Below are 57,671 nucleotides of genomic sequence, written 5' to 3' on the forward strand. Positions count from 1 at the left end.
ATCGAGCGGCAGGTGCTCGACCGCGTATGCGGCCCCGCGCTCGACGCGGTGCGCCGCGAACTCGGGCTCGCGCCCGCGCGGCGCGTGCTCGGCCGCTGGCTGCATTCGACCGACGGCGTGCTGTGCCTGTTTCCCGGCTGGTTCGCGCCGCCGCAGCCCGACTGGCCGTCGAATCATCTGCAAAGCGGTTTTCCGTTGTTCAACGACATCGCGGCGCCTGACGAAGATGCGGAACTCGATGCGTTTCTTGCGGCCGGCGAGCCACCGGTCGTGTTCACGGCCGGCTCGACGCTCGTCGATCACGCGACGTATGCGCGCGCGGTGGCGGACGCGCTGCGCGCGACGGGCGCGCGCGGGATCCTGTTGACGCCGCACGATACCGCGCCGGACGGCAACCGGTTGCTCGTGCGCCGCTTCGTGCCGATGCGCACGCTGCTGCCGCGTTGCCGCGCGCTCGTGCATCACGGCGGGATCGGCACCGCGGCGCTCGCGTACGAGGCCGGGATCGTGCAGGTCGTGACGCCGTTCGCGCACGACCAGTTCGACAACGCGCAACGCGTCGCGGTGAGCGGCTGCGGCGTGCGCGTCGACGGTCCCGTCGACGGCGCGCGTCTCGGCGCGGCGCTGGCGCACGTGCTGGACGAACCCGCATTCGCGGTGCATGCGGAGCGCGCGCGTGCGCTGCTCGCCGCCGCACCGGACGGCTGTGATGCGGCCGCCGATTTCATCGAACGGTTCGCGCCGAAGCGCGGGCGGGCGACCGCGCGGGCCGATGTCGCGGTGGCCGGCGCATGAGCACCGCGTCGCCGCTTCGCGATGCGCCCGGCGCGCCGTCCGCATTCGACGCGCCGGCCCTGGCGCCAGCGCCGGCCGCGCAGCCGGTGCGCGGCATCCGGCTCGCGCTGCTGACGTTCGCGCTGTCGCTCGCGACCTTCATCGAGGTGCTCGACTCAACCGTGACGAACGTCGCGGTGCCGGCGATTTCCGGCAGTCTCGGCGTATCGAACAGCCAGGGCACGTGGGTGATCAGCTCGTATTCGGTCGCGGCCGCGATCGCGGTGCCGCTGACCGGCTGGCTCGCGCGCCGCGTCGGCGAATTGCGGCTGTTCGTCGGCGCGGTGCTGCTGTTCACGCTGACGTCGCTGCTGTGCGGGCTCGCGCGTGACCTGCATGTGCTGGTGATCTGCCGCGCGCTGCAAGGGCTGTGCTCGGGGCCGATGGTGCCGCTGTCGCAGACGATCCTGCTGCGCACGTTCCCGCCGGACAAGCGCACGATCGCGCTCGCGCTGTGGGCGATGACGGTGCTGCTTGCGCCGATCTTCGGGCCGGTGGTCGGCGGCTGGATCGTCGACAACTTCTCGTGGCCGTGGATCTTCCTGATCAATTTGCCGATCGGGTTGTTCTCGTTCGCGGTGTGCACCGCGATGCTGCGCCCCGACGCGCAGCGCGGCGCGGCCGGCCCGATCGACGTGCCGGGCATCGTGCTGCTGGTGATCGGCGTCGGCTCGCTGCAGGCGATGCTCGATCTCGGCCACGATCGCGGCTGGTTCGATTCGCCGCTGATCGTCACGCTCGCGGTGGTCGCGGCGCTCGCGATCGTGTCGCTGCTGATCTGGGAGGCGGGTGAAGCGCACCCCGTCGTCGATCTCGGCCTGTTTCGCGACCGCACGTTCTCGTTCTGCGTGCTGATCATCTCGCTCGGGATGATGAGCTTCTCGGTGGTCGGCGTCGTGTTCCCGCTGTGGATGCAGGCCGTGATGGGCTACAACGCGTTTCACGCCGGGCTCGCCACGGCATCGCTCGGCGTGCTCGCGCTCGTGTTCTCGATCCTCGTCGGGCTGCATGCGCACCGCTTCGACGCGCGCGTGCTCGCGACGTTCGGCTTCCTCGTGTTCGCGGCCGTGCTCGCGTGGGACGCGCATTTCACGCTGAAGATGACGTTCGCGCAGATCGCCGCGCCCGGCCTGATCCAGGGGATCGGGCTGCCGTGCTTCTTCATTCCGCTGACCGCCGCGACGCTGTCGCGGATTCCGGACGACCGGCTCGCCGCTGCGTCGAGCCTGTCGAACTTCCTGCGCACGCTGTCGGCCGCGTTCGGCACCGCGATGAGCGTGACGCTGTGGGACAACCGTGCGACCTATCACTACGACGTCGTGTCGCAATCCGTCACGCATGCGTCGGCGAACACGCAGCGCTTCGTGCACACGCTGAACGCGATGGGCGTGGACGGCGTGCGCGAGCTGACGACGCTGCACCAGGTCGTGATGCAGCAGGCTTACATGATGGCGACGAACGACATGTTCTGGATGGCGAGCATGACCTGCCTCGTGCTCGCCGCGATGATGTGGCTGACGCGGCCGAAGCGCGGCGCGGCGGCGTCCTTCGGGCATTGAGGAGACGAACATGACGACACTCGGCGCACTCGTGATCCTGTATTACCCGAGCGATGCGCAGCTCGAAGCGCTTGGCGCGTGGCGGCACGCATGCGACGCGTTGCTCGTCGTCGACAACACGCCGCAGCCCGATGCGCGGGCGCGCGACCTGTGCGCGCGCGAAGGCATCGCGCTGCTGCATCACGGCAACCGCGGCGGGATCGCGGGCGCATACAACGCGGGGCTCGCGGCGCTGTTTCGCGACCGCATCGATGCGGTCGCGCTGTTCGACCAGGATTCGTCGGTGCCGGCCGCGTATTTCCCGGCGATGCGCGATGTCTGCGCGGGGCTCGCGGGGCGTGCATTCCTGGCCGGCCCGCGCATCTTCGACGAGAACGCGCGCAGCTTCCTGCCCGAACTCTCGACCAACGGGATCGGGCTGCGCCGCCTGCGCATCGAGCCGGGTGCACCGATGCAGCGCTGCGCGTTCCTGATCTCGTCGGGCTGCGTCGTATCGCGCGACGCGTTCGACGTGCTCGGCCGGTTCGACGAGACGCTGTTCATCGATCACGTCGATACCGAATACAGCTTCCGCGCACTGTCGCGCAACGTGCCGCTCTATGTCGTGCCGTCGCTGGTGCTGCCGCACCGGATCGGCGCGAAGCAGCGTCATGCGATCGGCCCTTTTGAAATGACGTCGATGAATCATTCGTGGCAACGGCGCTACTACAGCGCGCGCAATGCGGTGCAGCTCGGGATGCAGTACGGGCTGCGCTTTCCGGTGGCGATCGTGCCGAACCTGCTGACCGTGTGGCAGGTCGTGCAGATCGCGCTCGTCGAGCGCGACAAGCGCGCGAAGCTCGCCGGCATCCTGTTCGGTGTCGCCGATGGCTTGTTCGGCCGGCTCGGTCCGCTCGAACGCACGCGGCCGCGGCTGGCCGCACGCGCGCAGCGCATTCAGCAGGGATGAGGGGCGCGATGCGGCGTGTGAAGAAAGCGGCGGGTTTGGCGTGTGGCGTGCAACGCGGCTCGATGATCGCGGCGGCGGCCGTGCTGCTCGCATTGGGCGGATGCGTGCCGTCGGGCTTCCTGCCTTCGCTGTCGCTGCGCGCGCCGGCCGGCGATGCGCTCGCGCACACGGCCGGCCCCGGCGCGAACGGCGCGTGGCCCGCGCCCGACTGGGTGAAGCAGTTGCAGGATCCGCAGCTCGACGAACTGGTGACGGAGGCATCGCAGAACAACCCCGATCTGCAGGTCGCGCAGGCGCGGCTGCGGATCGCGCAGGCGCAGCTTCAGCAGTTCGATTCGCTGACGGGGCTGACAGGCACGGCTGGAGCCACGGTCAGCCGCGCGCGGATGCCGAAGCCCGGCGACATCGCCGACGTGACGGCCGCCGGCTATCGCGTGCCGGTCGAGATATTCGGCGATCCGAACGTATCGCCGTCGTCGGTGTTCGTCGGGCTGAACTACCAGCTCGACCTGTGGGGAAAGAACCGCGCCGCGACGAAGAGCCTGATGTCGCTGCGCGACGCGGCCGGCGTCGAGGCCGAACAGGTGCGGCTCACGCTCGCCGTCGCGATCGTCACCGTGTACTGCCAGCTCGACCAGGCGTACGCGGTGCGCGACCTGCTGCAACAGAAGCTGAAGATCAGCCAGCGCGTGACGGCCGTGCTGCGCGAGCGCACCGCGCGCGGCCTCGACAACGCGTACGACGCGAGCGATGCATCGATCAAGCGCAGCCGCCTGCTCGAACAGATTGCGCTGAACGACGAGCAGATCAAGCTCGCGCAACTGCAGCTCGGCGTGCTGTCGGGCCGCGGCCCCGAGCGCGGGCTCGCGCTGCAGCGGCCGCGCGTCGGTGCGTTCGCGGGCAGCGCCGTGCCGGCGCGGCTGCCGGCCGACCTGCTCGGCCGCCGGCCCGACATCGTCGCCGCGCGGCTGCGCGTCGAAGCCGCGTTCGCGAATGCCGATTCGACGCGCGCGCAGTTCTATCCGGACGTGAACCTCGTCGCGCTCGGCGGCGTGTTCGCGCTCACGCCCGCGTCGCTGTTCTCGCGCGATTCGCTCGCAGGCTCCGTCGGTCCCGCGATCTCGCTGCCGATCTTCGACCGCGGCCGGTTGAAGGCGAAGCTCGGCGCGGATGTCGCGCAGGCCGACGTCGCGATCGGGCTGTACAACAAGACCGTCGACGATGCGCTCGGGCAGGTCGCGCAGATCGTCACGTCGCTGCAAACGTCGCAGACGCTCGTCGCGCAGCAGCAGGACGCGGTGGCGGCCGCGCAGAAGATCGTGCAGATCGCGGCCGACCGCCATCGGCGCGGCGTGCTGATGCAGAAGGATGTCGATGTCGCGGATCTCACGCTGATCGACGAGCGCGCGCAGATGATCGCGCTGCTCGGCCGGCAGCGGACGCTGCGCGTCGGGTTGATCGGCGCGCTCGGCGGCGGGTTCGATGCGGGCGCAACGGTTGCGCAGGCGCCGGCCGTGCATCAGGCGCGCAGCGGGGCGGCGAGGCGCGGTGCGGCGACCGCTGGTGCCGCGGCCGCGAGCCGGGCGGCGGCGGGTACGTCGAACGACGCGCGCTCGGGGAGCGTGGCAGTGTCGCCGGCTACCGGCACGGCGAGTGCCGCCTCGGCATCCGCACCGCGCAACGACGCGGCGCGTCCGTCGACGGTCGGTGCAACCAACCCCGGCGCGACGCTTCGCGGTACGCCTGTTCTCGCGCGCACGGCATCGGCGAGTCCGGCGCCGGGCGCGTCGGTCATGCCGGCGATACCCGTCTTCCAGCACGATCGTCTGATCGTTACGCAAAGCGACTGATGCACCACGACAACCTTCATACCGCCGCGCAGCCGGCCACGCTGAACGATCCGGCACTCGATGCGCGCCGCGCGACCCGCCGCAAGCGCTTCACCGTGTTCTTCGCGGTCGTGCTGCTGGCCGCGCTCGCGTGGATCGCGTACTGGCTGTTGAGCGACCGCTATTACGAAGACACCGACGACGCGTATGTCGCGGGCAGCATCGTGCAGGTCGCCGCGCAGATTCCGGGTGCCGTGACCGACGTGCTGGTTGCCGATACGCAGGCCGTGCGCGCCGGGCAGACGCTCGTGCGGCTCGACGACACCGAGGCGTCCGTCGCGTTCGCGCAGGCGAAGGCGCAGCTCGCGCAGGCCGTGCGGCAGGTCGCGAACGCGAAGATCTCGAACACGATGTACGTCGAGGCCGTGAACGCGCGGCGTGCCGACCTGTCGCTCGCGCAGCGCGCGTTCGCGGCGCGCTCGGGCGCGTCGGTCGAGATCGTCGCGCCCGAGGAGCTGGCGCGTGCGCGCGCGGCGGTGGCCGGCGCGCAGGCGAATCTCGCGGCCGCGCAGGCGCAGCTCGATGCCGCGCGTGCGCTCGGCAGCAAGCTGCCGGTCGACGAAAGCCCGGCCGTCGTGCAGGCGGCCGCGCAGTTCAAGCTCGCGTACCGGAACCTGAAGCGCACGACGATCGTCGCGCCGGTCGACGGCACGATCGGGCAACGCTCGGTGCAGGTCGGCCAGCAGGTCGGCCCCGGCGTGCCGCTGATGTCGGTCGTGCAGTTGAACCGGCTGTGGATCGACGCGAATTTCAAGGAAGGGCAGATTCGCCACATGCGCGTCGGGCAGCCGGTCGAGGTCGTGTCGGATCTCTATGGCACGCGCGTCGCCTATCGCGGCCGCGTACAGGGCTTCTCGGCGGGTACGGGCAGTGCGTTCTCGATGCTGCCGTCGCAGAACGCGGCCGGCAACTGGATCAAGGTCGTGCAGCGCGTACCGGTGGTGATCGCGATCGATCCGCGCGATCTCGCCGCGCATCCGCTGCGCGTCGGGCTGTCGATGCGCGTGACGGTCGACACGCACGACCGCAACGGCCACGCGCTCGACAGCGAGCCGCCGACGCCGGCCGTCAGCACACGCGTGCACGACGGCGTCGCGAGCGAGGCGGAAGCGGCCGCCGCGGCGATCATCCGGGAGAATCAGGGCGGGTAACGCCTGCCGAAAAGTGGAGGGCAGGCCGCCAGGGCGGTCCGACCCCCGGTATATCCCGCTGCACACTGCCTTCCCGTCGTTTCCCGCCCGACTTTCGTATTTCCGCCATCGATGTCGGCGCCGTTCAAACGCATGTCGCGTTTGAGACATCGGCGCCCCTGCCTCCGGGACTACTCTCGAACAGCACGTTGCGTGCGCGCCGCATTCGCCGGCGTGCCGCCGCGCCATCCAACGAGACATGGAGACAATACGATGAGCAGCAATCGAGGTGTCGTCTATCTTGGACCGGGCCAGGTCGAAGTCCAGAAAATCGATTATCCGAAGATGGTCGATCCGAGCGGCCGCGCGATCGGCCACGGCGTGATTCTGAAGGTGGTCAGCACGAACATCTGCGGTTCCGACCAGCACATGGTGCGCGGCCGCACGACCGCGCCGGTCGGCCTCGTGCTCGGTCACGAGATCACGGGCGAAGTGGTCGAAGTGGGCCGCGACGTCGAGACGCTGAAGATCGGCGATCTCGTGTCGGTGCCGTTCAACGTCGCGTGCGGCCGCTGTGCGATGTGCAAGGACACGCATACGGGCGTGTGCCTGAACGTGAACCCGTCGCGTGCCGGTGGTGCATACGGCTACGTCGACATGGGCGGCTGGATCGGCGGCCAGGCCGAATACGTGCTCGTGCCGTATGCCGATTTCAACCTGCTGAAATTCCCCGACCGCGACCAGGCGATGGCGAAGATCCGCGATCTGACCTGCCTGTCCGACATTTTGCCGACCGGCTATCACGGCGCGGTGAGCGCGGGCGTGAAGCCGGGCTCGACGGTCTATATCGCGGGCGCGGGCCCGGTCGGGATGGCGGCGGCCGCATCGGCGCGCCTGCTCGGCGCGGCCGTGACGATCGTCGGCGACATGAATGCCGAGCGCCTCGCGCATGCGAGGGCGATGGGCTTCGAGACGGTCGACCTGTCGAAGGACGCATCGCTCGGCGAACAGATCGAGCAGATTCTCGGCGTGCCCGAGATCGATTGCGCGGTCGACTGCGTCGGCTTCGAGGCGCACGGCCACGGTTCGTCGGGCCACTCGGAGGAAGCGCCCGCGACGGTGCTGAACTCGCTGATGGAAATCACGCGGCCGGCCGGCGCGATCGGCATCCCGGGCCTGTACGTGACCGACGATCCGGGCGCGAAGGACAAGGCCGCGCAGCACGGCAGCCTGAGCATCCGCTTCGGCCTCGGCTGGGCGAAGTCGCATTCGTTCTTCACGGGTCAGACGCCGGTGCTGAAGTACAACCGCAACCTGATGCAGGCGATCCTGTTCGACCGGCTGCCGATCGCGAAGATCGTCAACGTCGAAGTGATCTCGCTCGACCAGGCGCCGGAAGGCTACAAGAAGTTCGACGGCGGCGCGCCGCGCAAATTCGTCATCGACCCGCACGGCTTGCTGGCGGCCTGATGCGCTAGCGTTCGACACGCGACACGCGAAACGCGAAACGCGAAACGCGAAACGCGAAACGCGAAACGCGAAACGCGAAAACGGGCGGCTCCGGAAACGGGCCGCCCGTTTTTGCTGTGGGCGCGAACGGCAGGACCGCACGCTCAGTGGCCGGCATAGAGCTTCGCGATGTCGGCTTTGTCGGATGCATTGCGCCGCGCGTGGCCGTGGCCGTGACCGGTGTGCAGGCTCACCCGACGGATCGCATGCGTGCGATGCGCGGAATCGCGGCTGCGTCGCCAGTCTTTCACGCGAACTACCTTGGTGTGGGTTCGGCCGGGCTCGCGAATCGACGGCGCAGCCTGCACAACCGGCATCCGGTTTACGGGTTCGCCGGCGCTCGGGCCGTCGCGTTGTGGATTGGCTGCCAGTTGCGTTCCGTCAGTCGAATGAAACGGATAGACGGGCACCGGCAATACCGGCAACACCGGATCGGGCGATGCATGGAGGCCGGACTCGGCCGCTGACGCGGCAGGCGGATCGGAGCCGCGACAAACGGGATCGGCCTTGCACGTCCGGTCGGCCGTCACGTAGCCGCCGACCAGCAGCATGAGCGTCAGGATGCTCAGGATCGGTGCGCTCGATGCGCGAGGCTGCCGGAAGGCCGCGTTGCGCAGCGTACGCGCGACGCGCGACGACCACGTGTGGAAGGACCGTGGCGCACGTGTGGCGTGAGCGTCGTCCGATGCGCGGCGAATCGGATCGAACGGCCAGTTCCATCGGCCGCAGACGGGGCAGTGCTCGAGTGCGCGAAACGCCACGAAGCCGCATGCCCTGCAGCGGCAGCAAGCGGTATGTCGTGATTCGGCACGCGTGTTCAGTACGGCGCGCCAGGCATCGCGCGCGCGGATGTTCCGGATGGGCAGGACTCGCATGGTTCGAAGCGGCAGGTGTCGTTAACGAGACGAACAGTCGCCGACGAGCGTGTTTTTTTCGAACGCGGCAATCGATTCACGCGCGCCGTCAGCCAGCGGAGCGCGCGTCGTCGACTGTCGTTCGCATGCGGTGCTCACATGATTCTCCATAACATCGGACGCGTTGAACACGTTCGTCCGCGGCTGCCTTCCGCTTCATTCTTTGTCGCTCGCGCGCGAAACGCAAGGAGCATGTCGGTCGTCGCGATCTACACGTTCCGCGCTAACCGTCGTGCCGCTGCCGGGCAGCGAGCGTCCCGATGGTTTCCATCGCGCGCTCGACGGCGGGCGTCCACGGCCGGCCGTAATTGAGCCGCAGATAACGGCGGAATCCGCCGGTCGCGGAAAAGATCGGCCCCGGCGCGATGCTGACGCCGCTTTCCATCGCATCGCCGAACAGGTGCATCGCATCCACGCGCGGCGGCAGTTCGATCCACAGGAAATACCCGCCGCGCGGCGCGAACACTTCGGTGCCGTCCGGAAAATACGCGCGAACGGCGGCGAGCATCTGCGCCTGGTGCGCGGCGAGATTGCGCCGCAGTTTCCGCAGGAAGCGGTCGTAGCCGCCGTCGCTCAGGTAGCTCGAAATCGCCATCTGCGCGGGCACGTCGGCCGCCGGCGCGCTCGCGCCTGTCGCCTGCCGGATCTGCCGCACGTAGCGTCCGGCCGCGACCCAGCCGATCCGGAACCCGGGCGCGAGACATTTCGAGAACGAACCGCAATGCAGGACGAGCCCGCTGTTGTCATACAGTTTCGCGGGGCGCGTGGGCGTCGTGCCGAAATGCAGCTCGCCGTATACGTCGTCCTCGATCAGTGGAACGCCGCGCGACGCGAGCAGGTCGATCAGCGCGTGCTTGCGCTCGTCGGTCAACGTCGCGCCGGTCGGATTGTGGAACGACGTCATGAACCAGCACGCGCGCACCGGATGCGTATCGAGCGCTTCGGCGAGCGCGTCGAGATCGAGGCCGGTGCGCGGGTCGACCGGGATCTCGACGGCTTTCAGGTGCAGGCGCTGCACGGCCTGCAGCACTGCGTAGAATGCCGGTCGCTCGATCGCGACGATGTCGCCGGGGCGCGTCAGCGCCTGCAGGCTGAGCGTCAGCGCTTCGAGCGCGCCGGTCGTGATGATGATCTCGTCCATCGGCAAGGCCGCGCCCGCGTTCAGGTAGCGCAATGCGATCTGGCGGCGCAGCGCGTCGTTGCCGGGCGGCAGGCCGGACAGCAGAGTCGTGCGGTCCATGCTGCGGGCTGCCGACGCCACGTAGCGCCACAGGCTGCTCATCGGGAACAGCGAATAGCTGGCGAACGCCGAGCCGAGCGGGACGATGTCCTCGTGCTTCAGGGAGTCGAGCAGGCGGAACAGCGGATCGTCGTCGCCGGGTTGTGCGGCGGCCGGCTTGCGCGGTGGATCGTGACCGAACCGTACGTGTTTGTCTTCGAGGTTCGCAACGAAATAACCGGATCGCGCACGCGCGACGATCAGACCCTCGCTTTCGAGCGCGTAGTACGCGCGAAACACGGTGGACGGGCTCACGCGATACGCGCGGCACGCAGCGCGCACGGTGGGGATGCGCGCACCGGCCGCCAGGTCGCCGCGCCGGATTGCGTCGGCTATCGTCTGCGCCAGCGCCGCATATCGCTTCATGCCAGCCCTCCGGCCGCTCGGGCCTTGCTGAAAAAAGAGTAGCACGGCACCCGTCGCGCGCAATTGCGCCCCAATCGCTGATCCGCAAGTTTTTGATGGACTTTGATCCTTTTCTTTCGTCTGACAAGCGGGCATGCTCTCGCAAGTTCTGTTCCCGACGTCTGACTATGAAGGAGTCCACGCTGCCCGGCGGCTGATCCGTGACCCTTGCGCGTCCTGCGCGCGACCTTGTCTGCGGCGTCCTTACCTTACCCGGAATCATTCAGCGTGAAATCGAAGACCCTCATCGCGGGCCTGGTGGCCGGCCTCGCCCTCAACCTGTTCAACGGCGCCGCCACGGCGGCCTGCATCAGCAATCCCGCGGCCCAGCCGAACACGACGTTTCCCGCCGCGCTGACCGGCAAGCTCGTCTATCACAGCTACGTGAAGTACGGCGATGGCACGAGCCAGCTGTTCCTCTACGATTTCTCGGCCCGTACGCTGACGCAACTGAGCAAGAGCACGTGGGGCATCACCGATCCGATGAACGGCGTGTTCAGCCCCGACGGCAAGTGGCTCGCGTTCATGGGCATCAGTAACGGCGCATGGAACGTGTTCATGCTGCGGCTCGGTGCCGGCACGCCGCCCGTCAACATGACGAACAGCACGGGCGCCACGCGCAACGAGGACCCGAAATTCAGCGCGGACGGCAAGACGCTCGTGTTCAAGCAGAACGGCGACGTCAAGCAGGCCACGCTGTCGTACACGAGTGCGGGCCCGGCGTTCACGTCGGTCGTGAGCCTGACGAACGCACCGGCCGGCGCCGAATACTCGATGCCGTTTCTCGCGCCGGACGCGAGCGCCGTGTACTACGCGACCGGCACCGGCTCGAGCATGGGGCTGATGAAGCGCACGATCGCGACCGGCGCGACCGCCGTGTTCGATCGTCCGGCCGGGCTGCAGACGTACTACCCGATCGTGCGCGCGGACGGCATGGTGTTCTACGCACGCTGGAAAGACAGCGGCGGGGCCGACCAGATCTATGCGAAGACCGCGGACCCGGCGTCGACGCCGAACGCGTTGTCGCTCAACGACTGCGTGAGCAACAACTCGGATCCGGCGCCGGTGAGCGGTACGAACTACCTGTTCTTCTCGTCGACGACGGCGGGCGGCTACCAGCTCTACGTCGGCGACGTGACGACCGGCCAGCGCTGGAGCCTGTCGCAGTTCGGCGTGAATGCCGATACGACGAAGGCCAAGCTCGGGTCGAGCTATTACGGCGGCCCGGCCGCCGCGCAGCCGACGCTGCTGTCGCAAGGGCGCCCGGCTGCCGCATCGGCGAGCTACAACGCGTCGCTCACACCCGACAAGGCGTTCGACGGCAACACCACGAGCACGCGCTGGGATTCGCCGGAAGGCACCGGTGTCGATCCGCAATGGATCTCCGTGGATCTCGGCGCGACGAAGCACATCGATCACGTCGATCTGTACTGGGATGCGGGCGCACTCGTCTACCAGATCCAGACGTCGAACGACAACGTCAACTGGACGACGATCTATTCGACGAGCAACGGCGGTTCATATAGCCACGTCACGCTGCCGAACCTCAATGGAAGCGGCCGCTACGTGCGGATGCTCGGCACGAAGCGCGCGACGCAGTGGGGTTACTCGCTGTACGAAATGCAGGTGTGGGGATCGTAAGCGCGAGCCGGATGCGGCCTTCAATGTCTCGGTAGAGTGTCGCCCCCATTGCTGCGGCGATCGTTGAAGGCTGGAACGGCAGGAAGAAGACGGCCCGCTTTGCGCGGGCCGGTCACTGCATCGTGTAACGTCAGTGCGTCTTAGGTATCGGGTTTAGGTTCGGGCAACAGTGGTCAGGACACCCGGGGCCGAACGTGATCTCGACGCGCCGCCCGGTATCGTCAAACTCGCTGGCGGGAAACGGCAATTTGTAGATTCGCGCGATGACGGAATTTCGTTCGCCTCGAACCGAAAATTGATCCAATGCGTCCTTGACATTCGCTGCACGTCGTTGAGCAAGGACTTTCGGGTCTTTCTCCGTCGGTTCCGCCAAACCGACAACCGAGACCACATCGGCAATGGAAAAGCGATTGCGCATATCGGCTGACCACACCGACAGCTTCGCCAGTTCGGCGATAGATAGGTCACTCGAATCATTGTCGAATCGAACATCAAAATCCCAGCCGGGCAAGTTCGATGGACCATCGCACGCGAATGCCGTATGTGCGCAGCTCAACGCGAGCGCGACGGCAGTTAGCAATTTAGTCAATGTCAACGACGTACCCCGCGATGCTGTCGGCGTTGTTGATTGCCAAGTCAGGATTTGATTGCCCCCAACCGGGGAGCAACGGGGTAATCGTGTATTCGTCATCGGTTGACGACATCGTGTCGTGGAAATGGGTTGCTTCGTGAATGATAGTTGATACGTGAGAATCCGCATTCGCAGACCACGGGCGCATCGTGCAGAATCGTGCGCTGATCGCGATCGTATGTGTCGCAGTGTCCGGCGCGCACACGTGAGCGGCTTCATTGGCTGTTCCGCGGGGATGTGGCGTGCAACCCGTCGCCAGATCGCCATCACTGCCGCTGCGGACGACGTTGTTTTCGTCGAATGCTCGAACTATGCCAAGCACCTTCGTTAAGCCAGTGAGCAAGTGCATTCGCGTTCTCTCGTCGTCTCGACCGAACCACTTGAACACGCGATCCTTGTCGTTCTTTGACCACTTTTTCAAATCTGCGATGCGAATCGTCAATCGATCGACCGCACGCCCTTGTGCCACTGTAAACATCTTGCGGAATTCCGAGTTGGTCATGTTTTCGCAGATCGGCCGCAAGTCAACGTCGGCGAATTGCTGCGATCCGGCGATGGTGTTTGTCGTTGTCTCGGCAACGGTAGTTTGGTTCCCCATCTTCTCAATCCTCGATTACAAGCTTCAAAGTCTGCGCGTATTCGGTCTGCACGCGCGCGGTACAACCGTGCCGATCACTCACGCCGGACGCAAGCACGGTCCCGGATCGATCCTTGATCCAATAGCGCACGTTGCTTAACGGCTGCTTTGTCCGCACGTCGCGGATCACGAACTGATCGTCATGGATGCCCGACCCAGGCGCGTGTCTCGTGGGAGCGTATGTCGAACGGGCGGCGAACGGATTCGCCGCATTATGGCCGCCGTCGCCCCCGTAGAAGATCGTGCTGTCGCTACCCGCGATCAGTCGGTTTTGCCCGCATGGACAGAGTACGGCGTCACCCTCGAGAGCAACACGTCGCCCGTGATGAATCATGCGCTGCGCACCGCCCACTATCGGGAATGTCCCCTCGCAATTTCCGCATGTCGCCTTGTCGCCATCCTGGGCGACCTGTTTGCCGTGATTGAACATCGTTGACGTAACGGCGATGACGACGCCGCCTGTTGTCGTCGGGTCGCCGTTCCTGACTGCTCGTCGGCTCATGGTCGTTTCCTTAATCGAAGTTGGTAAAGATCCAATCGGCTGACTCGGGGTCATAGATCGCGTATTGATCGATTGCAGCGCCTTCAACAGCGATGGTCGATGGCATATGTGCCAGTGCTTCGGCCTCTGCATCGGCTATCTGATCAGCGGTCCACGTATCCATTGCGTCAAGCGTCTCGCTGAACCCGGATAGTCCGGCCCGTAGATACGCTGTTTCGATGCGTTCGACCACGCTATCGGGGAAGTGGATAGTGAAGTGGTCGCGATGTTCGACCGGTACATCGAAGGATGCAGACGTGTAGGCCATTAGCGGATGACCCGCATCGGAAACCACCAAGCGACCCTCGGTCGCTCCATAGGCATAGTTCACGGCGACCGACAGTCGGCCATGCTGTTTCATAAAGCGACGGGTATCGACTTGCCGGAAATCGATCGGCCAAAAGTGATCGTCGCCGCGCACGAGTGCCCGGGAGCCCATGACTGCGTCAAGAGGCGAAAGGTATGTGCAAATGGACGGATCGCCAGTGCAGATCATTTGCATTTTGCCACTATGCATTGGATCGGTTGCGTCGGGCGAACGGATCTGCGCGGTGTGTAGCTGCTGCACCATCGCGTAAATCGGGATCGAAGAGTGAAGAAAATACGGACAATCGGCGTGTTCTTTTCCTGTCATAGGCTCGGACATCTTATGTATGAACGAGCTATGGAAGGTCGCCGGTAACGATTGGTTTGTATATAGGACGAGTATGATTTATCGTTAGGAATGCGACTAAAACCAAGATGAATTGACGGTAGGCAATGCCGAGGTGAAGGATGAACGATCGATCGAGTATGGACGTCCGTGAACCGAACGGGACGGTATGCCGCAATCTCGGATCTGATCGTTTGCTGTCGGCACTGCATGTCCACAAGTGGCTGCAACTTGGTTCATGGAGCGCCGACGAAACGCATTGGGGACTTGATATTCAGCGTGTGCGGCGGAATGGATCGGCGGCGACTGCGACGACCTGGAAATGGACACGCTGCGCCGCATCGACGAATCAATCGTAGCCAACGGCATGCGCAACGCGGTCGTGATGGCGTTGTGACCTGTTAACTCAATCGAGGTTCGCGCTGCGCTCGATGCCAGAGAGGTTGCGACTCCAAGCGGACTGCGAACGCATGGCCGATGTGATTGCGCCTGTCGTCGCGCCGGGCGATGGTGTATGCGATCAGATGATGGACGCGGAATTTCTGCTTTCGGAAATTTCCGGGCTTGGACGGGCGACGCTGATCGGCGCCGCCCGGATCTCCGGAGAACGCCTTCTCTCAAACGAAAATGCCGTTCAGTTGATTAACTGAACGGCATCAGGATTCACGACCGCATGATCGTTTACGGCGCAGCGCGCGCTTCACGCATGCAGCACATGCGCCGGAAACGCCGGGCTCGCACTGGCCGCACCCTGCGCGAGCGGCGCGACCTGCTTGCGGCGCTCCCTCGTCGGCGCGACGCCGAACGAGTCACGATAGCTCTTGCTGAAGTGGCACGCCGACTGGAAGCCGCACGCCATCGTGATGTGCATGATCGACATGTCGGTCTGCAGCAGCAGCTCGCGCGCGCGGCGCAGCCGCAGCGTCAGGTAGTAGTGCGTCGGCGTCATCCCGAGATGTTCGCGGAACAGCCGCTGCAATTGCCGCTGCGACATGTTCGCGAGTCGCGCGAGCTCCTCGCGAGACAGCGGCTCCTCGATGTTGTTCTCCATCAGAGAGATCACTTCGAACAGCGACTTGTTCGCCGAGCCGAGGCGCGCGACGAGCGGCATGCGTTGCTGCGCGCTGGTATCGCGCACGTGTTCGACGATGAACTGCTCGGCGATCTGCGTGACGCGCGCGGTGCCCACGCGCGCGGCGATCAGGTTCAGCATCATGTCGAGCGGCGCGACGCCGCCCGTGCACGTGATGCGGTCGCGGTCGATCACGAACAGTTCCTTCAGGAAGCGCGTATCCGGAAACTCTTCCTTCAGCGCCGACATGTTCTCCCAGTGGATTGCGCATGCGTAGCCCGCGAGCAGCCCCGACTTCGCGAGCGCATAGGTGCCCGTGCACAGGCTGCCGAGCGGCAGCCCCATGCGCGCGAAGCGGCGCAGCGACGACAGATGGGCGGGCGTGGTCGCGCGCTGCACGTCGACGCCGCCGCATACGAACACGATGTCGGGCTGCCCGACGCATTCGGCCGGGCCCGTGTCGACCGTGAGGCCGTTGCTCGCCGTGACAGGGCCGCCTTCCGGGCTGATCACCGACCAGCGGTAGAGCGGCTGGCCGCTCAGATAGTTCGCCATCCGAAGCACCTCGATCGCATTGGTGAACGCGATCATCGTGAAGTTCGGTAAAGGCATGAACGCGAAGTGAGACAGCGACGCTGTGCGGTCGGGCGACATGGGGAGCGTTCCTTGAATCTCTAATAGCTTTATGCCCGGAGAGCACGGATCGGGCTGCGATATTGTGTGAGCGAGTGCAACAAGCGTGCCATACGGCTAAACCCTAGCCGCTTTCGTTGATTTGGCTCAAAGGCATGCTGCACTGCACCGAACCCGTGACGCGTTGCACCTGCACCGGGCGGCGGTGGCACCGCCGATGTGCCTGTTCATAGGTGAACGGGCGCCGCGAATTTCATCGGTCATCCGAAAAAGCACGACCGGTCACTTGTATAAAACGGACGCACATGGCGGAAAAGGCAAAGAACGCGTCTAAATTCATCAATCCGCCGAAAATCCGAACGACAAGAATAGAGCCGTCGGCAGCCTTGCACTGGACAAGCAGGAAACCCAGGCAGGGCGGGCCTTGAGCTTCGGTTTCAGCCCTTTATTCTTCGTCACGGACGCACTATGTCGAACACCCAGTCTTTCTTCTCGCAGCCCCTTGCCGAGCGCGACGCGCCGGTGCGCAGCGCTATCCTGAAGGAACTCGAGCGTCAGCAGTCGCAGGTCGAGTTGATCGCATCGGAAAACATCGTGTCGCGCGCCGTGCTCGAAGCGCAGGGCTCGGTGTTGACCAACAAGTACGCGGAAGGCTATCCCGGCAAGCGCTACTACGGCGGCTGCGAATTCGCGGACGAAGTCGAGGCGCTCGCGATCGAACGCGTGAAGCAGATCTTCAATGCCGGTTATGCGAACGTGCAGCCGCACTCGGGCGCGCAGGCGAACGGCTCGGTAATGCTCGCGCTGGCCAAGCCGGGCGACACGGTGCTCGGCATGTCGCTCGATGCGGGCGGCCACCTGACGCACGGCGCGAAGCCGGCGCTGTCGGGCAAGTGGTTCAACGCCGTTCAGTACGGCGTGAACCGCGACACGATGCTGATCGATTACGACCAGGTCGAGGCGCTCGCTCACGAGCACAAGCCGAACCTGATCATCGCCGGCTTCTCGGCGTATCCGCGTGCGCTCGACTTCGCGCGCTTCCGCGCGATCGCCGACAGCGTCGGCGCGAAGCTGATGGTCGACATGGCGCACATCGCAGGCGTGATCGCCGCGGGCCGCCACGCGAACCCGGTCGAGCACGCGCACGTCGTCACGTCGACCACGCACAAGACGCTGCGCGGCCCGCGCGGCGGCTTCGTGCTGACCAACGACGAGGACATCGCGAAGAAGATCAACTCGGCCGTGTTCCCCGGCCTGCAGGGCGGCCCGCTGATGCACGTGATCGCCGGCAAGGCCGTCGCGTTCGGCGAAGTGCTGCACGCCGACTTCAAGACCTACATCGACAACGTGCTTGCGAACGCGCAGGCGCTCGGCGAAGTGCTGAAGGCCGGCGGCGTCGATCTCGTCACGGGCGGCACCGACAACCACCTGCTGCTGGTCGACCTGCGCCCGAAGGGCCTGAAGGGTGCGCCGGTCGAGCAGGCGCTGGAGCGCGCGGGCATCACCTGCAACAAGAACGGCATCCCGTTCGACACCGAGAAGCCGACCGTCACGTCGGGCATCCGCCTCGGCACGCCGGCCGGCACGACGCGCGGCTTCGGCGTCGCGGAGTTCCGCGAAGTGGGCCGCCTGATCCTCGAAGTGTTCGACGCGCTGCGCGCGAACCCGGAAGGCGACCACGCGACCGAACAGCGCGTGCGCCGCGAGATCTTCGCGCTCTGCGAGCGCTTCCCGATTTACTGATCGACACCGACAAGACTCAAGCGAGAGGCAGATATGAGCACGCTGCATCAGGACAGCATCATCATCGACGGACTGAACATCTCGAAGTTCGAGAAGCCGGTGTTCGAAGACATGCGCAAGGGTGGCATCACGGCCGCGAACTGCACGGTGTCGGTGTGGGAGAACTTCACCAAGACCGTCGACAACATCGGCGTGATGAAGAAGAAGATCCGCGACAACGGCGAGCTGCTGACGCTGGTGCGCACGACGGACGACATCTTCCGCGCGAAGCAGGAAGGCAAGACCGGGATCATCCTGGGCTTCCAGAACGCGCATGCGTTCGAGGACAACCTCGGCTACATCGAGGCGTTCCACGACATGGGCGTGCGCGTCGTGCAGCTTTGCTACAACACGCAGAACCTGGTCGGCACGGGCTGCTACGAGCGCGACGGCGGGCTGTCGGACTTCGGCCGCGAAGTGATCACCGAGATGAACCGCGTCGGCATCATGGTCGACCTGTCGCATGTGGGCGGCAACACGTCGTCGGAAGCGATCGCGTTCTCGAAGAAGCCGGTGTGCTATTCGCACTGCCTGCCGTCGGGCCTGAAGGAGCATCCGCGCAACAAGAGCGACGAGCAGCTGAAGGAGATCGCCGATGCGGGCGGCTTCGTCGGCGTGACGATGTTCGCGCCGTTCCTGAAGCGCGGGATCGAGGCGACGATCGACGACTACATCGAGGCGATCGACTACGTCGTGAACCTGATCGGCGAAGACGCGGTCGGCATCGGTACGGACTTCACGCAGGATTTCGCGAAGGAATTCTTCGACATGCTGACGCATGACAAGGGCCGTTATCGCCAGCTGACGAACTTCGGCAAGGTGATCAACCCGGACGGCATCCGCACGATCGGCGAATTCCCGAACCTGACCGCGGCGATGGAACGCGCGGGCTGGAAGGAGTCGCGCATCCGCAAGATCATGGGCGAGAACTGGGTGCGCGTGTTCAAGGACGTGTGGGGCGCGTAAGCGCCACGCCGGGCGGACCAGCTCCAGAGCTTCAACACTAAAAAGAATCGGGACGTGCCCGCGCAAGCCGCGCGGGCACGCGGACGATGTCATGCCTGCGCGCCGAGACGCGCGGCCATTTTCCTCACGGAGTCACCACGATGCAACCGCAACTGCCGATCAACGTCGATCCCGATACCGGCGTCTGGACCACCGACGCGCTGCCGATGCTGTACGTGCCGCGCCACTTCTTCACGAACAACCACGTCGCGGTCGAGGAAGCGCTCGGCGTCGAAGCGTATGCCGAGATCCTCTACAAGGCCGGCTACAAATCCGCATACCACTGGTGCGACAAGGAAGCGAAGCTGCACGGCCTGACCGGCATGGCCGTGTTCGAGCACTACCTGAAGCGCCTGTCGCAGCGCGGCTGGGGCCTGTTCTCGATCATCGAGGCCGATCCGGCCAGCGCGCGCGCGAAGATCGAGCTGCGCCACTCGTCGTTCGTGCTCCAGCAGCCGGGCAAGGAAGGCAAGCTCTGCTACATGTTCGCCGGCTGGTTCGCCGGTGCGATGGACTGGGTCAACGACACGACGCCGGAAGGCAAGGGCGCGCCGCGCGCGCAATCGAAGGAAGTGCAGTGCGCGGCCGAGCATCACGACCACTGCGTCTTCGAAGTGTCGCCGATCGCGCATTGATGCCCTGATTCACCGACACCGAACAACACCTGCAACACGAGACATTCGAACGCCAGAGGTCGCCTGCGATGCGTTATCCCCACCTGTTCAAACCCATGCAGCTGAACCAGCTGACGCTGCGCAACCGGATCGTCAGCACCGCGCACGCCGAGGTGTATGCCGAGCCGGGCGGCCTGCCGGGCGACCGCTATATCCGGTACTACGAAGAAAAGGCGAAGGGTGGCGTCGGCCTCGCGATCTGCGGCGGGTCGAGCCCGGTGTCGATCGACAGCCCGCAGGGCTGGTGGAAATCGGTGAACCTGTCGAACGACAAGATCATCGATCCGCTCACGCGTCTCGCCGACACGATGCACAAGCACGGCGCGAAGATCATGATCCAGGCGACGCACATGGGCCGCCGCTCGTCGTTCCACGGCGAGCACTGGCCGCACCTGATGTCGCCGTCGGGCGTGCGCGAGCCGGTGCACCGCGGCAACGCAAAGATCATCGAGATCGAGGAAATCCGCCGCATCATCGGCGATTTCGCTGCAGCCGCGAAGCGCGTGAAGGCCGCCGGCATGGACGGCATCGAAATCTCGGCCGCTCACCAGCACCTGATCGACCAGTTCTGGAGCAAGCGCTCGAACCACCGCACCGACGAATGGGGCGGTAGCCTGGAGAACCGCCTGCGCTTCGGCATCGAGGTGCTGACGGCGGTGCGCGAGGCGGTCGGCAAGGATTTCTGCGTCGGCCTGCGCATGTGCGGCGACGAATTCCACGAGGACGGCCTCGATCACGAAGCGCTGAAGGAAATCGCGCAGGCGATGTCGGAGACGGGCCTGATCGACTACCTGAGCGTGGTCGGCTCGGGCGGCGACACGCACAACACGATCGCCAACTGCATGCCGCCGATGGCATTGCCGCCGGAGCCGTTCGTGCACCTCGCGGCCGGCATCAAGTCGGTCGTGAAGATTCCGGTGATGCACGCGCAGAGCATCCGCGATGCGGGCCAGGCCGAGCGCCTGCTCGCGAACGGCATGATCGACCTGGTCGGCATGACGCGCGCGCAGATCGCCGATCCGCACATGGTGATCAAGATCCGCGACGGCCGCGAGGACGAAATCAAGCAGTGTGTCGGCGCGAACTACTGCATCGACCGCCAGTACAACGGCCTCGACGTGCTGTGCATTCAAAACGCCGCGACGTCGCGCGAAGCGACGATGCCGCACATCATCGAGAAGTCGCGCGGCCCGAAGCGCAAGGTGGTGGTGGTGGGCGCCGGCCCGGCGGGCCTGGAGGCGGCGCGCGTCGCGAAGCTGCGCGGCCACGACGTCGTGCTGTTCGAGAAGAACGCGGAAGTGGGCGGTCAGGTGATGATCGCCGCGAAGGCGCCGCAGCGCGAACAGATGTCGGGGATCATCCGCTGGTTCGACATGGAAACCAAGCGCCTGGGCGTCGACCGCCGCTTGGGCGTCGCCGCCGACGAGAAGATGATCATGGCCGAGAAGCCGGACATCGTCGTGCTCGCGACGGGCGGTTCGAGCTTCACGTGGCAGGTGCCCGGTTGGGGCGTGGCCGAAGGCCTGGCCGTCAGCTCGTGGGACATCCTGACCGGCAAGGTCGAGCCGAAGCAGAACGTGCTGCTGTTCGATGGCGTGAGCACTCATGCGGGTGCGGGCGTGGCCGACTTCATGGCGAGCCGCGGCTCGAAGGTCGAGGTCGTCACGCCGGACGTGAAGGTGGCCGACGATTGCGGCGGCACGACGTTCCCGATCTTCTATCGCCGCCTGTACGCGCTCGGCGTGATCCCGACACCGAATACGATGCTCGACCGCGTCTATGAAGAAGACGGCAAGAAGATCGCCGTGCTGCGCAACGAGTACACGGAAGAACTGGAAGAGCGTGCGGTCGACCAGGTGGTGATCGAGAACGGTTCGTCGCCGAACGACGAGCTGTACTGGAAGCTCAAGCCGGAATCGCTGAACCGCGGCCAGATCGATCCGCACACGCTGTTCGCGGCCGAGCCGCAGCCGTGCCTGTCGGAAGAACTCGGCAACGGCCGTTTCCTGCTGTTCCGTGTCGGCGACTGCATCTCGATGCACAACGTCCACGGCGCGATCTACGACTCGCTGCGTCTCGTGAAGGATTTCTGAAGATGAATCCGTCCCTCCTCATTACCGCACTGTTGTGGCTGTCGGTGGCGGGGCTCGCGTTCGCGGTCGCGAAGCGTTCGTCCTACTGGCGTCTCGGCCGGGCCACGGCGCCCGGCTCGTTCGGCGTCGCGAACCTGTTCGCGATTCCGAAGCGTTATTTCGTCGACCTGCACCATGTGGTCGCCCGCGATCCGTATATCGCGAAGACCCACGTCGCGACCGCCGGCGGCGCGATCGGCGCGCTCGCGCTGGTGTTCGTCAACTACGGCCTTGCGATCTACTCGCCGTGGCTCGACAAGCTAATCTTCCTCGCGGCGCTCGCGATGCTGGTCGGCGCGGTGTTCGTGTGGCGCCGGCGCGCGGCGAAGGACGTGCCCGCCCGCCTGTCGCGCGGCCCGTGGAATACGCTGCCCTGGCTGCTCGGTTCGTTCGCGCTCGGCCTCGTGCTGTTCATGCTGGTGCCGACCGGCGCGATGTCGGGCGCGTTCGCGGTGCTCTGCGCGCTGCTGATCGGCATCGGCGCATTCACGATGACGGTCGGCGCCGCGAAGGGCGGCCCGATGAAGCATGCGATCGCCGGCCTGCTGCACCTCGCCTTCCACCCGCGCCAGGAGCGCTTCGCGGCAACGCGCGAGTCGTTCACGGGTAACGGCACGGCCACGCCGCCGACCGCACTGAAGCTGCCGGACATCGAGCATCAGGAGTACGGTGTCGCGAAGCCGGTCGAATTCCGCTGGAACCAGCTGCTGAGCTTCGACGCCTGCGTGCAGTGCGGCAAGTGCGAAGCCGCGTGCCCCGCGTTCGCGTCGGGCCAGCCGCTGAACCCGAAGAAGCTGATCCAGGATCTGGTGGTCGGCATGGCCGGCGGCACCGATGCGGCGTACGCGGGCAGCCCGACTCCGGGCCTCGCGGTCGGCCAGCATCGCGGCGAGCCGAACGGCCCGATCGTGTCGGGCCTGATCGAGGAACAGACGCTGTGGTCGTGCACGACCTGCCGTGCGTGCGTGCAGGAATGCCCGATGCTGATCGAGCACGTCGACGCGATCGTCGACATGCGCCGCAACCGCACGCTCGTGCACGGCTCGGTGCCGGGCAAGGGCCAGGAAGTGCTTGCGAACCTGCGCGAGACCGGCACGATGGGCGGCTACGACACGGCCGCGCGCTACGACTGGTCGGTCGACCTGAGCGCACCCGTCGCGCAGCCGGGCAAGCCGGTCGACGTGCTGTTCGTCGCGGGCGAAGGCGCGTTCGACATGCGCTACCAGCGCACGCTGCGCGCGTTCGTCAAGGTGTTGAACAAGGCGGGCGTCGACTACGCGGTGCTCGGCTCGACCGAGACCGACACGGGCGACGTCGCGCGCCGGCTCGGCGACGAGGCGACGTTCCAGCAGATGGCGAAGCGCCTGATCGGCACGCTCGGCACACTGTCGTACAAGCAGATCGTGACGGCCGACCCGCACGTGATGCACAGCCTGCGCAACGAATACCGCGCGCTCGGGCTGCGCGTGACGGTCAAGCATCACACGACCTATCTCGCCGAACTGGCCGACAGCGGCAAGATCGCGCCGAAGGCCGTCGAGGCGCTGCAGGACAAGCGCACGACCTATCACGACCCGTGTTACCTCGGCCGCTACAACGGCGAGACGGAAGCGCCGCGCAAGCTGCTGAAGACGATCGGCATCCAGGTCGTCGAGATGGAGCGCAACGGCATGCGCGGCCGCTGCTGCGGCGGTGGCGGCGGTGCGCCGCTGACCGACATCCCCGGCAAGCAGCGCATTCCGGACATCCGCATCGCCGATGCACGCACGATCGGCGCGGACGTGGTCGCGGTTGCGTGCCCGAACTGCACGGCGATGCTCGAAGGCGTCGTGGGCCCGCGCCCCGACGTGCTCGACGTGGCCGAACTCGTTGCCGCCTCGCTGGAGTGAATCGATGAATACGATCAAACGAATCGATCCGCGCCGGCCGTTCATCATCACGGCCGCGGGCCTGAAGCGCATCACGCTCGGCGAGGAAGGCAGCGCCGACGCGAGCGCCGCGCACTGGTCCGCGCACGGCCATGCGGCCGCCGCGAAGCCGCGCCGCACGGTGCAGGAGCCGAAGCACGTGGTGCTGGTGGTCGCGCACGGCGAACGCGGCGCGCTCGACGATCACGCACGGCAGGCGATCGCCGCCGCCGCGGTGCTCGCCGATGCCCAGACCGAAGTCGCGCTGCTTGCATTCGGCGAACTGAAGGATGACGTTGCCGAACTCGGCGTCGACAAGCTCGTTGAACTCGCCGGCTTCGATCGCCGCGTATTCGACCCTGAAAGCGAATTGCAAGCGTTGCAGGCGTGCGTGGCAGCGCTCTCGCCGAAACACGTATTCGTGCCCGACAACGCGACGGGCGACGGCGATCTCGGCCGGCGTTACGCGGCCGCCGCCGGCGCGAGCGTCGCGACCCACGTGGTCGAGATCGACGCGAAGCATGTCCGCGCGTATGCGCAGGCCGGCCGCGCATTCGCGACGCGCGGGCTGCCCGACGTGATCCTGCTCGCGCAGAACGCGGTCGACGCGAAGCTGCCGTTCGTCGGCGCGGGCGAACGCCTGGCCGCCGATTTCATCCGCCCGGCCCATGATGCGGCGCAGCCGTATCGCGATCTCGGCCTCGAGGAAATCGATGCGGCGCGGGTCGCGCTCGAGGAAGCCGATTTCATCGTGTCGGCCGGCAACGGCGTGTCCGACATCGGCGCGTTCGAGCGGCTGGCCGGTGCGTTCGGCGCGGCGATCGGCGCGAGCCGCGTCGCGGTCGACAACGGTCACTTCACGCGCGACAAGCAGGTCGGCGCGACCGGCAAGACGGTCGAGGCGAGCGTGTATATCGCGTTCGGCATCTCGGGCGCGGTGCAGCATCTGCAGGGGATCAAGGACTGCCGCCACGTGATCGCGGTGAACCTCGACGGCAGCGCGCCGATCGCGAAGCGTGCGAACCTGACGGTGGTCGGCGATGCGCAGGCGACGATCGCCGCGCTGATCGAACAGGTGCAGGCCGCGCGGGTCGCGCGCGGACAATCGCCGGCCGCGGTCGGCAACCGTGAACCGGAAGGAGTCGCAGCATGAACGCCCCTCGCCAGTTGCAACGCATCGCGGTGCTCGTGTCCGTCGGCCGGCACCCGGTCAGCGGCGTCGCGCGCTACAGCCGCAACGACGCGGCCGCGCTCGAAACCGGCCGCCAGCTCGCGGAACGGCATCGCGCACAGCTCGACGTGATCCATGCAGGCGACCCCGCGAACGCGGCGCTTGCCGAATATCTCGCGCTCGGCGCGCGCGAGGTCGAAGTGCTGGCCTGCCGCGACGGCGACGATGCCGTGCATGCACTCGCCGCGCGCGTCGAAGGCTACGACCTCGTGCTGACCGGCACGCGCGCCGAAGGCGCGTACGACACCGGGATGCTGCCGTATCGCGTCGCCGCCGCGCTCGGTTATCCGCTGGTCGGCTCGGCCGTCGACGTGACGGTCGAAGGCGGTCGTGCAGCCGTGCGGCAATTTTTGCCGAAGGGGCTGCGGCGCCGCGTCGACGCCGCGCTGCCGGCCGTCGTCGCCGTCCATCCGCTCGCCAATGCCGAGCCGCGCTACGCGTATGCGCGGCTGCGTGCCGGCGCGATCCGGCCGGCGCTCGCGGCGCCCGGCGCGGACGCAGACGCGGCCGCGTGGACGGTCGGTCCGGTCGAGCGTAAACCCGTAAAACTGGTCGCCGCCGAGAAGCGCTCCGGGCATGCCCGGATGCTGTCCGCGACGACGACCGAAAGCCGTGGCGGCAACGTCGTAAATGAAGGGAGTTCGGTCGAAAAAGCACAAGTGATCCTCGCGTATTTGCGCGAGCATCAACTCATCGACTATTGATTTTGATGCCTGTCGGCAAGAACCCAGGGATGCAAGGAATCCGGAGCAAACGATGAAAGTATCGGCAGACATTCGTGCACTGATCGAGCGGCGCAAGGTAGGGCACAGCCTCGACGCACCGTTCTACACGAGCGAGGAAATCTTCGCGCTCGACATGGAGGCGATTTTCCGCCAGCACTGGATCCAGGTGGCGGTCGAGCCGGACATTCCGGAGCCGGGCGACTACCTGACCGTGGAGCTGGGGAGCGATTCGATCCTGATCGTGCGCGACGACGACATGGCGATCCGCGCGTTCCACAACGTATGCCGTCACCGCGGCGCGCGCCTGTGCAACGAGGACAAGGGCTCGGTCGGCAACATCGTGTGTCCGTACCACAGCTGGACCTACAACCTGACGGGCCAGCTGATGTTCGCCGAGCACATGGGCGAGCAGTTCGACCGCTGCAAGCACAGCCTGAAGTCGGTGCACGTCGAGAACCTCGCGGGCCTGATCTTCATCTGCCTCGCCGAAGAGCCGCCGGTCGACTTCGCGAAGATGCGCGCCGAGATGGAGCCGTACCTGCTGCCGCACGACCTGCCGAGCACGAAGATCGCCGCGCAGATCGACATCATCGAGGAAGGCAACTGGAAGCTCACGATGGAGAACAACCGCGAGTGCTATCACTGCGTCGCGAACCATCCGGAGCTGACGATTTCGTTGTACGAATACGGCTTCGGCTACCAGCGTTCCGACGCCAACGCCGAGGGCATGGACGCGTTCGCGGAGACGTGCGTCCGGCGCGGGAAGGAGTGGGCCGAGATGGGCCTGCCGTCCGCCGAGATCGAGAAGCTGCTCGACGTGACGGGCTTCCGCACGCAGCGCCTGCCGCTCGACCGCAGCGGCGAATCGCAGACGCTCGATGCGAAGGTCGCGTCGAAGAAGCTGCTCGGCGGTTTCGAAAAGGCCGATCTCGGCGGGCTGTCGTTCTGGACGCAGCCGAACTCGTGGCACCACTTCATGAGCGATCACATCGTGACGTTCTCGGTGATCCCGCTGTCGGCCGGCAAGACGCTCGTGCGCACGAAGTGGCTCGTGCACAAGGACGCGAAGGAAGGCATCGATTACGACGTGAAGAACCTCACGGCCGTGTGGAACGCGACCAACGACCAGGATCGCGCGCTCGTCGAATTCTCGCAGCGCGGCGCGAACAGCAGCGCATACGAGCCGGGCCCGTATTCGCCGTACACCGAAGGTCTCGTCGAAAAATTCTCGGCCTGGTACATCGGGCGGCTCGCCGAAAAAACCGGCGAATAGTAAGTACATAGCAGCGGACAAGCGGAGCAACTGATGAAACGACCCCCACGCTCACTGCGTTCCCTGCCCCCCAAGGGGGCGGTCAGCCTCCTTGGGGCGGCCCGGCGGAGGCTGACATGATGCGAGATGCGGCCAATTTCGAGCCGACGGACAGCCGGGTGACACGCCCGGCGTTCTGGAACGCTCTTCCCGAGCGCTGGACGAGCGACGTCGAGGAAACGCTGGTGTGCTGCCAGGTGCGGCAGGAAACGCACGACGTGAAGAGTTTCTTCTTCCGTTCGCCGCAGGGCCGCTCGTTCTCGTTCGAGCCCGGGCAGTTCCTGACGCTCGAGCTCGACATCGACGGCGAAACGATCAACCGCTGCTACACGATCTCGTCGTCGCCGGCGCGGCCGCACACGGTGTCGATCACGGTCAAGCGCGTGCCGGGCGGCAAGGTGTCGAACTGGCTGCACGACAACCTGCAGCCGGGCGCATCGGTGCGCGTGCTCGGCCCGGCCGGCGAATTCACGTGCGCGCGGCATCCGGCGCGCAAGTACCTGTTCCTGTCGGCCGGTTCGGGCGTCACGCCGCTGATGTCGATGAGCCGCGCGCACCATGATCTCGCGGAAGATCGCGACATCCTGTTCGTGCACAGCGCGCGTACGCCGGACGACATCATCTTCGCGCGCGAGCTCGACCTGATCGCGTCGAATCATACGAATTTCCGCACGTCGTTCGTCGTCGAGCGCCTGGGTGCGCGCACCAACTGGCCGGGCGTCACGGGTTTCCTGACGTTGCCGCTGCTGAAGCTGATCGCGCCGGACTTCATGGAACGCGAAGTCTTCACGTGCGGCCCCGCGCCGTACATGAAGGCCGTGCGCGACCTGCTCGACGAAGCCGGTTTCGATCGCAAGCAGTATCACGAGGAGAGCTTCTCGTTCGAAACGCTCGCGCAGACCGCGAGCGACGAGCTGCTCGCCGATCTGGCGCCGCCGGCCGAAGGCGGCGACGCCGAGACGAAGCAGTACACGGTCAGCTTCGCGAAGAGCAACCGCGAGATCGCGTGCGGCTCGGAGCAGCACGTGCTCGACGCGGCACGCCAGTCGGGCGTGCGGCTGCCGGCCTCGTGCACGCAGGGCATGTGCGGTACCTGCAAGGTGAAGCTCGTGTCGGGGCAGGTCGAGATGAAACACAACGGCGGCATCCGCCAGCGAGAGATCGACCAGGGGATGGTGCTGCTGTGCTGCAGCAAGCCGCTGTCCGATCTCGTGATCGACAAGTAGTCAAAACGCGCCATCGGCTGTCCGGACGCGTCGCGTCCGGACAAGCATCCGTCGGAAAACAACGATACCGCGGATTTGTGGTTGAAGAACCTAGAGAGGCAACGCGCGCAGGCGCATATCAAGGAGATCGACCATGAAGTTGTTCGGAAAACTGTTGTGGACCGGCGCACTGTCGGCGATGGTGGCACTGAGCGCGTCGGCGCTTGCCGATACGAAGCCGACGCTGAAGATCGGCTACGTCGAAGGCTGGGACGACAGCGTTGCCACCTCGAACGTCGCGGCCCGCGTCATCGAGAAGAAGCTCGGCTACCAGGTCAAGCTCGTGCCGGTCGCGGCCGGCATCATGTGGCAGGGCGTCGCGCGCGGCGATCTCGACGCGACGCTGTCCGCGTGGCTGCCGGTCACGCACGGCTCGTACTGGGATGAGTACAAGACCAAGGTCGTCGACCTCGGTGCGAATTTCGCGGATGCGAAGATCGGCCTGATCGTGCCGGACTATGTGAAGGCGAAGAGCATCGACGACCTGAACGCGGAGAAGGGCAGTTTCGGCGGCCGGATCGTCGGCATCGACGCGGGTGCCGGCGTGATGCGCAAGACCGACGAAGCGATCAAGAGCTACGGGCTGAGCTACACGCTGATGCCGAGCTCGGGCAGCGCGATGACGGCCGAGCTGTCGCGTTCGGTCAGCGCGAACAAGCCGGTCATCGTGACCGGCTGGGCGCCGCACTGGATGTTCGCGAAGTGGAAGCTGCGCTTCCTCGAGGATCCGAAGAAGGTGTTCGGCGGCGCCGAGCACGTCGACAGCGTCGCGAATCCGGGCCTCGAAACGAAGGCCAAGCCGGTCGTCGCGTTCCTGAAGAAATTCCAGTGGAAGCCGGGTGAAATCGACAGCGTGATGCTGGCGATCCAGAACGGTTCCAAGCCGGAAGCGGCCGCCGACGCGTGGATCGCGGCGCATGCCGACCGCGTGAATGCGTGGACGGAAGGCGCGCAGTAAGCACTAAATATTCGTCATACGAAGCACCATAAAAATACGCCGGGAATGGCATGCAGGAATCCGAAATAATCGCGGTTTCATGTGGCCATATCCCGGTTTTCTTTTACTGATTCTGCAAAAAAGTGCTTAAGTTGTTACACTACGGCCCTTGTGCGGAGTCATCTGCTTTGCATCGGACCAGAGTAAGCGCTGAAGCGCTAACACTGATCGAGAGGAGGAATTGGATGAGTCAAGCAGGACTGCGTGCGAACAGCACCAGTGACGTTGAGGCAACCATCTCACATGATTCGACGGGCCACACGCTGCATCGTGGCCTGACTTGGAAAGACGCATTCTGGGTAACGAGCGGCGTGCCGGCAGGCGTGCTGTTCACGATCGGCGGCGTATGCGCGACGATCGGCCAGCCCGCGTGGGCGATCTGGATCGCCGCGATCACGATGGGGCTGATCCAAAGCGCGACTTATGCGGAAATATCGGGGCTATTTCCTCATAAATCGGGCGGCGCGTCGGTGTATGGCGCGATCGGCTGGGTGCGTTACAGCAAGCTGATTGCTCCGGTTTCCGTGTGGTGCAACTGGCTTGCGTGGTCGCCGATGCTTGCGCTCGGCTGCGGCCTCGCGGCGAGCTACGCGCTCACGAGCCTCTTCCCCGCCGACGCGGCGGTGCTGCACTGGCAGCTCAAGGTTGCGGATCTCGGGTTCATCAAGCCCGGTCTTTCCCTGCGGATCAACGCGACGTTCATCATTGCGACGATCCTGCTTCTCATCACGTTCAAGCTTCAGCACAGCGGTGCATCGAAGGCTGCGCGCACGCAGCGCATCCTCGGTATCGCGTCGCTCACGCCGCTGTTGATCGTCGGCATCGTGCCGTTCGTCACGGGCGACGTGCCGATGTCGAACCTGCTCCCGCTGCTGCCGCTCGGCCACGACGCGCAAGGCAACCTCACGGCCGCGACCTTCGGCTCGTGGAACGGGCAGGGCGTGACGATGGCGCTCGGCGCGATGTTCATGGCCGGCTGGGCGTCGTACGGTTTCGAGACCGCCGTCTGCTACACGCGCGAATTCCGCGATCCGCGTCGCGATACCGCGAAGGCGATCTTCTGGTCGGGTGCGCTGTGTCTCGTCGTGATGACGCTCGTGCCGCTGGCGTTCCAGGGCGCGCTCGGCACGCAGGCGATGCTCGATCCCGCGATCGGCGACGGCACCGGCGTCGCGGCCGCGATGGCGAAGATCGTCGGCGGCGGCGCATGGGTTGCGAACGCGGTCGTCGTGATGCTGATGCTGTCGATCCTGCTGATCGTGATGACGTCGATGATGGGCTCGTCGCGCACGCTGTACCAGGCATCGGTCGACGGCTGGCTGCCGAAGTACCTGTCGCACGTGAACGAGCACGGCTCGCCCACGCGCGCGATGTGGACCGATCTCGGCTTCAACCTCGTGTTGCTGATGATGTCGGACTACATGACGGTGCTGTCGATCTCGAACGTCTGCTACATGCTGTTCGTATTCCTGAATCTTCAGTCTGGCTGGATCCACCGGATGGATCGCGGCAACTGGGATCGACCGTTCCGCTGTCCGACGTGGCTGCTCGTCGGCGGTGCGATCTGCGGTTATGCGAACCTCGTGTATGTCGGCGCGGGTGCGAACCTGCAGGGCGAAGGCACGCTGCGTAATGGCCTGATCGCGATGCTGCTGATCGTGCCGGTGTTTCTCTATCGGCACTACTGGCAGGACCGCGGCCGGTTCCCCGAGCAGATGCAGCGCGACATGGAGCTCGAGGTGCCGAAGCGCAGCATGTGGTTGAATCTGATGCCTTATGCGGCGCTGATCGGGGCGGGGCTGACGATCTGGTTGTCGTATTACTTTGCGTGGGTGAAGTGAGCAACTGACACGTCGCTCGCCGGGAAAAGATGCCGCACATGGTCCCGGCGGGCACGACACGAAATCGCGCAGCACATGAAACAAGCCCGACCGGTCGCAAGACCGGCCGGGCTTGTTTCATTTCGCGTCCGCGCGCTCAGCCGGCCGGCTCTGCGTCGCTGGCGCGCGTGTCGTCGTCGAGGGTTCGCATGAAGCGCGTCGGCACCATCACGACCGGACGCGGCGTGGCGTCTCCGGCGTCGCCCGCATCGAGCAGCGCGAACGCTTCCGTGATCAGCCGCTGCACGTCCTGCCGCAGCATCGTGACGTCGAACGGCAGGCGCGCGGCGAACGGGTCCCAGTCGAAGCAGCCGACGGCCGTGCGCTGCCAGATGTCCCACGGCAGCTCCGACGCGAAACGCACGAGCCCTTCGAACGAGGTGATCGAATTCGTCAGCATGCCGGCCGGCAGCCGGCCGAGCGTGTCGTAGCGCCGCGCAAGCGCCTCGCGCGCGGCCGCGGGCGCGTAGCCGCAGCGCTCGATCGCGTCGTGCGACGGCGGCGGCAGGCCACGCGCGGCGAACGCGTCGTGAAAGCCCGCGATCCGCATCTCGGTCGCGTATTCGCCGGCGATACCGCCGAGCAGGATCAGTTCGCCGGGCGCATTGCCGCGCGCGAGCATCTTGTCGATCAGAACGTCGGTCAGCGCCCGCGCGCCCGCGCGGTTGTCCGACACGACCGACGGCGCACCGGCTCCCGGCAGGTCGACGTTGATCGACGGGATGCCGGCCGCGTCGCACAGCGCATTGAGCGGTGCCGGGTCGCGCACGCCGGCGATGAACAGCAGTTCGACACGCTGCGCGAGCAGCGTCTGTGCGACGTTCAGCTCGACGTCCGGGTCGCGCTGCGTGCCGACGACGATCGGACACAGGCCGCGCCGGCGCGCTTCGTCCTCGAAGGTTTCGGCGAGCCCCGCGAAGAAGCGGTTGCGGTAGTGCGGAATGACCATGCCCGCCAGCCCCGAGCGCGACAGGCGCAGGCCGCGCGCGCTCAGGTTCACGTTGTAGCCGAGCGCCTTGGCGCTGTCGAGAATGCGCGTGGCCGTTTCCTCGCTGATCCTGTAGCGCGCCCAGTTGCCGTTCAGCACCATGCTGACCGTGGACGTGGACGAGCCGGTTGCTTTCGCGATGTCGTAGATCGTGGACTTGCGTCCGGTAGTCGTGCGGGCCATCTGCGTCGTCGCTCCCCTCGTGTGCGTTCTTGTGTTGATGATGCCGACGGTATGCGTTCCGGGGCGCGATTCCCTATCAGGGTTTTCCCATGCTTTCCGTCGAAGCTAAATGGATTCAGCATACACGAAACGGTTTGCTGAATGGATTTAGCAACTGACCGCCATGCCGGGATTCGGAAGCCCGGCGACGGTCGCCTTCGGATGGAGGAGACATGTCGGTGAATTTCTTGCGCACGGTATGCGCGGGCGTGGCTGCGTTCGCGCTCGCAACGGGCATCGCGTCGGCGTCGCCGGACAAGCCCGTGATCGGGGTCGTCGTGAAGATCGGCGGCATTCCGTGGTTCAACGCGATGGACGCGGGCATCAGGAAGCGCGCCGAGCAGCTCGGCGTGAAGGCGTTCATGGTCGGGCCGACCAGCGCGGACCCGGCGCTGCAGGTGCGTGCGATCGAGGATCTGATCGCGCAGAAGGTCGACGTGATCGGCGTGGTGCCGAACGATGCCGAGGTGCTCGAGCCGGTGCTGCAGCGCGCACGGGCCGCAGGTATCAAGGTGATCACGCACGAATCGCCGAAGCAGAAGAACGCCGACTGGAATTTCGAGCTGGCCTCCGCGAAGGGCTTCGGCGAGGCGTACGCGAAGAACCTCGCCGCGGCGGTGGGCGGCAAGGGCGAATACGCGGTGTTCGTCGGCTCGCTGACGGTGCCGTTGCATAACGCGTGGGCCGACGCGGCGATCGCGTACCTGAAGGCCAACTATCCGGACATGAAGCTCGTCGGCGATCGCTACGGCGTGGCCGAAGATGTGGACGCGTCGCGCAAGACCGCGCTCGACCTGATGCGCGCGCACCCGAACCTGAAGGCAATCCTGGCGTTCGGCAGCCAGGGGCCGATCGGCGCTGCGCGCGCGGTCGCCGAGAAGCAGGCGAAGGGCAAGGTCGTGGTGCTCGGGCCGTTCTCCCCTGGGCAGGGCCGGCGGCTCGTGCACGACGGCGTGCTGAACGGCGGCTACATGTGGAACCCCGCGCAGGCCGGCGAGGTGTTCGTCACGCTCGGCACGATGCTCGCGAAGGGGCAGCCGGTCAAGGACGGCACGACGATTCCGGGGCTCGGCGTCGTGCATCCGGAAGGCCACAACCTGATCGTGAACCAGCTCGTCGAGCTGAACGCGAAAACCGTCGACGATCTCGCGAAGCAGGGGTTGTGAGCGGCAAGCACGCAGGCGCAACGCGCCGTGCGATGAAGTCGTTCGACTCTCCCGAGGTTTCATGGCAGTCCGAACCGGAGCGTAGCGATGATGTCTGCCCATTCCCGTGAATCCGCGGCGTCCGGCCGGGCGAGCCCGCCGCCGGCCGCGTTCGTGGCCGACGCGCCGTTGCTCGAACTCGACAACGTGTCGAAGACGTTCGGTGGCGTGCAGGCGCTGCAGCAGGTGCGATTCGACGTGATGCCGGGCGAAGTGCTGTGCCTGGCTGGCGAGAACGGCTGCGGCAAGAGCACGTTGATCAAGATCGTGAGCGGCGTCCATCGCCCGGAGTCCGGCGCGGTGATGCGCTTCGACGGCAAGCCGGCCGGCGATCTCGATCCGGCACGGGCGCGTGCTCTCGGCATCCAGGTGATCTGGCAGGACCTCGCGTTGTTCCCCGAGATGACGGTCGCCGAGAACATCTCGTTCGAGCAGAACCTCGGCGCGCGTCCACGGCTGGTCGACTACGGGCGGATGAAGGTCGCCGCGCGGCAGATTCTCGCGCGGCTCGGCGTCGAGCTCGATCTCGGCCGGCCGGTGCGCACGCTCACGATCGCCCAGCGGCAGGTTGTCGCGATCGCGCGCGCGCTCGTCGCCGAAGCACGTCTCGTGTTCATGGACGAGCCGACCGCGTCGCTCAGCCATGCGGAGACGCAGGCGCTGCTCGCGATCGTGCGCCGCCTGTCGGCCGACGGCATCGCGGTGGTGTTCGTCAGCCATCGGCTCGCGGAAGTGCTCGACGTGTGCGCGCGCGTGACGGTGCTGCGCGACGGACGTTATGTCGGCACGTTTCCGACGGCAGGGATGACGCAGACGCGGCTCACCGAGCTGATGACGGGGCGCACCTTCGATTACGCGGTGCGCACGACCGACCTGTCGGCCGCGGCCGCGATGCTGCGTGTCGACGGGCTATCGCGGCGCGGCGAATACGAGGCCGTGTCGTTCGAAGTGCGGCGCGGCGAGATCCTCGGCCTGACGGGGCGCCTCGGCGCGGGGCGCACCGAGCTTGCGCTGTCGCTGTTCGGAATGACGCGGCCGGATGCCGGCACGATCGCGCTCGACGGCCGGCCGCTGTCGCTACGCTCCAATCGCGACGCGATTCGCGCGGGCATCGCTTACGTGTCGGAGGATCGCCTGCAACTGGGCCTCGTTCAGCCGCAATCGATCGGCGACAACACGGCGATCGCGGTGCTCGACGATCTGCTCGGTGCAGCCCGGCTGATTTCGCCGCGGCGGCGCGATGCGCTGATCCGCGATTGGGTCGCGCGGCTCGCGGTGAAGATCGGTGGCCCCGACGACGCGGTGTCGACGCTGTCGGGCGGCAACCAGCAGCGCATCGTGCTCGCGAAATGGCTCGCGACGCAGCCGAAGCTGCTGATCCTCGATTCGCCGACGGTCGGCGTCGACGTCGGCGCGCGCGCCGGCATCTTCGCGATCATTCACCGGCTCGCGGCGCAAGGCATGGCGATCGTGCTGATCTCCGACGAGATTCCCGAGGTGTACTTCAACGCGGACCGCATCCTGCACATGCGCGACGGCCGTATCGTCGCCGAGTACGTGCCGGGCGGCACACCGATCGATCGCATCGAGCGAGACGTCCATGCGTAACCCCGGCACATTCGGCATCGGCTCGACCGAAGCGTGGCTGCTCGCGGTGATCGCCGCGATGGCGATCGGCCTCGGCATCGCGACGCCGACCTTCCTGACGCTGCCCAACCTGTTCGACCTGCTCAACCAGAGTGCGGTCAACATCATCTTCGCGGTCGGGCTGCTGATCGTGCTGATCGCGGGCGGCATCGACATTTCGTTCGCAGTCGGCGCGTCGGTGGTGCAGTACCTCGCCGCGCTCACGCTGATGCGGCTCGGCGGCGGCAACTGGGTGCTCGGCTTCGCGGTCTCGGCCGGCTTCGGCATCCTGCTCGGCGCGGTGAACGCGACGATCATCTACCGGTTTCGCGTCGTGTCGATCGTCGCGACGATCGCGACCTTCAACATTTTCTTCGGCGGGCTGATGTTCGTGACGGGCGGCGTGTCGATCTACGACCTGCCCGACTGGTGGACGAATCGTGTCACGCTGGTGCAGGTCGATACGCCGGGCGGCGTCGCATCGCTTGCGCTGCCGGTCGCGGTGATGGCCGCGGCCGTCGTCGCGACGTGGTTCCTGCTGCGGCGCACGACGCTCGGCCGCCAGCTCTACGCGACCGGCGACAACCCGGAAGCCGCGCGACGCGTCGGCATCGATCTCGCGACGATGCATTACGTCGCATACGGCTGGCTCGGGATGATGGCGGGCATCGCGGGCCTGATGCAGGCGCACTACGTGCAGGAGGTCGTGCCGAACGCGCTGTACGGCCGCGAACTGGACGTGCTCGCGGCCGTCGTGCTCGGCGGCGCGCGACTCGGCGGCGGGCGCGGCACGGTGCTCGGCGCGATCCTCGGCATCCTGCTCGTGTCGATCACCGCGAACGGGCTCAACCTGCTCGGCGTGTCGCCGTACGCATTCAAGATGATCGTCGGCGCGGTCATCCTGGTTGCGATCGCCGTGTCGAGCGACGGTGTCGCGCGGCTGGTCGGCTCGCGCTTCCTGTCGCCGCGCGCGAGGACTTGATCATGAGACACGCCGAATCCCGGCGCTTTCCGGCGCTGTCCGTTCCGGCCGACGTGGCCGGCCTGCTGGGTTTTCTCGCGTGCGTCGTCGCGGCGATGAGCGTCGCGTCCGATCGTTTCCTGACGGGCGGCACGTTCGCGTCGATCGCGTTCCAGCTCCCGGAGCTCGGCCTGTTCACGCTGGCGATGCTGATGCCGCTGGTGTCCGGCGGCTTCAATCTCGCCGTCACGTTCACCGCGAATATCGCGGGGTTGGCGATGGCGTGGGTGATTCAGTCGCACGGCGGCCCGGAGGCAGGCATCGCGACGGTCGCGCTCGGCATCGCCGCGGCGCTCGCGACGGGCGCCGCGGCCGGCTGGCTGATCGGCGCGGTGATCGCGCATACGGGCGCGAGCCCGATCCTCGTGTCGCTGTCGGCGATGATCTTCCTGCGCGGTCTCGGCGAATTCCTGACGCGCGGCGGCGACATCTCCGGGTTTCCGCCGGTCGTCCGCGCGATGGGCAACGGGCTGTGGCTCGGCGTGCCGGCGCCGCTGTGGATCTTCGCGGGCTGCGCGCTGCTGTGGCATGTCGTGATGACGTATTCGCGGCTCGGCTTCGTCACGCGGATGATCGGCTCGAACGCGGAAGCAACGCGCTATTCGGGTATCTCGACCACGCGGGCGATCACGCGCATCTACATGCTGTCGGGGCTGATGTGCGGCGTGGCCGGCGTCGTGATGCTGTCGCGCTTCAACTCGGTGCGCGTCGGTCACGGCGAGGCGTTCCTGCTGATCTCGGTGCTCGCCTGCTTTCTCGGGCGCGTCGATCCGTTCGGTGGGTTCGGTCGCGTCGCGCCGGTCGTGATCGCGCTCGTGATCCTGCAGGTGATCGCATCGGGCCTCAACCTGCTCGGCGCGAGCCAGCACCTCGCGACTGCGCTGTGGGGTGCGTTCCTGCTCGCGGTGATGCTGGTGCGCTGGGCCTGGGCCCGACATGCATCGCGGCCGCGCAATCGCAATCGAATCGCGGCGCCGACGCTCGGCGGCGGCCTCGAACCCCCTCAACGGAAGGAGACGAAATGAACAAGCTTGGCGTACATGCGCTGGTCTGGGAGGCCGGCTGGAGCCGCGACGCATGCGCGCGCGCGATCGCGAATACGGCCGAGACGGGTTTCGATTTCATCGAGGTGCCCGCGCTCGATCCCGATTCGATCGACGCCGCGTTCACGCGGCGCGAACTCGAACGGTACGGTCTCGGCATCACGTTCTCGCTCGGGCTCGATGCGGAATCCGACATTTCGAGCGGCGATGCGCAGAAGGCCGCGCGCGGCAAGCAAAAACTCGAGGCCGCGCTGCGTGTCGCGCGCGACTGCGGCGCGACGCACGTATGCGGGATTCTGTACTCTGCATTCCAGAAGAATTTCACGCCGACGACGGCCGCCGGCGTCGCGATGTCCGCCGACATCCTCGCGCAGGTGGCGGACACGGCCGCGCAAAGCGGCATCACGCTCGGGCTCGAAGTCGTGAACCGCTACGAGTCGAACGTGCTCAACACCGCATCGCAGGGTGTCGAGCTGTGCCGGCGCATCGGCCGGCCGAACGTGAAGGTGCATCTCGACACGTATCACATGCATATCGAGGAATCGGACGTGACGTCGGCGATCCGCGACACCGGCGAGCAGCTCGGCTACGTGCACATCGGAGATTCGCATCGCGGGTATCTGGGATCGGGCAACGTCGATTTCACCGCGGTGTTTCGTGCGCTGGTGTTCAGCGGCTATACGGGGCCGATCACGTTCGAGAGTTTCTCGTCGCGCGTCGTCGGCCAGCCGCTCGAAGGCATCCTCGCGATCTGGCGCAACCTGTGGGAAGACAGTCACGATCTCGCAGCGCACGCGCTGGCCTTTACGCGCGTGCAGCTCAAGTCGGCGCGCGAGGCGCTGAAGCAGGCCGAACGGAGCCGGCTGCCGTAAGCGGCGCGGCGGCGGGCGCGCATCGCATCGACTGCGAGGTGGTGGCCGCGCATCTGCTGCGCACGCAGCGGGCGGCGCGGCGCGTGGTCGCGATGGGCGGCGCGCCGGGCGCCGGCAAGAGCACGTTCGTCGAACGGGGCTGTGCGCGTGCATCGATGACGACGCGCCCGGGCTCGCGTCCATCGTCGCGATGGACGGCTTTCATTACGACGACCGGGTGCTGGGCGCGCGCGGCGACCGCGCGCGCAAGGGTGCGCCGCATACGTTCGACGTCGACGGCCTTGCGACGTTGCTTGCGCGTTTGCGCGCGGACGACGGCCGCGATATCGCGGTGCCCGTGTTCGACCGGTCGCTGGAGATTGCGCGGGCCGGTGCGAACGTCGTGCCGGCGTCGGCCCGTCTGATTCTGGTCGAAGGCAACTACCTGCTGCTCGGCGATGCGCCGTGGGATCTGCTGCATGCGTCGTTCGGCGTGACCGTGATTCTGGACGTGCCGCGCGCGACGCTCGTCGAGCGGCTGACCGCGCGATGGCGCGGTTACGGGATGGACGACACGGCGCTGTGCGCGAAGATGGACGGCAACGATCTCGTCAATATCGATACGGTGCTGTCACGCAGCGTACGGGCGGATTTCAGCGTCGACAACGGCTGAGGGGGCGGCGAAGAGCGGCCTGCTTTGCGTGCACCGCTGACGGATACGCCACCGTCCGATGCGACAAGTTCCGGTCATGGTGCGGCGCCGCGCGGACGGGCGTGGCGCTGATCCTCAACAACCTGTACTGCGGCACCGGGTGCGGTGAATCGGCACGGCGCTTTCGCGCGTGCCGTCGGCGTCGCATGACGGACGGTCGATCCCGCTTGCAGCGTACCGGCTTTACGAAAACACCACCGTGCGATCGCCGTTCAAAAACACCCGACGCTCGATGAACGCCTTCACCGCGCGCGAGCGAGCGTGATGCTTTCGATATCGCGCTCCACCGCGAGCAGCTGCTCGGACCGCAGCTATTGTTCGGCCTTTGTACTTGATCGAATAGATGTTGACGTGCGGTCGGACAAGCGATGCAGGTATGTCACCGGTAAGTCTGCCAGGGGGTTTTTTGAGATGTTCGTTGGGGATAGCATCTGCGAATTGCTGACAGTCATGTTGACAAACGCACAACGCAAGACTCGTTCTCGTCATGGATCCCCATCTGCTTGCTGCTTACAATCGAGAGTTGCTTTACCTGCAGGAGTTAGCGGGGGAGTTCGCCGATGCACATCCAAAAATCGCCAAACGATTGGGCATGCACGCTGGTGAGATCGGCGACCCGTTTGTCCAGAGATTGATTCAATCGGCGAGTTTCGTAACAGCCCGGCTGCAACTCAAGCTGGATGCCGAGTTTCCGGCGTTCACCGAGCGGCTGCTCGAAACGATCTATCCGAATTATGTGTCGCCGACTCCCGCGATGGCGGTGGCCCGCCTTTTTCCCGACGACAGCCAAGGCAATCTTCTCGAAGGATTCAGGGTGCCGCGTGGCACGGAATTTTCGAGTCGCGTGCCGGATGGCGAGCATACGGCCTGCACGTTCCGCAGCGGCCAGGATGTCACGCTGTATCCGTTGCAGATCGTCGGCGCAAAGCTCACCGGCGTGCCGCCCGATATTCCGTCGCTGGATCGCTACGTGCCCGCAGGCCGGTCAGTGTGCGGCGCACTGCGCCTCACGTTACGCACGACGGGCGAAGCGAGGTTCGACGATCTGCGAGAGCTGGACCGGTTGCCGGTCTATCTGGCGGGTGACGAACGCGTGGCGTCCCACCTCTTCGAGTTGATCCATGCCAGTGCGTTGGCGTCGATCACGGGGATGCCGAACTGTTTCGGCGATGCAGAGCGACCGTTGAGTGTCGTTGCCGAGCAGGCGGTTGGCTACGAGGGGGTGAACGTCGGTGATGGCCTGCTGCCGCTGGTGTGGCCCAAGTTTCACGGCCATAGCCTTCTTCACGAGTTTGCAGTGTGCCCGGCTCGTTTCTGGTTCTTCACGCTGAAGGGGCTCGGCCGGGGGCTGCGACACGTAACAGGTCGAGAAGCCGAGATCGTTGTGTTGCTGGATCGCTTCGACAGCACGTTGGCTGAGCACGTCGATGCGTCCCGTTTTGCACTCTTCTGTACACCGATCATCAACCTGTTTCGCCGCAAGGCCGACCCTGTCGAAATTCCCCGCACGGATGGGGAGATTCGGCTGCAGGCCGACAAGCAGCACGGATTCGATTACGAGGTGTTTGCCGTCGAAGCTCTGCACGGCTTTGTCAGTAAAGGCGTGGCATCGCTCGAATTCCGGTCGCGGTACCGGTCGCTCACCGACGACGAAACCAATCACGGACGCTATTTCACGGTTCGCCGTGAGCGCCGCACGACGAATGATTCTCGCCGCCGGTACGGTGCTCGTGCGATGTATGTCGGCACGGAAGTCTTCGTGTCGCTTGTTGATCAGGACGAGCGGCCGTATCGCGAGCCAATGAAATATCTGTCGGTGGATGCATGGCTGACAAATCGCGATTTGCCTAACCTGCTGGATGTGGATGGTGTCGCCGACCTGACGGTCGGCTTGTCTGCACCGATACGCAGTGTGGGTCTGATTCGGGCCCCCAGTCTCGCGCGCGCACCGTTGGCACAGGGTGAGGTCGCATGGCGCTTGATACGCCAACTGAACCATAGCTGCGACATGTTCGAGGACGGCGCTGGGTTGCGTGACATGCTGATGCTATTTGCTACCGACGACGATGCGCGATACAGACGCCAGATCGACAGCCTGACTGGTGTCACAGCCCGCGCCGTTACCCAAAAACTGCCGGGTCATGGCCCGCTGCGATTCGGGCGCGGGATCGAGTGCGCGTTCACGGTGGATGAAGCCGGGTTGGACGGCATCAGCCCCTATCTGTTCGGGCTGATTCTCGAACACTATGTGGCGCGTCACGTTTCGACACATTCTTTTACGCGGTCCGTGTTGCACTCGGTGCAGCGGGGAGAACTGATGCGCTGGCCTGTACGGACGGGCACACGCGGTACGGTTTGATTCACGACGGACACGTTTTCATGCAGTCTGTCTGCTGCGCAGAACAAATATTGGCTTAACGGGGGCGGTAGGCATGGTGAGCTTCAAGACGAACCGAACCTTTTCGGTGAGTGGTCCGGCTTTGCCGGAAACGGTAACTGGCATTCCCTTGTTGTATCTGAGTGCGATCAACGGTTCGGAAAAACTTTCTACGCTGTACCAGTATGAGTTGTGGTTGACGACGCCAGCCGATCCGCTGCTGCCTGCTGACGTACTGGCCAATCTGAACCTGAAGGCGATGCTCGGCAAGGAGCTGACCGTTTCGATCCAACTGGACGGCATGGGCTCATTCACCCAAGGTCTCACCGGCAATGCAGGGGTCTCCAATCTTGGCGCTGGAATACGTGAAGTCAGCGGGATCGTGACAGCCGCCAGCTACGTGGATCGGTTGAATCGCCAGTATCGTTACCGGATCGTACTGGAACCGTGGTTTGCGTTGGCGCGCGAGCGAACCGACTACCGCATCTTCCAGCGAAAAAGCGTGCTGGACATTCTGCGCGACGTGTTCGGCACCTACCTGTATTCATTCGAGATGCGGGTTGGCAGTACTTACAAGCCGCTGCACTATCAAGTCCAATACGGTGAAAGTGATTTCGCGTTCGCTCAGAGATTGATGGAGGAGCACGGTATCACGTGGTTCTACGAGCATTCGGGCGGTGTGCATCGACTGGTGTTGGTCGATGGTCCGGGCGCGCATCGACCGGTGGACAGCATCGCCTACCAGACACTTGCGTATTATCCACCCGGTCACAAGATCGACCGCGAGCACGTCGATCACTTCGAGGCTACCGAAAGTTTGCAATCGGGCGTATGGACTACCGACGATTTCGATTTCGAGAAGCCCGGTGCAAAGTTGACCGCGCAGGACAGCTTGCCACGCGAAACCGCGCACAATCAGCTTGAACGTTACGAGTGGCCGGGGGATTACACCGATCCCGAGGACGGAAATGCGTTTGCCCGTGTGCGGATGGAAGAGCTCCACGCCCAAGGCGAGCGCGCCATAGGAAAAGGCAATCTGCGCAATGTGGTGTGCGGGACGACCTTCATGCTGACAGGACACCCGCTGACGAGCGCTAACCGCGAATACCTGGTCATCAGTTCGGAGCTGGATGCGAAGGAAACCGGCGAAACGACTGGCTTCTCGACCTACGATATCCGCTGCGTGTTCGCCGTGCAGTCGTCGACGACCGTGTTCCGTCCGCCACGCATGATCCGGAAGCCCCGCACGCGCGGCCCGCAAACCGCGATCGTGACCGGCCCCGAGGGCTCGGAGATCTGGACCAACAAGAACGGTGAGGTGACGCTGAAGTTCCACTGGGACCGTTCACCGGTGATGGACCAGAATTCGTCATGTTGGGTGCGGGTGTCATACCCATGGGCCGGGAGCAACTTCGGTGGGATTCACATTCCGCGAGTCGGTACCGAGGTCATCGTCGATTTCGAGAACGGCGATCCTGATCGCCCGATCGTAACGGGTCGTGTCTACAACGCGCAGACGATGCCGCCTTGGGGGCTGCCTGGCAACGCAACACAGAGCGGGATTCTGACTCGTTCGACCAAGAACGGCGGCTATGGCAATGCGAATGCGATCCGCTTCGAGGACAAGAAGGGCGCGGAGCAGGTATGGATTCAGGCGGAACGCAATCTCGATACCGTGGTGGAAGCCGACGAAACGCATACGGTGGGGCACGATCGCACGAAGAAGGTGGGCCATGACGAGATCGCTCATATCGGGCGGCACTGGAAATTGTCGACAGGCGGCTACAAGTTCGAGACGGTGACGCTGGCATCGGTGAAAAGCGTCGGCATGGGCGCGATGCTCAATGTCGGGATGGCATACAACGTCAATATAGGTGGTCTGTATCTCCGCAACGTCGGGCTACACATGGCGAGCACGGTGGGCCAGAGTCGTAGCGATCGCGTGGTTCAGGACTGGACTGCCGACGTGGGGCATACCTACACGGTGACGGTGCGCGGCAAGGCAGTGGGCGATGCGGTGAAAGGCGATCAAGCGAACCCGATCGAGCCGTCGCCGGACTTTGCGCCACAACTGCCAGCGCTGGTGTCGAGTTCGAATGCGAATCAGCTGCGCATAACTGACACGGGTGACAGCAGTCTGTCGGGCGCGAAGCAAGCGCAATTAGCCGGGCCGGGCGGGACGGTGACGATCGACGAGTCGGGCATTCACCTCAGAGGTATGGCCATCTACCTGCAGGCACCGACGATCAGCATGACGAGCGGAAGTGCAGGGAGTCTCGCGCCCGTGACCGAAGCCGATTGTGCGGAATGTGCAAAGAAGACCGTCAGCGCCAATCCGGTCGATATAGCGACGGGTCAGAAAATTCTGTTCCACACCGACTTTACATTACCGGGGCGGGTGCCGATCGACTGGCATCGTAGCTATCGGAGTGCAGACCAACGCACCGGCAGTCTGGGTGTAGCGTGGAAACTCCCTTATGCGACCGAGGTGCGCACCGACACGGCCGGCCTGATCTATTTCGATTCAGATGGGCGCCAGTTGCGGTTCCCGATGATGAACCCCGGCGAAGAACATTTCCATCCGATCGAAAAGCTCACGCTGGCGCGCGGCGAAGACAATGCGACGGGCGCGGCTTACGTGCTGCGCTTCGGGAGCGGTACTGAAGAGCACTATGCACCACATCCGACCGATGGGACTCGCTGGCAGCTTCAGCGCATAACGACGCTCGACGGCGAGAACCTGACACTCGGCTACACGTCGCAAGGCTGGCTCGAAACAGTGCGCAACAATCGCCATACGGTGCGCTGCACGCTGGATGACACGGGCCGCATAAAAACCGTGCTGCTCGATCAAGGGTGGGGCAATACATCGCTGCATCTGGCGAGCTACACGTACGACGAACATGGCGATCTGGTGGAGGCCACCGACCGAGCGAACCTGATATGGCGCTATGGGTACGAACATCACCTGTTGACCAAGTACCGGACGCCGGCCGGGGCGATGCACGTGTCGGAATGGAGCGATGACACACCGAACGCCTATTGTTTGCGTACGTACGCATACACGAAAGACGCCAACGACCGGCAGATCGTCACGCGCGATACGCGTTTCGATTACCTGCCGTCGCTGCGTATCACTCGCGTGACCAATGGGTTGGGCCACACGACCGAGTATCACTACAACGGTCTATGGGCGGTCGAAAAAGTCGTGCATCCGGACGGCAGCATCGAGCAAACGCACTTCGACGAAACGGGCAGCGTATCGGGCTTTATCGACGGGCTTGGCCGTACGACTCGCATGGTGAACGATGCGCGCGGCAATCCCACGTCGGTGATTGATCCGGCTGGTCAGGTGACGCGGATCCGCTATAACGACCTGAACCTGGCCGAGCAGATCACCGATCCGGCCGGCCAGGTCTGGCAGCGCAGCTACGATGCTGCCGGGCACCTCGTTAGCGAGACCGATCCGCTGGGCCATGCGACCAGCTATGCGTACGAGAACGGCTTGCCGGTCACCCGTACCGATGCGCTCGGCAACGTGATGAAGATGCAGTGGGACGAGGCCGGGCAGCTCGTTGCGCGCACCGACTGCTCGGGACACACGACCGCTTACGCGTACGATCAGTTTGGCCAGTTGACCGAAACCACCGATGCGTTGGGGCAGGTCACGCGGCAAAGCGGCAGTTTGTCCGCCCGGATGACGGCGGTGCAGCCACCCGGCATGGGGTGGTGGAAGGTCGAATACGACGAGGCGGGCCGGGCTATAGCGCGTACCGATCCGCTTCAACGGGTCACGCGTACCGAATGGGATGCCTACGGGCAACGGATCCTGATCGTCGATCCGGCTGACGGGAACCAACGCTTCGAATACGACACGATCGGGCGGCTGACGAGGTTGACCAATGCGAACGGCGAAGCGACGACATTCGGCTATGACGGCCGACATCGGCTGACGGAACAGATCGGCTTCGATGGGCGCCGGCAGAGCTTCCGATACAACGCCGCCGGGGAGCTCGTTGAACGGATCGATCATGGCCAGGACGGCCAGATCACGACGCATGTCGTCTACGATGCGCTGGGCCGTCCGGTGGAGCGGCGATCGAGCGATGGTAGTCAAGCAAGCTACCGGTACGATGCCCGGAGCTTGTTGACGCAAGCGCAGGCGCTGTCTCCGGGGCGCGCACCGGTGCAGGTCACCTACGAATATGACGCGGCGGGGCGCCGCACGGCTGAGGTGCAGGCTCATCACGGCAGGGTCTGGCGACTCACGCACGGAGTGGACGAGATCGGCAACCGGAGCTGGACGAACGTGCCGGACGTCGGGTCGCTGGTCTGGCAGAGATATGGGTCGGGTCACGTGCACGGGATTTTGCTGGACGGCGATCCACTCGCGAGCTTCGAGCGCGACGCATTGCACAGGGAGAGCCAGCGGACGCAAGGGCTGGCGAAGCATCACTTCGGATACGGTGAGAACGGTCTGCTGGCAGCACACCGTTGGCAGAACCTCGATGTGCGCGGGCAGGCGGTGGAACGTTTGCGTCCGTGGAGGGCGTGGGAATACGACCGTGCAGGCCAACTGATTGGTCTCAACGACGCGTGGCGGGACAAGAAGACCTATCAATACGACGCGCTGTCGCGCTTGACGCAGGTCACGGCAGCAAGCGGCCCGGAGGCGTTTTACTACGACCCGGCAGGCAATCTTCTGGCGGCGGCACCTGGGGAGAGCCGTATGCAGGCGTGGAAGGCGAACGGTGACCGCTTGCTGCGCTTCGCGCCGCAGACACGTCCGGATCGCCCCGTGGACTACACGTACGACGGTCACGGCAATCGGATCGCGCGGACTGTGCCGTTGCCACTAGAGCCCGAATTGACGGAAGCGGAAAAGCGCAGCCAACGCGGCACGGACAATTTCCTGAGGGTGATGGAGGTGCTGACAGGCACGCCGAAATATGAGGAACCCAAAGAGCAACCGGAGGTGACGAAATACCGTTACGACGGAACGCACCAGCTGATCGCGATCGAGCACGCAAACGGCGGACGGACCGACTACGAATATGACGCGCTGGGTCGACGGGTCGCGAAGCATCACATGCGCCCCGATGGCGAGACGCAAACGACAGTGTTCATGTGGGACGGCGACTGGATGCTGCAGGAAACCCGGATTGGGCGAGGCTCGTATGAGGACAAAACGGTGACCTACGTGCCGCACCCGGATCACGAAGGTCCGCTGACACGGCTGGCGGATGGCCGTGCTTGGCACTACGTGACGGATCATCTAGGCACGCCGCAGGAACTGTATGACGAGCAGCGTGAGGTGGTGTGGGCGGCGGATTTCAGTGCATATGGGCGCATGGCGCATAGACTGGCGCATGCAGTAGACAACCCGATTCGGTTCCCTGGGCAGTATTTCGATGCGGAATCGGGGCTGCATTACAACCGGTTTAGATACTATGATCCGCAGACTGGAAGATACTTGACAAAAGATCCTATTGGATTGGGTGGTGGGATTAATGAATTAATTTATGTTGAGGCCAATCCGATTAATGGCATAGATCAACTTGGTTTATTTCAAATGTGCTACCGATCATTGCAGATGCCGTTACCATATGCTCGTCATTGCTATGCAAGATTTTCAGACGGAACAACGTCGAGTTTCGATCCGAGTGGTGTTCATCCCGACCCTGCGCCAAATAGGTCAGGCACTATGTGCACGACTCAGAGGAATAACGAAAAAGATGATTGCATTAAGAGGGCGATGCAGCAATGCGAAGGTGAAAATTATAGCTTTACGAAATTTAATTGCTGTCACTGTGTTGAGCAAGCAATGAAGGAGTGTGGGGTTTCTATTCCGCGGTCTGCTTGGCCAAATTACCCAATTAACCCTGGTCCGCAACCGAGTGAAGCAGGTTACACCCCCTATCCAATATACGACTCTGGGTTGGGAGGAAAGTAGCGTGCGGGAATATAAATTTTGTTTGATCGGATTTTTTCTGATTGTGGTGTTTTTTGCGCTGTCTGAATTTTTCAATTCTCTAGGGGGGTATCAATTTAAAAGGATTGGTTTAAGTTCGGATTGTGTTTTGGTATTGCTGTGGGGAATTCCATGTGTGGCGACATTTCTGGTCTCTCGGTATTCGTCGGGGTGGATTGGCTTTGTGGGTTTTGTTTATTTGATATTAATTCCAGTCCTTGCTGTAATAATCCAGGTGACTAAGGAGGCGCTTGGGTTTTCCATTGATTTTCCTGGGGTGCGAGGAGCGTCGATTGTATTCGGGATTTATTTTGTTTTGTCGGTGGTTCCGGTGTCTATTGGATTTATTTTGGGTCGATATTTAAATTAATTGGTGTCCGCTTTGTGCTGACGGCGCAGGCGGTGTGGGAGGATGCTATCAAACTGCTGTTGCTTCTTGCTGCGTAAATGTGTGATGAATGCGGGCCGATTGTATAGTGCCGGTGCATTGAAATTGGCCGCCGCAGTTCCGCCGCGCAAAGCTGTAGCGGGACGAATCGTGACCCCAGAAATTTTAGAATTTCGCCCGCTAGATATTATTTCTGAAAATGAAATGCAGTATGGTGTTTACGGGTTGCATAATAATATGTCTACTGCTAATAAAAATACAAATAACTATCAGTGCTTTTGGGCTAAGCAAAAAATATGTTCTTAAACCAAATCGGCTGACGGATTTGGCGGTAACGGTTGAAGAGTTTGTGAATTGATTGGAGGGGATCGTGAAATATTTCAGCGCCGCAAATGATGTAAAGGTGGGCGACAGTGTTCTCGTCGAAGACAATGTCGATGGGACGGTTGTTTGCGATTTCGACCACAGCCAATTTTTGCATGGGTATGAGGATTGGGCGCCAAGTCTCGGTGTCGTAACCGATGGAGTGCCAACGAAAGGGTTTTTGATAAAAACTAAAAAATATGGATTGATTAATTATGAAGATGAGGATGAGTCTATTAAATTCATTAAATCGCTCGATGATTAGGGTGGCATATTTTTAACTTCAGCCAACAATCCATCGCCCGTGCTTCGTGATCTGGCGCTGTAGGATTGCACCGAGACATCGCGTCTGTCGGACGGAAAGGCGTGGCATTACGTGACGGATGATTAGGAATTTTCTATGAGGTACGGCGTTGGGGTAACTCTAAGCGCCGCCAAGAAAATGGCAGGAAAAGATGCGAAAGAGAAGCTCTGTGCGAAATCTACGCACCACATAAAATGCCGGTGCACAGGGCCTACTGGTGAAAGAGTGATTCCACATGGTTGATGGAAAAGCCGAAAAAATACTGGGAAGGGTTCGTGATTTACTGGATCGCGGAAATACTGGTTTGGCGAGAAAATTGCTCTTGCCGTTGGTTAAGGTGAGAAATGGTGAGGCGCTATTCATTTATTCCATGTTTAGTAATCCGGGGGAGTCCGATGAAGAATTTGAGATGAGAAGTGTCGAGTTGCTTCGGGAGGCCGCTGCTTTGGGATGTTCGCCTGCAATATATGCGTTGGGGAGCTGTTATCTAAGTGGTGATCTGGTCGATAAGGATCTATTTGTATCTTCACTTTTGTTTAAATGCGCGGCTGAGCGAGGGCATGCGCGAGCTATGCTTGCTCACGGGTTAAATTTATTTAATGGATCAAATGGAATTGACAGGGATGAGATTTTGGGAGTTGAATTTATCAAGAAGGCTGGTGATGAGGGGGTGGAGGACGCCGAGGAAGAGCTTCGCAAGATGAACTTCGGTAAGAAATAAATTGATGTACGCATATGTACCGGATGTCGGTTCGCTGGTTTGGCAGCGATACGGATCGGGTCACGTGCACGGGATTCTGCTGGACGGCGATCCGCTGGCGAGCTTCGAGCGTGACGCATTTCACAGGGAGAGCCAACGGACGCAAGGACTGGCGACGCATCACTTCAGAGGACTTGTTTTGATATGGTCGTTAATTTTTACGAGAAAGATCGCTATTCATAAGGAGGCGTGGCTAAAGAATGTCGTCGATTCTCTCTTGGGGATCGGGTGACGCCGCTGCTCGATCTGAGTGGGCCGACTAAGGTGTAATTGTCCCATTGGTGGAGCGCTATTTAGGGTAATTGGATATGATTTATCCAGATTGAGGCAAAGTAGCCGGAAATAATGCCGATGATCACCGCGAGCGCATAGCCTTCGATGTCTGCGTTAAGCAACGTCGCTATTGAAAGGCAGCCAAGTGTCGAAAACGAAATTTGCCACAGTGTCGGATAGCGAAAGGCCTTTGGCGCAATTTCAGGTGCCAAGATTGCGCCAAACAATGCGCCCGCAACGGATAGGCACACGATGCTGGGTAAGGAGTATCCGGAAGAGAGTCCGCCGAAGAGTGCGAAGGTTGCCGAAGATATCGCAATGATGGAGATGATCAGTTTGATGCGAGAGGAAGTTTTGTTAAACATGTATATGGTATCGACGTACTGAGATATGGTTGAGGTGGATCGGCGTGCCCGTGTGATCAATTGAGCCACCGGATAATCCATAAATCACAAATGTGTATTTGGTGGGTGAACTTCTTATTTTATGGAATTTACTAAATGCAAACCCCAGTCGCAACCCTTGGTACGCCAACCACGCACGGCGGCCAAGTCACGTCCGCCAGTGCCGGCGTTGTCATCGACGGTCGTCCGGCCGCGTGCGTTGGCGATGCTATCTCATGCCCTTTGCATGGTCCGGGGACTATTACCGACGGTAGCTTCGGCACAATCAACGGTCGGCAAATCGCCCATCACGGCAGCGACACGAGTTGCGGTGCGACACTGGTCGTGGACGGCAGTGGCCCCACGGTGTGATGTGAGTTGGGGAGATTTCAAGTGACTTCTGTTGTTGCAAACAGTCACGCCGTGCCAAATCAGTCACCCGCAGCCGTCCCAACCAAGCAGAAACCCGGCGCACCAACCAGCCCAACCGGCGCATTTCTGTCCGGCAAGAATCAGCAAGGTCGAGCCGGTTCGCGTCGCCGTTCTCTGGGCGCGATCCCCGCTGGCGAGGACGAACAGGTTCGGCTGGATGCCGTACTGCGCCACCGGAACCCGCTGCTGGAAGCGAGTCGCGTGTTGCTGCGCGTGCTCGCCGATATGCCTGAACTGATCCGCGTCGGTCACGACGAAGCATTGCGAAATCTGTTGATGGACGAAGTCAGGACGTTCGAGCGACTGTGCGAACGGGCGAACATCCGTGTCGACCACACGGTCGGTGCTCGGTATGGTTTGTGCGCCGCACTCGACGAAGCTGCCATGCGTGAGTTGGCTCGGGACGCAGTACGCAGTGCCAACTGGGCAGCCAACGCACTGATGATCCGCATTCACGAAGACAACCGGAGTGGCGCCAAGGTCTATGCGCTGGCATCGCATCTGCTCGATGACCCGGACGAACACGCTGCGTTAATGGAAGTGATTTATCGCCTGCTCTGCCTGGGCTTCGAGGGGCAGTATGGAGCGAATGGTCGCCGCCAACGCGACCGATATCGAGAGCGTCTCTACCAGAAAATCTCTCGTCACGCTCCGTCGACGCAAGGTGGTCTGTCGGATTCGATTTCATCGACGGCGGCGATTCAACGGCGACCGCCCTTTGAAATTCCCGTCTGGATGTCGGCCGTGGTGCTGTCGGCTGCACTGCTCGGCTTGTACGGTTACGCGCACCATGTTCTCGACACAATGTCGCAAACGGTGAAGCAGCAGATTACCGAAGCGGCCCGGGCGATGCCAACTGCGTCGAGCGATTTACTCCGGCAATCTGAGCCATGACCCAGACAACATCTATCACCGGATCCCTGAAGAAAGTTTTCGCGCTCCTGCGCTCCCGTCAAGTTCTCGTCGCCGTTGCGGTCGTCATCGCCGCCCTTGCGATTTGGTGGATCGGCCCATTGCTCGGCTTTGGCAAATTTGAGCCGCTGGCTGGCGTGCACGTTCGTGTATGTGTGATTGCAGTATTGCTCGCCGGCTGGGTGCTTTGGCGGGTTCGCTGGTCGTTGCGTATTGCGGCCGTGATGTTTGTTTGCGTGTTGCTCTGGTTTGCCACGCCGGACATCACAGTGGGGCGCTCGCAACCGCTGGCCTCGCCCGCTTCTCGAATCGGAGCGATCGCCGTCGTGTTGCTGGCGTTTGCCGTGCACATGACTTACCGGCAATGGCGGCGAGCGCAATACGATCGCCGGATTTTGCAACGGATACTCAGGCTTGGTCGACGTGGCGAGCGTCCGATTGCTGCCGAGCGACTGGCTGAAATCAAGCGGATCGCCACGATCGCGATAGCGCAACTGAAGGCTCGGCGTATTGGCCGGTGGGAAATCGCTCGCTTGTTTCAGCCCAGGCGTTATTTGTACACGCTGCCGTGGTACATCGTGCTCGGCTCGCAAGGTGCAGGCAAAACCAGCGTGCTGCGCCAAGCCAGTCTGACGTTTCCGCTCGACGAACGAATCCGGTCGACCGTGGCGCCAGCGGGCAGGGATGCGATGCCCGGCTGGTGGGTAACCAATGACGCGGTGCTGATCGATACGGCCGGCTACTACTCGCGCCACGGTACTTCCCGGTATCCATTACCGGCTAATTCAATCCGATCCGATGCGACAGAGTCGCTTGTCCAAAGCGGAAATCGACGAGCGCTGGCAGATATGACCGAATGGCAGGGGTTCCTGGGCATGCTGGCCAAGCTTCGCCCCGGCATGCCGATCAACGGTGTTGTGTTGACGGTCGATGTGGCAGTCCTGGCACACGCCGACCCTCAAGTTCGAATCGCTGAAGGCGACGCGTTGCGCGCAAGACTGGCGGAGGCGCACAAGACATTGGGCGTCGAATTTCCGGTCTGGCTAATCGTTACGAAGATCGACCGCCTTACGGGGTTTGCCGAGTACGCACGGGCGTTGCCCTACGAGGTCCGTAACCGTGGCTGGGGATTCGCATTGCCCGATGGACATGATGCGCAGTCGTCGGCGAAACTCCGCACGCGCTGTGAATCCAAGCTCACGCAACTGGTCGATAGCTTGGCCGATCATGTCCACACTCGGCTGCTCGACGAAACCGATCCCGCATGCTGCGGCCGTCTGGCGACATTGCCGGAAGCCCTGACCGCATTGATCAAACCGCTTACCGAACTGGTCACGGGGATTTTCGGCGAAACCATTGACGATGCGCCAGCAGATCGAACGATGCTACGCGGCGTGTGGCTGACGAGCGCAAAGCGGGCGGGCAATACGATTTCCGTCGAGCGCCACACGGTATTGCAACGTATGGTCGGCGCCGCCCGGGTGGCTTTTCCGCAAGCGAAATTAGCCGGCCGAGGTAGCTATTTCCTGCGCGACGTGCTGAGTCGGATCGTGTCCGAAGCGCATCTTGTTCAGCCGAACCGTCATTGGGAAAACCGCCGCCGTCTGCAGCGGCTGATTGGACATGCATTGGTGTGGCTGGTGTCTGCCGGGCTTGCTGCCGGCATCTGGGACAGCATTGGCCAGAGCAGACAGTATCTGATCGCACTCGGCCAGAAGGCACAGACGTTGACGGACAGACTCACCCGCCTCGATCCGGCCTCGTCCAGTATGCAGGTGCTTCCGGATGTATTGAGCGCAGCGCAGGATCTGCTGATTTCGACAAGTCTCGATCGGCTCAACCCGGGGAACGTATTTCGCTTCGGATTGGGCATGTCCCCCGAGATACGAGCTGACAGCCGTCTCACCTACGACACGCTCGTTGATCGCTTGCTGTTACCGCAATTCGTCCGCCGGATGGAGGCGGCGATGACACAAGCTGTCGCTCGGCGCGACCAGAAGGCCGGCTACGATGCGCTTCGCGTGTATCTGATGCTCTACGACGATAAAAGATACAACGCGCACGACGTGAAGGCGTGGGTGCTCGATGATTGGGCGCATGCAGACAGCGCAGCGGCGCTCGGCGGTCGCGCATTGATGCTCCCTCACATCCAGCAATTGTTTTCTGGATCACGAAGCATTCAGCCGACGGTGATCCGTAACGAGGGATTGATCAGGCAGCTTAGAGCGTTTTTGGACGGTAGCAATGTGGCGGACCGGCTCTACGCGCGAGCGAAGGGCATGGTGGGCAAGGACGCGCCGGATGACGTCACATTGCTGAGCGTGATCGGTCCGGCTGCCGGCACGGAGTTTACGCGCGCGAGCGGCAAACCGCTATCGAGCGGTGTACCGGGCCTGTTCACGTTTGATGGATACCACAACCTTTTCGACAAGCGCCTGCCGGAGTTCGTGCAGGCAGCTCGTGAGGATGACGCATGGGTGATGGGCCAGTCGTCACGGAATGTCGATCGACATTCCGTCACAGGAAAGCTGGCTGATGCCGACGATCCACTGACTCAAGCGATCCGGCGTCAATACCTGCTGGAATATGCACAGCAGTGGGACGATTTTTTGAAGGATATTCGCATTGTCGGCGGCACTAGCCTTTCTTTCGACTTACAGATTCTGCGCCGTTTTGCAGCGCCCGATTCGCCCTTGACGCGTCTGGCCCGGGCTGCAGTGCGGGAAACGACACTGACCGAATCGACGACCGAGTCCGAGCAGTCGCAGATGCAAAAGGTAGCGAACCGGATCGGCCAGACCGTCGATACGATGTTGGGCCGACGCGCTTCCGCACCGCTCGAACGCGAATTGGTCGACAATCATTTCGCCGCGCTTCGGGAAGTCGTGACTGGCGACGCCTTCGTGCAGGCAGGTACGGCGCTCGTTGGCCGGAATGACAAGACCGGACTCGACGGCGTGGCTGAATTGCTTGGCGCTTGGTACTCGGCGTTGACCGTAGCCGACAACGCGTTGGCGAACAACAGCTTGCCGCCTGAAAGCGATACGGCATCCAAGCTGAAGATGATGGCCGGTACGATGCCCGCACCGTTCCGCTCGGTGCTCCTGCAACTGGCAACGAACGGGTCACGCGAGATAAGCGAGGGAATCGGGCAACTGTTGTCACGGCAGATGCAGGCCGAAATCGGCGATGTCTGTCGCCTGACTATCGGAGGCTACTATCCCTTCAATCCCGACAGCGACCGGGACGTGAGCCTGGCAGACTTTACCCGCATGTTTGGGCCGGGCGGTATTCTCGACAATTTCTTTACCCGGACCTTGGCGCCGTTTGTCGACACATCCGCAAAACCGTGGCGTTATCGGACGTTGTCTGGTGCGACCGAACCGGTATACGGGCCTGATCTGGAACCATTCGAGCACACGCAGGCAATCCGTGAAATATTCTTCAACGATCCAGGTGGCAAGCAGTTCGGGTGGAAAGCAGATATCCGGATTCCAGAACTCGATCCAACGATCATGTCATTGGCACTCGACATCGATGGACAGGCGCTGCTTTATCGGCATGGTCCCGTGACGCCGCTTGCAGTGAAGTGGCCGGGTTCACGCGGCGGGGTATCCGCCGGGATCGCTGCGAGTCCGGCGATTCATGGCGACGCCTCGACGATTCGGGAGGAGGGGCCGTGGGCGTTGCTGCGCTTGTTGCGAAAGGGGAACGTGGTGCCGACAGCCACGCTGGGCCGCACCCGTGTGTCTTTCGATTTTGACGGGCGCAAGGCGGTGCTGGACATCACGAGTGCGGGAAGCGTGAAGAATCCGCTGACGAGTGATGTGCTACCCCGTTTTCGTTGTCCGAGTTCGATGCCGGTATTCGGTTTGAGCGACAGTGGTCCGCCGCCGGGATTGCCGCCAGGTACGTTGTCAACTGCCCCAACGAGTGCTTTTCATTGAATGGGAATTGGCATGCGGGATTTCGGCGAAACAATCGATATGCTCTATGCCCAATAAGACCAGACCGATTCGCACCGGTCTGGCTCTTGTCACTTCAACGCCCCCTTACGAAAACACCACCGTCCGATCCCCGTTCAAAAACACCCGCCGCTCGATAAACGCCTTCACCGCACGCGCGAGCGTGATGCTTTCGACGTCGCGCCCCACCGCCAGCAATTGCTCCGGCCGCAGCGCGTGATCCACACGCTCGACGACCTGCTCGATGATCGGGCCTTCGTCGAGATCGTCGGTGACGAAGTGCGCGGTCGCGCCGATCAGCTTCACGCCGCGCGCATGCGCCTGGTGATACGGCTTCGCACCCTTGAAGCCGGGCAGGAACGAATGATGGATGTTGATCGCGCGGTTCGCGAGCTTCGCGCTCGTCTCCTGCGACAGCACCTGCATGTAGCGCGCGAGGATCACGAGTTCTGCGCCGCTCGATTCGAAGAAGTCGAGCCACTGCGCTTCCTGCTGCGCCTTCGTGTCGGCCGTGATCGGGAAGTGCCGGAACGGCAGCCCATGCTGCGCGGCCATCGGCTCGAAATCGGGGTGGTTCGACACGATGCCGACGATGTCCATCTTCAGTTCGCCCATCCGCCAGCGGAACAGCAGGTCCGCGAGGCAGTGCTCGAGCTTCGACACCATGATCAGCACCTTCGGCCGCGCGTTCACGTCGTGAATCGCCCATTGCATGTCGCCGCCGAGGCCGGCCGCGATCGGCGCGAATTCCTGGCGCAGCGCGTCGATCTGCAGCGTTTCATCCGTCGGATGAAAGACGCAGCGCACGAAGAAGCGGTTGCTGAGATCGTCGTCGAACACGTTCAGCGCATCGACATAGCAGCGATGGCGATCGAGAAAGCCGACGACGGCGGCGACCTGGCCGGCCGCGCTCGCGCACGACAGTGTCAGGACGAATTGATCGGGGCGGTGCTCGGCGGTCATGAGAATCCTCGGATGGCATGGGGCGCACGGCCGTGCGGCAGCGCACCAAAGCGCCGCGCCGCGCGGGTTGCGGGAGACTCAAGTAAATCAGGACGATTTTGGGGAGGATAGAACCAACGCGCCGTGTGGCTGGTATCGGTGCGCCAGCGCGCGGGGGCGGGCTTGGGCCGTCACGCGCTCGCGCTTGCGCACGCGTCGAGCAGCCAGCGCCGGAACACGTGGGTCGTGTCCGGCTCGGGCCGCTGCGGCGGCCGCACCAGGAAGTAGCCGCGCGACGTGACGACGGGCGCGTCGACGAGCTTCACGAGCTGGCCGGACGCGACGAGCTCGTCGACGAGCGGCGACCAGCCGAGCGCGACGCCTTCGCCGAGCAGCGCCGCGTGGATCACGAGCGCATAGCTGTTGAAGGTCACGCCGCGCGCGGCGGCCGCCGTGTCGAGGCCGTGCGCGTCGAACCAGCCCGACCACGACAGCCAGCGCTCGGGGCGCGTCGGCTGCACGTGCAGCAGCGGCAGCGCGAGCAGTTGGTCGGCCCGCGCGACGTGCGAGTGCGCGTCGCGGAACGCGGGCGAGCATACGGGCGTGACGGATTCCGGAAAGAGCCGCGCGGCCGTGCACGACGGCCAGTGGCCGTCACCGAACAGGATCGCGATGTCGCCGTGGTCGCGCTGCGCGTCGTAATCCTGTGACGTGACGACGCGTACGTCGACGTCCGGCATCACGCGCTTCAGGCCGGCCAGGCGCGGCATCAGCCAGTAGGTCGCGAAGCCGAAGTCGGTGACGATCGTGAGCGCGCCGTGCTCGCGGCGCGCGCGCAGCGTCGCAGTGGCGCCGCGCAGCGTGTCGAGGCTCAGCCGCACGGCTTCGTACAGGCACTGGCCGTCGGCCGTCAGCGTGACGCCGCGCGGGCTGCGCTCGAACAGCGGCACACCGAGTTCGGCCTCGAGCTGGAACACCTGCTGGCTCACGGCCGGCTGCGTCGAGCCGAGCTCGCGCGCGGCGGCCGTGAAGCTCGCGAGCCGGGCGGCCGATTCGAACGCGCGCAGCGCCTGCATCGACGGTAACGGTTCGGATTTCGACATAAGTCCTTCTAATGGCCCCATAAGGGCAGGACGCCTTCCCACCCGAATTCGGGCGGGCGATAGTGCATCGGACGGTACGGCACACGCGCTTCACGGCCGCCGCGCCAGGCCTTTCCGCGATTCTAGCCAGTCGCGACAGGCATGCGCGGCACTTTCTTCGGGTCGCCTCCGTCATGCCGGACGTCTCGCTGCCAAAGCGGCGCGCCGTTCCATTCGAACACCGTTTTCCCCACGACCGCCGATGACGAACCCGACACCCAACATCCTGATCCTGATGGCCGACCAGCTCACGCCGTTCGCGCTGCCGGCGTACGGCAACCGCGTCACGCGCACGCCGACGCTCGACCGGCTCGCCGCGCAAGGCGTGGTGTTCGACGCCGCGTATTGCGCGAGCCCGCTGTGTGCGCCGTCGCGTTTCTCGCTGCTGACCGGCAAGCTGCCGTCGGGGATCGGCGCCTACGATAACGCCGCCGAATTGCCGGCGCAAACGCTGACGTTCGCGCACTACCTGCGCGCGGGCGGCTACCGGACGATGCTGTCCGGCAAGATGCATTTCTGCGGGCCCGACCAGTTGCACGGCTTCGAGGAGCGGCTCACGACCGACATCTATCCGGCCGATTTCGGCTGGGTGCCCGACTGGGACAG

At 63.9% G+C, this 57,671-nt stretch carries 45 protein-coding genes and 1 pseudogene (2 of these 46 running past the window's edge); 34 read left to right on the top strand and 12 right to left on the bottom strand.

Annotation, left to right across the window (positions count from 1 at the left end):
* The 6 genes from ACM6JT_RS35430 to fdhA form a co-directional block, all read left to right on the top strand.
* On the top strand, positions 1 to 795 hold the 3' portion of the coding sequence (locus ACM6JT_RS35430) for a glycosyltransferase (RefSeq protein WP_414858224.1). Its footprint begins 489 nt before the window's first position; 795 of the gene's 1,284 nt are visible here — the last part of the coding sequence; its start codon lies beyond the left edge, outside the window; its stop codon occupies positions 793 to 795.
* Positions 792 to 2,393: a DHA2 family efflux MFS transporter permease subunit gene (locus ACM6JT_RS35435; protein WP_243565640.1), complete on the top strand. Its 1,602-nt coding sequence runs from the start codon at positions 792 to 794 to the stop codon at positions 2,391 to 2,393. The genes ACM6JT_RS35430 and ACM6JT_RS35435 overlap by 4 nt, the downstream gene beginning before the upstream one ends.
* A gap of 10 nt (positions 2,394 to 2,403) precedes the next feature.
* Positions 2,404 to 3,342, top strand: coding sequence for a glycosyltransferase family 2 protein (locus ACM6JT_RS35440; RefSeq protein ID WP_414858225.1), 939 nt, complete (start codon positions 2,404 to 2,406; stop codon positions 3,340 to 3,342).
* A gap of 8 nt (positions 3,343 to 3,350) precedes the next feature.
* Entirely contained in the window at positions 3,351 to 5,192 is a 1,842-nt protein-coding gene (locus ACM6JT_RS35445; protein ID WP_414858226.1) for an efflux transporter outer membrane subunit, read from the top strand.
* A complete protein-coding gene (locus ACM6JT_RS35450) occupies positions 5,192 to 6,382 on the top strand; it encodes an efflux RND transporter periplasmic adaptor subunit (RefSeq protein ID WP_034180756.1) in 1,191 nt (396 codons plus the stop codon). Before ACM6JT_RS35445 ends, ACM6JT_RS35450 begins: the two co-directional genes overlap by 1 nt.
* 252 nt (positions 6,383 to 6,634) lie before the next feature.
* A complete protein-coding gene (fdhA, locus tag ACM6JT_RS35455; protein ID WP_027781331.1) occupies positions 6,635 to 7,831 on the top strand; it encodes a formaldehyde dehydrogenase, glutathione-independent in 1,197 nt (398 codons plus the stop codon).
* Between the two features lie 143 nt (positions 7,832 to 7,974).
* On the opposite strand, the gene ACM6JT_RS35460 is transcribed toward fdhA, so the two are convergent.
* Positions 7,975 to 8,745: a hypothetical protein gene (locus ACM6JT_RS35460; RefSeq protein WP_414858227.1), complete on the bottom strand. Its 771-nt coding sequence runs from the start codon at positions 8,743 to 8,745 to the stop codon at positions 7,975 to 7,977.
* 262 nt (positions 8,746 to 9,007) lie between these two features.
* The gene (locus ACM6JT_RS35465; protein WP_105391709.1) at positions 9,008 to 10,429 is read right to left on the bottom strand and encodes a PLP-dependent aminotransferase family protein; all 1,422 of its coding nucleotides are present in this window, start codon (positions 10,427 to 10,429) and stop codon (positions 9,008 to 9,010) included.
* Between the two features lie 267 nt (positions 10,430 to 10,696).
* Here ACM6JT_RS35465 and ACM6JT_RS35470 point away from each other — a divergent pair, with 267 nt between their 5' ends.
* A complete protein-coding gene (locus tag ACM6JT_RS35470; protein ID WP_217590252.1) occupies positions 10,697 to 12,109 on the top strand; it encodes a discoidin domain-containing protein in 1,413 nt (470 codons plus the stop codon).
* A gap of 130 nt (positions 12,110 to 12,239) precedes the next feature.
* Here ACM6JT_RS35470 and ACM6JT_RS35475 read toward each other — a convergent pair whose 3' ends face one another.
* Genes ACM6JT_RS35475 through ACM6JT_RS35490 form a run of 4 tightly spaced genes read right to left on the bottom strand, consistent with a single transcriptional unit; the run spans position 12,240 to position 14,552 of the window.
* Positions 12,240 to 12,704, bottom strand: a complete 465-nt coding sequence (locus ACM6JT_RS35475; RefSeq protein ID WP_244099518.1) for a hypothetical protein — start codon at positions 12,702 to 12,704, stop codon at positions 12,240 to 12,242.
* Entirely contained in the window at positions 12,691 to 13,338 is a 648-nt protein-coding gene (locus ACM6JT_RS35480; protein WP_175747108.1) for a M35 family metallo-endopeptidase, read from the bottom strand. The genes ACM6JT_RS35475 and ACM6JT_RS35480 overlap by 14 nt, the downstream gene beginning before the upstream one ends.
* Positions 13,339 to 13,342: 4 nt before the next feature.
* A complete protein-coding gene (locus ACM6JT_RS35485; protein WP_175747110.1) occupies positions 13,343 to 13,879 on the bottom strand; it encodes a PAAR domain-containing protein in 537 nt (178 codons plus the stop codon).
* A gap of 10 nt (positions 13,880 to 13,889) precedes the next feature.
* Positions 13,890 to 14,552 (bottom strand): hypothetical protein, encoded by a 663-nt coding sequence (locus tag ACM6JT_RS35490; RefSeq protein ID WP_414858228.1) that lies wholly within the window; start codon positions 14,550 to 14,552, stop codon positions 13,890 to 13,892.
* A gap of 488 nt (positions 14,553 to 15,040) precedes the next feature.
* Between ACM6JT_RS35490 and ACM6JT_RS35495 the strand changes: the two genes are divergently transcribed.
* Complete coding sequence (locus tag ACM6JT_RS35495) at positions 15,041 to 15,220, top strand: hypothetical protein (RefSeq protein ID WP_152603914.1); 180 nt, start codon at positions 15,041 to 15,043, stop codon at positions 15,218 to 15,220.
* 50 nt (positions 15,221 to 15,270) lie between these two features.
* Here ACM6JT_RS35495 and ACM6JT_RS35500 read toward each other — a convergent pair whose 3' ends face one another.
* On the bottom strand, positions 15,271 to 16,296 hold the full coding sequence (locus ACM6JT_RS35500) for a GlxA family transcriptional regulator (protein WP_034180750.1): 1,026 nt from the start codon (positions 16,294 to 16,296) through the stop codon (positions 15,271 to 15,273).
* 447 nt (positions 16,297 to 16,743) lie between these two features.
* On the opposite strand from ACM6JT_RS35500, the gene ACM6JT_RS35505 reads away from it, so the two are divergent.
* The 11 genes from ACM6JT_RS35505 to ACM6JT_RS35555 all read left to right on the top strand — a co-directional run bounded on the left by ACM6JT_RS35505 (position 16,744) and on the right by ACM6JT_RS35555 (position 31,146).
* Entirely contained in the window at positions 16,744 to 18,018 is a 1,275-nt protein-coding gene (locus ACM6JT_RS35505; RefSeq protein ID WP_072441970.1) for a serine hydroxymethyltransferase, read from the top strand.
* 33 nt (positions 18,019 to 18,051) lie between these two features.
* The gene (locus ACM6JT_RS35510; RefSeq protein WP_034180748.1) at positions 18,052 to 19,023 is read left to right on the top strand and encodes a dipeptidase; all 972 of its coding nucleotides are present in this window, start codon (positions 18,052 to 18,054) and stop codon (positions 19,021 to 19,023) included.
* A gap of 140 nt (positions 19,024 to 19,163) precedes the next feature.
* Complete coding sequence (locus tag ACM6JT_RS35515) at positions 19,164 to 19,697, top strand: DUF5943 domain-containing protein (RefSeq protein WP_006488993.1); 534 nt, start codon at positions 19,164 to 19,166, stop codon at positions 19,695 to 19,697.
* A gap of 68 nt (positions 19,698 to 19,765) precedes the next feature.
* Positions 19,766 to 21,829, top strand: a complete 2,064-nt coding sequence (locus tag ACM6JT_RS35520; RefSeq protein ID WP_034180747.1) for an NADH:flavin oxidoreductase — start codon at positions 19,766 to 19,768, stop codon at positions 21,827 to 21,829.
* A gap of 2 nt (positions 21,830 to 21,831) precedes the next feature.
* Positions 21,832 to 23,757, top strand: a complete 1,926-nt coding sequence (locus tag ACM6JT_RS35525) for a (Fe-S)-binding protein (RefSeq protein WP_034180746.1) — start codon at positions 21,832 to 21,834, stop codon at positions 23,755 to 23,757.
* 4 nt (positions 23,758 to 23,761) lie between these two features.
* A complete protein-coding gene (locus ACM6JT_RS35530) occupies positions 23,762 to 24,928 on the top strand; it encodes an electron transfer flavoprotein subunit alpha/FixB family protein (RefSeq protein WP_414858229.1) in 1,167 nt (388 codons plus the stop codon).
* Entirely contained in the window at positions 24,925 to 25,710 is a 786-nt protein-coding gene (locus ACM6JT_RS35535) for an electron transfer flavoprotein subunit beta/FixA family protein (RefSeq protein WP_217590256.1), read from the top strand. Before ACM6JT_RS35530 ends, ACM6JT_RS35535 begins: the two co-directional genes overlap by 4 nt.
* A gap of 52 nt (positions 25,711 to 25,762) precedes the next feature.
* Complete coding sequence (locus ACM6JT_RS35540; protein ID WP_034180743.1) at positions 25,763 to 27,004, top strand: aromatic ring-hydroxylating oxygenase subunit alpha; 1,242 nt, start codon at positions 25,763 to 25,765, stop codon at positions 27,002 to 27,004.
* 116 nt (positions 27,005 to 27,120) lie between these two features.
* Positions 27,121 to 28,269, top strand: a complete 1,149-nt coding sequence (locus ACM6JT_RS35545; RefSeq protein ID WP_414858230.1) for an FAD-binding oxidoreductase — start codon at positions 27,121 to 27,123, stop codon at positions 28,267 to 28,269.
* A gap of 133 nt (positions 28,270 to 28,402) precedes the next feature.
* Positions 28,403 to 29,266: a glycine betaine ABC transporter substrate-binding protein gene (locus tag ACM6JT_RS35550; protein ID WP_034180741.1), complete on the top strand. Its 864-nt coding sequence runs from the start codon at positions 28,403 to 28,405 to the stop codon at positions 29,264 to 29,266.
* Between the two features lie 224 nt (positions 29,267 to 29,490).
* The gene (locus ACM6JT_RS35555) at positions 29,491 to 31,146 is read left to right on the top strand and encodes an APC family permease (protein ID WP_034180740.1); all 1,656 of its coding nucleotides are present in this window, start codon (positions 29,491 to 29,493) and stop codon (positions 31,144 to 31,146) included.
* 136 nt (positions 31,147 to 31,282) lie between these two features.
* Here the strand turns inward: ACM6JT_RS35555 and ACM6JT_RS35560 are convergent, their stop codons facing one another.
* Complete coding sequence (locus ACM6JT_RS35560) at positions 31,283 to 32,356, bottom strand: substrate-binding domain-containing protein (RefSeq protein WP_414858231.1); 1,074 nt, start codon at positions 32,354 to 32,356, stop codon at positions 31,283 to 31,285.
* A gap of 212 nt (positions 32,357 to 32,568) precedes the next feature.
* Here ACM6JT_RS35560 and ACM6JT_RS35565 point away from each other — a divergent pair, with 212 nt between their 5' ends.
* The 6 genes from ACM6JT_RS35565 (at position 32,569) to ACM6JT_RS35590 (ending at position 38,814) form a co-directional block, all read left to right on the top strand.
* Complete coding sequence (locus ACM6JT_RS35565; RefSeq protein ID WP_414858232.1) at positions 32,569 to 33,561, top strand: substrate-binding domain-containing protein; 993 nt, start codon at positions 32,569 to 32,571, stop codon at positions 33,559 to 33,561.
* 87 nt (positions 33,562 to 33,648) lie between these two features.
* A complete protein-coding gene (locus tag ACM6JT_RS35570; RefSeq protein ID WP_414858233.1) occupies positions 33,649 to 35,208 on the top strand; it encodes a sugar ABC transporter ATP-binding protein in 1,560 nt (519 codons plus the stop codon).
* Complete coding sequence (locus ACM6JT_RS35575; RefSeq protein ID WP_414858234.1) at positions 35,201 to 36,208, top strand: ABC transporter permease; 1,008 nt, start codon at positions 35,201 to 35,203, stop codon at positions 36,206 to 36,208. The genes ACM6JT_RS35570 and ACM6JT_RS35575 overlap by 8 nt, the downstream gene beginning before the upstream one ends.
* 2 nt (positions 36,209 to 36,210) lie before the next feature.
* Positions 36,211 to 37,272, top strand: coding sequence for an ABC transporter permease (locus tag ACM6JT_RS35580; RefSeq protein ID WP_414858235.1), 1,062 nt, complete (start codon positions 36,211 to 36,213; stop codon positions 37,270 to 37,272).
* Positions 37,269 to 38,162: a sugar phosphate isomerase/epimerase family protein gene (locus tag ACM6JT_RS35585; protein WP_096475552.1), complete on the top strand. Its 894-nt coding sequence runs from the start codon at positions 37,269 to 37,271 to the stop codon at positions 38,160 to 38,162. Before ACM6JT_RS35580 ends, ACM6JT_RS35585 begins: the two co-directional genes overlap by 4 nt.
* A 190-nt stretch (positions 38,163 to 38,352) precedes the next feature.
* Positions 38,353 to 38,814, top strand: a complete 462-nt coding sequence (locus ACM6JT_RS35590) for a nucleoside/nucleotide kinase family protein (RefSeq protein ID WP_414858236.1) — start codon at positions 38,353 to 38,355, stop codon at positions 38,812 to 38,814.
* Between the two features lie 222 nt (positions 38,815 to 39,036).
* Here the strand turns inward: ACM6JT_RS35590 and ACM6JT_RS35595 are convergent.
* Positions 39,037 to 39,161, bottom strand: a pseudogene (locus tag ACM6JT_RS35595) (formyltetrahydrofolate deformylase); the annotation flags it as partial.
* Between the two features lie 179 nt (positions 39,162 to 39,340).
* On the opposite strand from ACM6JT_RS35595, the gene tssF reads away from it, so the two are divergent.
* From tssF to ACM6JT_RS35620, 5 genes are all read left to right on the top strand, one after another.
* The gene (gene tssF, locus ACM6JT_RS35600; protein ID WP_414858237.1) at positions 39,341 to 41,212 is read left to right on the top strand and encodes a type VI secretion system baseplate subunit TssF; all 1,872 of its coding nucleotides are present in this window, start codon (positions 39,341 to 39,343) and stop codon (positions 41,210 to 41,212) included.
* 73 nt (positions 41,213 to 41,285) lie between these two features.
* Positions 41,286 to 47,183, top strand: coding sequence for a type VI secretion system tip protein TssI/VgrG (gene tssI / locus ACM6JT_RS35605; protein WP_414858238.1), 5,898 nt, complete (start codon positions 41,286 to 41,288; stop codon positions 47,181 to 47,183).
* A gap of 1 nt (position 47,184) precedes the next feature.
* The gene (locus tag ACM6JT_RS35610) at positions 47,185 to 47,571 is read left to right on the top strand and encodes a hypothetical protein (RefSeq protein ID WP_414858239.1); all 387 of its coding nucleotides are present in this window, start codon (positions 47,185 to 47,187) and stop codon (positions 47,569 to 47,571) included.
* A 388-nt stretch (positions 47,572 to 47,959) separates the two neighbouring features.
* Positions 47,960 to 48,217 carry a hypothetical protein gene (locus ACM6JT_RS35615; protein WP_414858240.1) on the top strand — a complete coding sequence of 86 codons (258 nt, stop codon included), beginning with the start codon at positions 47,960 to 47,962 and terminating at the stop codon, positions 48,215 to 48,217.
* Between the two features lie 274 nt (positions 48,218 to 48,491).
* The gene (locus tag ACM6JT_RS35620) at positions 48,492 to 48,977 is read left to right on the top strand and encodes a tetratricopeptide repeat protein (protein WP_414858241.1); all 486 of its coding nucleotides are present in this window, start codon (positions 48,492 to 48,494) and stop codon (positions 48,975 to 48,977) included.
* Positions 48,978 to 49,309: 332 nt separating this feature from the next.
* Here ACM6JT_RS35620 and ACM6JT_RS35625 read toward each other — a convergent pair whose 3' ends face one another.
* The gene (locus ACM6JT_RS35625; RefSeq protein ID WP_414858242.1) at positions 49,310 to 49,654 is read right to left on the bottom strand and encodes a hypothetical protein; all 345 of its coding nucleotides are present in this window, start codon (positions 49,652 to 49,654) and stop codon (positions 49,310 to 49,312) included.
* Between the two features lie 135 nt (positions 49,655 to 49,789).
* On the opposite strand from ACM6JT_RS35625, the gene ACM6JT_RS35630 reads away from it, so the two are divergent.
* Genes ACM6JT_RS35630 through tssM form a run of 3 tightly spaced genes read left to right on the top strand, consistent with a single transcriptional unit; the run spans position 49,790 to position 54,963 of the window.
* The gene (locus tag ACM6JT_RS35630; protein WP_414858243.1) at positions 49,790 to 50,044 is read left to right on the top strand and encodes a PAAR domain-containing protein; all 255 of its coding nucleotides are present in this window, start codon (positions 49,790 to 49,792) and stop codon (positions 50,042 to 50,044) included.
* A 21-nt stretch (positions 50,045 to 50,065) separates the two neighbouring features.
* The gene (gene icmH / locus ACM6JT_RS35635; RefSeq protein WP_414858244.1) at positions 50,066 to 50,998 is read left to right on the top strand and encodes a type IVB secretion system protein IcmH/DotU; all 933 of its coding nucleotides are present in this window, start codon (positions 50,066 to 50,068) and stop codon (positions 50,996 to 50,998) included.
* Positions 50,995 to 54,963, top strand: a complete 3,969-nt coding sequence (gene tssM / locus ACM6JT_RS35640) for a type VI secretion system membrane subunit TssM (RefSeq protein ID WP_414858245.1) — start codon at positions 50,995 to 50,997, stop codon at positions 54,961 to 54,963. Before icmH ends, tssM begins: the two co-directional genes overlap by 4 nt.
* 105 nt (positions 54,964 to 55,068) lie before the next feature.
* On the opposite strand, the gene purU is transcribed toward tssM, so the two are convergent.
* Both purU and ACM6JT_RS35650 read right to left on the bottom strand, forming a co-directional pair.
* Positions 55,069 to 55,944, bottom strand: a complete 876-nt coding sequence (gene purU, locus ACM6JT_RS35645) for a formyltetrahydrofolate deformylase (protein ID WP_047902542.1) — start codon at positions 55,942 to 55,944, stop codon at positions 55,069 to 55,071.
* A gap of 170 nt (positions 55,945 to 56,114) precedes the next feature.
* Complete coding sequence (locus ACM6JT_RS35650; protein WP_414858246.1) at positions 56,115 to 57,026, bottom strand: choline sulfate utilization transcriptional regulator; 912 nt, start codon at positions 57,024 to 57,026, stop codon at positions 56,115 to 56,117.
* Positions 57,027 to 57,267: 241 nt separating this feature from the next.
* On the opposite strand from ACM6JT_RS35650, the gene betC reads away from it, so the two are divergent.
* Positions 57,268 to 57,671 carry the 5' portion of a choline-sulfatase gene (gene betC, locus ACM6JT_RS35655; RefSeq protein WP_414858247.1) on the top strand. The gene runs 1,132 nt beyond the window's last position, so 404 of the gene's 1,536 nt are visible here — the first part of the coding sequence; its start codon is at positions 57,268 to 57,270; its stop codon lies beyond the right edge, outside the window.

Origin of the sequence: Burkholderia sp. IT-111MI5 (assembly GCF_949752865.1) — a bacterium.
GTDB classification, from domain to species: domain Bacteria; phylum Pseudomonadota; class Gammaproteobacteria; order Burkholderiales; family Burkholderiaceae; genus Burkholderia; species Burkholderia pyrrocinia_C.

Bases quoted from the DNA above. Each gene is read 5' to 3' on its own strand.
- ACM6JT_RS35435 (WP_243565640.1), top strand. From the start codon at position 792: ATGAGCACCGCGTCGCCGCTTCGCGATGCGCCCGGCGCGCCGTCCGCA.
- ACM6JT_RS35440 (WP_414858225.1), top strand. From the start codon at position 2,404: ATGACGACACTCGGCGCACTCGTGATCCTGTATTACCCGAGCGATGCG.
- ACM6JT_RS35445 (WP_414858226.1), top strand. From the start codon at position 3,351: ATGCGGCGTGTGAAGAAAGCGGCGGGTTTGGCGTGTGGCGTGCAACGC.
- ACM6JT_RS35450 (WP_034180756.1), top strand. From the start codon at position 5,192: ATGCACCACGACAACCTTCATACCGCCGCGCAGCCGGCCACGCTGAAC.
- fdhA (WP_027781331.1), top strand. From the start codon at position 6,635: ATGAGCAGCAATCGAGGTGTCGTCTATCTTGGACCGGGCCAGGTCGAA.
- ACM6JT_RS35460 (WP_414858227.1), bottom strand. From the start codon at position 8,745: ATGCGAGTCCTGCCCATCCGGAACATCCGCGCGCGCGATGCCTGGCGC.
- ACM6JT_RS35465 (WP_105391709.1), bottom strand. From the start codon at position 10,429: ATGAAGCGATATGCGGCGCTGGCGCAGACGATAGCCGACGCAATCCGG.
- ACM6JT_RS35480 (WP_175747108.1), bottom strand. From the start codon at position 13,338: ATGGGGAACCAAACTACCGTTGCCGAGACAACGACAAACACCATCGCC.
- ACM6JT_RS35485 (WP_175747110.1), bottom strand. From the start codon at position 13,879: ATGAGCCGACGAGCAGTCAGGAACGGCGACCCGACGACAACAGGCGGC.
- ACM6JT_RS35490 (WP_414858228.1), bottom strand. From the start codon at position 14,552: ATGACAGGAAAAGAACACGCCGATTGTCCGTATTTTCTTCACTCTTCG.
- ACM6JT_RS35495 (WP_152603914.1), top strand. From the start codon at position 15,041: ATGGCCGATGTGATTGCGCCTGTCGTCGCGCCGGGCGATGGTGTATGC.
- ACM6JT_RS35500 (WP_034180750.1), bottom strand. From the start codon at position 16,296: ATGTCGCCCGACCGCACAGCGTCGCTGTCTCACTTCGCGTTCATGCCT.
- ACM6JT_RS35505 (WP_072441970.1), top strand. From the start codon at position 16,744: ATGTCGAACACCCAGTCTTTCTTCTCGCAGCCCCTTGCCGAGCGCGAC.
- ACM6JT_RS35510 (WP_034180748.1), top strand. From the start codon at position 18,052: ATGAGCACGCTGCATCAGGACAGCATCATCATCGACGGACTGAACATC.
- ACM6JT_RS35515 (WP_006488993.1), top strand. From the start codon at position 19,164: ATGCAACCGCAACTGCCGATCAACGTCGATCCCGATACCGGCGTCTGG.
- ACM6JT_RS35520 (WP_034180747.1), top strand. From the start codon at position 19,766: ATGCGTTATCCCCACCTGTTCAAACCCATGCAGCTGAACCAGCTGACG.
- ACM6JT_RS35525 (WP_034180746.1), top strand. From the start codon at position 21,832: ATGAATCCGTCCCTCCTCATTACCGCACTGTTGTGGCTGTCGGTGGCG.
- ACM6JT_RS35530 (WP_414858229.1), top strand. From the start codon at position 23,762: ATGAATACGATCAAACGAATCGATCCGCGCCGGCCGTTCATCATCACG.
- ACM6JT_RS35535 (WP_217590256.1), top strand. From the start codon at position 24,925: ATGAACGCCCCTCGCCAGTTGCAACGCATCGCGGTGCTCGTGTCCGTC.
- ACM6JT_RS35540 (WP_034180743.1), top strand. From the start codon at position 25,763: ATGAAAGTATCGGCAGACATTCGTGCACTGATCGAGCGGCGCAAGGTA.
- ACM6JT_RS35545 (WP_414858230.1), top strand. From the start codon at position 27,121: ATGATGCGAGATGCGGCCAATTTCGAGCCGACGGACAGCCGGGTGACA.
- ACM6JT_RS35550 (WP_034180741.1), top strand. From the start codon at position 28,403: ATGAAGTTGTTCGGAAAACTGTTGTGGACCGGCGCACTGTCGGCGATG.
- ACM6JT_RS35555 (WP_034180740.1), top strand. From the start codon at position 29,491: ATGAGTCAAGCAGGACTGCGTGCGAACAGCACCAGTGACGTTGAGGCA.
- ACM6JT_RS35560 (WP_414858231.1), bottom strand. From the start codon at position 32,356: ATGGCCCGCACGACTACCGGACGCAAGTCCACGATCTACGACATCGCG.
- ACM6JT_RS35565 (WP_414858232.1), top strand. From the start codon at position 32,569: ATGTCGGTGAATTTCTTGCGCACGGTATGCGCGGGCGTGGCTGCGTTC.
- ACM6JT_RS35570 (WP_414858233.1), top strand. From the start codon at position 33,649: ATGATGTCTGCCCATTCCCGTGAATCCGCGGCGTCCGGCCGGGCGAGC.
- ACM6JT_RS35575 (WP_414858234.1), top strand. From the start codon at position 35,201: ATGCGTAACCCCGGCACATTCGGCATCGGCTCGACCGAAGCGTGGCTG.
- ACM6JT_RS35580 (WP_414858235.1), top strand. From the start codon at position 36,211: ATGAGACACGCCGAATCCCGGCGCTTTCCGGCGCTGTCCGTTCCGGCC.
- ACM6JT_RS35585 (WP_096475552.1), top strand. From the start codon at position 37,269: ATGAACAAGCTTGGCGTACATGCGCTGGTCTGGGAGGCCGGCTGGAGC.
- ACM6JT_RS35590 (WP_414858236.1), top strand. From the start codon at position 38,353: ATGGACGGCTTTCATTACGACGACCGGGTGCTGGGCGCGCGCGGCGAC.
- tssF (WP_414858237.1), top strand. From the start codon at position 39,341: ATGGATCCCCATCTGCTTGCTGCTTACAATCGAGAGTTGCTTTACCTG.
- tssI (WP_414858238.1), top strand. From the start codon at position 41,286: ATGGTGAGCTTCAAGACGAACCGAACCTTTTCGGTGAGTGGTCCGGCT.
- ACM6JT_RS35620 (WP_414858241.1), top strand. From the start codon at position 48,492: ATGGTTGATGGAAAAGCCGAAAAAATACTGGGAAGGGTTCGTGATTTA.
- ACM6JT_RS35625 (WP_414858242.1), bottom strand. From the start codon at position 49,654: ATGTTTAACAAAACTTCCTCTCGCATCAAACTGATCATCTCCATCATT.
- ACM6JT_RS35630 (WP_414858243.1), top strand. From the start codon at position 49,790: ATGCAAACCCCAGTCGCAACCCTTGGTACGCCAACCACGCACGGCGGC.
- tssM (WP_414858245.1), top strand. From the start codon at position 50,995: ATGACCCAGACAACATCTATCACCGGATCCCTGAAGAAAGTTTTCGCG.
- purU (WP_047902542.1), bottom strand. From the start codon at position 55,944: ATGACCGCCGAGCACCGCCCCGATCAATTCGTCCTGACACTGTCGTGC.
- ACM6JT_RS35650 (WP_414858246.1), bottom strand. From the start codon at position 57,026: ATGTCGAAATCCGAACCGTTACCGTCGATGCAGGCGCTGCGCGCGTTC.